General features: G+C 69.7%; 48 protein-coding genes and 1 riboswitch (1 of these 49 running past the window's edge). Of the genes, 16 read left to right on the top strand and 32 right to left on the bottom strand.

Annotation, left to right across the window (positions count from 1 at the left end; translation table 11 throughout):
- Positions 1–700: the 3' end of a hypothetical protein gene (locus ABZV42_RS35085; RefSeq protein ID WP_356055503.1), read on the top strand. 1,985 nt of this gene lie to the left of the window's left edge; 700 of the gene's 2,685 nt are visible here — the last part of the coding sequence; its start codon lies off the left edge, out of view; it ends in the stop codon at positions 698–700.
- 927 nt (positions 701–1,627) lie between these two features.
- Positions 1,628–2,212: an NAD(P)H-dependent oxidoreductase gene (locus ABZV42_RS35080; RefSeq protein WP_356055502.1), complete on the top strand. Its 585-nt coding sequence runs from the start codon at positions 1,628–1,630 to the stop codon at positions 2,210–2,212.
- 42 nt (positions 2,213–2,254) lie between these two features.
- Here ABZV42_RS35080 and ABZV42_RS35075 read toward each other — a convergent pair whose 3' ends face one another.
- Genes ABZV42_RS35075 through ABZV42_RS35065 form a run of 3 tightly spaced genes read right to left on the bottom strand, consistent with a single transcriptional unit; the run spans position 2,255 to position 5,583 of the window.
- Positions 2,255–3,184 (bottom strand): ABC transporter permease, encoded by a 930-nt coding sequence (locus ABZV42_RS35075; RefSeq protein WP_356055500.1) that lies wholly within the window; start codon positions 3,182–3,184, stop codon positions 2,255–2,257.
- Positions 3,171–4,265 (bottom strand): ABC transporter ATP-binding protein, encoded by a 1,095-nt coding sequence (locus ABZV42_RS35070; RefSeq protein ID WP_356055498.1) that lies wholly within the window; start codon positions 4,263–4,265, stop codon positions 3,171–3,173. The genes ABZV42_RS35075 and ABZV42_RS35070 overlap by 14 nt, the downstream gene beginning before the upstream one ends.
- A gap of 31 nt (positions 4,266–4,296) precedes the next feature.
- Positions 4,297–5,583 carry a DUF2092 domain-containing protein gene (locus tag ABZV42_RS35065; RefSeq protein WP_356055496.1) on the bottom strand — a complete coding sequence of 429 codons (1,287 nt, stop codon included), beginning with the start codon at positions 5,581–5,583 and terminating at the stop codon, positions 4,297–4,299.
- Between the two features lie 447 nt (positions 5,584–6,030).
- Between ABZV42_RS35065 and ABZV42_RS35060 the strand changes: the two genes are divergently transcribed.
- Positions 6,031–6,624 carry a hypothetical protein gene (locus ABZV42_RS35060; RefSeq protein WP_355983066.1) on the top strand — a complete coding sequence of 198 codons (594 nt, stop codon included), beginning with the start codon at positions 6,031–6,033 and terminating at the stop codon, positions 6,622–6,624.
- Positions 6,625–7,050: 426 nt separating this feature from the next.
- Here ABZV42_RS35060 and ABZV42_RS35055 read toward each other — a convergent pair whose 3' ends face one another.
- Positions 7,051–8,061: a polyprenyl synthetase family protein gene (locus tag ABZV42_RS35055; protein ID WP_355983068.1), complete on the bottom strand. Its 1,011-nt coding sequence runs from the start codon at positions 8,059–8,061 to the stop codon at positions 7,051–7,053.
- Positions 8,062–8,493: 432 nt separating this feature from the next.
- On the opposite strand from ABZV42_RS35055, the gene ABZV42_RS35050 reads away from it, so the two are divergent.
- Both ABZV42_RS35050 and ABZV42_RS35045 read left to right on the top strand, forming a co-directional pair.
- On the top strand, positions 8,494–10,491 hold the full coding sequence (locus ABZV42_RS35050) for a CocE/NonD family hydrolase (RefSeq protein WP_356055494.1): 1,998 nt from the start codon (positions 8,494–8,496) through the stop codon (positions 10,489–10,491).
- A 530-nt stretch (positions 10,492–11,021) separates the two neighbouring features.
- Positions 11,022–11,177, top strand: a riboswitch (cyclic di-AMP (ydaO/yuaA leader).
- A 3-nt stretch (positions 11,178–11,180) separates the two neighbouring features.
- Positions 11,181–11,963, top strand: coding sequence for a transglycosylase SLT domain-containing protein (locus ABZV42_RS35045; RefSeq protein WP_356055492.1), 783 nt, complete (start codon positions 11,181–11,183; stop codon positions 11,961–11,963).
- A gap of 213 nt (positions 11,964–12,176) precedes the next feature.
- Here the strand turns inward: ABZV42_RS35045 and ABZV42_RS35040 are convergent, their stop codons facing one another.
- Entirely contained in the window at positions 12,177–12,986 is an 810-nt protein-coding gene (locus ABZV42_RS35040) for a Cof-type HAD-IIB family hydrolase (protein ID WP_356055490.1), read from the bottom strand.
- Between the two features lie 747 nt (positions 12,987–13,733).
- Here ABZV42_RS35040 and fahA point away from each other — a divergent pair.
- On the top strand, positions 13,734–14,963 hold the full coding sequence (fahA, locus tag ABZV42_RS35035; protein WP_356055488.1) for a fumarylacetoacetase: 1,230 nt from the start codon (positions 13,734–13,736) through the stop codon (positions 14,961–14,963).
- A 249-nt stretch (positions 14,964–15,212) separates the two neighbouring features.
- Here the strand turns inward: fahA and recQ are convergent, their stop codons facing one another.
- Positions 15,213–17,222 carry a DNA helicase RecQ gene (recQ, locus tag ABZV42_RS35030; protein WP_356055524.1) on the bottom strand — a complete coding sequence of 670 codons (2,010 nt, stop codon included), beginning with the start codon at positions 17,220–17,222 and terminating at the stop codon, positions 15,213–15,215.
- A 290-nt stretch (positions 17,223–17,512) separates the two neighbouring features.
- Here recQ and ABZV42_RS35025 point away from each other — a divergent pair, with 290 nt between their 5' ends.
- Positions 17,513–18,262, top strand: a complete 750-nt coding sequence (locus tag ABZV42_RS35025) for a hypothetical protein (protein WP_356055486.1) — start codon at positions 17,513–17,515, stop codon at positions 18,260–18,262.
- 59 nt (positions 18,263–18,321) lie between these two features.
- Here the strand turns inward: ABZV42_RS35025 and nuoN are convergent, their stop codons facing one another.
- Genes nuoN through ABZV42_RS34955 form a run of 14 tightly spaced genes read right to left on the bottom strand, consistent with a single transcriptional unit; the run spans position 18,322 to position 34,270 of the window.
- Positions 18,322–19,980: an NADH-quinone oxidoreductase subunit NuoN gene (gene nuoN, locus ABZV42_RS35020; RefSeq protein ID WP_355983080.1), complete on the bottom strand. Its 1,659-nt coding sequence runs from the start codon at positions 19,978–19,980 to the stop codon at positions 18,322–18,324.
- Positions 19,977–21,548 (bottom strand): NADH-quinone oxidoreductase subunit M, encoded by a 1,572-nt coding sequence (locus tag ABZV42_RS35015; protein WP_355983082.1) that lies wholly within the window; start codon positions 21,546–21,548, stop codon positions 19,977–19,979. The genes nuoN and ABZV42_RS35015 overlap by 4 nt, the downstream gene beginning before the upstream one ends.
- Positions 21,549–21,553: 5 nt before the next feature.
- Positions 21,554–23,467 carry an NADH-quinone oxidoreductase subunit L gene (nuoL, locus tag ABZV42_RS35010; protein ID WP_355983084.1) on the bottom strand — a complete coding sequence of 638 codons (1,914 nt, stop codon included), beginning with the start codon at positions 23,465–23,467 and terminating at the stop codon, positions 21,554–21,556.
- A gap of 14 nt (positions 23,468–23,481) precedes the next feature.
- Complete coding sequence (nuoK, locus tag ABZV42_RS35005) at positions 23,482–23,781, bottom strand: NADH-quinone oxidoreductase subunit NuoK (protein WP_103548331.1); 300 nt, start codon at positions 23,779–23,781, stop codon at positions 23,482–23,484.
- Positions 23,778–24,593: an NADH-quinone oxidoreductase subunit J gene (locus ABZV42_RS35000; RefSeq protein WP_355983086.1), complete on the bottom strand. Its 816-nt coding sequence runs from the start codon at positions 24,591–24,593 to the stop codon at positions 23,778–23,780. The genes nuoK and ABZV42_RS35000 overlap by 4 nt, the downstream gene beginning before the upstream one ends.
- Complete coding sequence (nuoI, locus tag ABZV42_RS34995; protein ID WP_355983088.1) at positions 24,590–25,219, bottom strand: NADH-quinone oxidoreductase subunit NuoI; 630 nt, start codon at positions 25,217–25,219, stop codon at positions 24,590–24,592. Before nuoI ends, ABZV42_RS35000 begins: the two co-directional genes overlap by 4 nt.
- Positions 25,212–26,582, bottom strand: a complete 1,371-nt coding sequence (gene nuoH, locus ABZV42_RS34990; RefSeq protein WP_356055484.1) for an NADH-quinone oxidoreductase subunit NuoH — start codon at positions 26,580–26,582, stop codon at positions 25,212–25,214. The genes nuoI and nuoH overlap by 8 nt, the downstream gene beginning before the upstream one ends.
- On the bottom strand, positions 26,579–29,083 hold the full coding sequence (locus tag ABZV42_RS34985; protein ID WP_356055482.1) for an NADH-quinone oxidoreductase subunit G: 2,505 nt from the start codon (positions 29,081–29,083) through the stop codon (positions 26,579–26,581). Before ABZV42_RS34985 ends, nuoH begins: the two co-directional genes overlap by 4 nt.
- Positions 29,080–30,432: an NADH-quinone oxidoreductase subunit NuoF gene (gene nuoF, locus ABZV42_RS34980; RefSeq protein ID WP_355983094.1), complete on the bottom strand. Its 1,353-nt coding sequence runs from the start codon at positions 30,430–30,432 to the stop codon at positions 29,080–29,082. Before nuoF ends, ABZV42_RS34985 begins: the two co-directional genes overlap by 4 nt.
- Entirely contained in the window at positions 30,429–31,271 is an 843-nt protein-coding gene (gene nuoE / locus ABZV42_RS34975; RefSeq protein WP_356055481.1) for an NADH-quinone oxidoreductase subunit NuoE, read from the bottom strand. Before nuoE ends, nuoF begins: the two co-directional genes overlap by 4 nt.
- Positions 31,268–32,608, bottom strand: coding sequence for an NADH-quinone oxidoreductase subunit D (locus ABZV42_RS34970; RefSeq protein ID WP_355983098.1), 1,341 nt, complete (start codon positions 32,606–32,608; stop codon positions 31,268–31,270). The genes nuoE and ABZV42_RS34970 overlap by 4 nt, the downstream gene beginning before the upstream one ends.
- Entirely contained in the window at positions 32,605–33,345 is a 741-nt protein-coding gene (locus ABZV42_RS34965; protein WP_355983100.1) for an NADH-quinone oxidoreductase subunit C, read from the bottom strand. The genes ABZV42_RS34970 and ABZV42_RS34965 overlap by 4 nt, the downstream gene beginning before the upstream one ends.
- Complete coding sequence (locus ABZV42_RS34960; protein WP_355983102.1) at positions 33,342–33,896, bottom strand: NADH-quinone oxidoreductase subunit B family protein; 555 nt, start codon at positions 33,894–33,896, stop codon at positions 33,342–33,344. Before ABZV42_RS34960 ends, ABZV42_RS34965 begins: the two co-directional genes overlap by 4 nt.
- A gap of 14 nt (positions 33,897–33,910) precedes the next feature.
- Positions 33,911–34,270, bottom strand: coding sequence for an NADH-quinone oxidoreductase subunit A (locus tag ABZV42_RS34955; protein ID WP_037627175.1), 360 nt, complete (start codon positions 34,268–34,270; stop codon positions 33,911–33,913).
- A gap of 723 nt (positions 34,271–34,993) precedes the next feature.
- Between ABZV42_RS34955 and ABZV42_RS34950 the strand changes: the two genes are divergently transcribed.
- Positions 34,994–35,827 carry a C40 family peptidase gene (locus ABZV42_RS34950; RefSeq protein WP_356055479.1) on the top strand — a complete coding sequence of 278 codons (834 nt, stop codon included), beginning with the start codon at positions 34,994–34,996 and terminating at the stop codon, positions 35,825–35,827.
- Positions 35,828–36,015: 188 nt separating this feature from the next.
- Here the strand turns inward: ABZV42_RS34950 and ABZV42_RS34945 are convergent, their stop codons facing one another.
- Positions 36,016–37,317 carry a geranylgeranyl reductase family protein gene (locus tag ABZV42_RS34945; RefSeq protein ID WP_355983106.1) on the bottom strand — a complete coding sequence of 434 codons (1,302 nt, stop codon included), beginning with the start codon at positions 37,315–37,317 and terminating at the stop codon, positions 36,016–36,018.
- 99 nt (positions 37,318–37,416) lie between these two features.
- On the opposite strand from ABZV42_RS34945, the gene ABZV42_RS34940 reads away from it, so the two are divergent.
- Together ABZV42_RS34940 and ABZV42_RS34935 are read left to right on the top strand one after the other, a co-directional pair.
- Positions 37,417–37,923, top strand: a complete 507-nt coding sequence (locus ABZV42_RS34940) for a GNAT family N-acetyltransferase (protein WP_355983108.1) — start codon at positions 37,417–37,419, stop codon at positions 37,921–37,923.
- 320 nt (positions 37,924–38,243) lie between these two features.
- Positions 38,244–38,576, top strand: coding sequence for a PASTA domain-containing protein (locus tag ABZV42_RS34935; RefSeq protein ID WP_356055477.1), 333 nt, complete (start codon positions 38,244–38,246; stop codon positions 38,574–38,576).
- Positions 38,577–38,601: 25 nt separating this feature from the next.
- Here the strand turns inward: ABZV42_RS34935 and ABZV42_RS34930 are convergent, their stop codons facing one another.
- From ABZV42_RS34930 to ABZV42_RS34905, 6 genes are all read right to left on the bottom strand, one after another.
- A complete protein-coding gene (locus ABZV42_RS34930; protein ID WP_355983111.1) occupies positions 38,602–39,297 on the bottom strand; it encodes a demethylmenaquinone methyltransferase in 696 nt (231 codons plus the stop codon).
- Between the two features lie 235 nt (positions 39,298–39,532).
- Entirely contained in the window at positions 39,533–41,068 is a 1,536-nt protein-coding gene (locus ABZV42_RS34925; RefSeq protein WP_355983113.1) for a M12 family metallo-peptidase, read from the bottom strand.
- 116 nt (positions 41,069–41,184) lie between these two features.
- Positions 41,185–42,525 (bottom strand): acyltransferase family protein, encoded by a 1,341-nt coding sequence (locus ABZV42_RS34920; RefSeq protein ID WP_356055475.1) that lies wholly within the window; start codon positions 42,523–42,525, stop codon positions 41,185–41,187.
- The gene (locus tag ABZV42_RS34915) at positions 42,526–44,925 is read right to left on the bottom strand and encodes a glycosyltransferase (RefSeq protein ID WP_356055473.1); all 2,400 of its coding nucleotides are present in this window, start codon (positions 44,923–44,925) and stop codon (positions 42,526–42,528) included.
- A 19-nt stretch (positions 44,926–44,944) separates the two neighbouring features.
- Positions 44,945–45,364 carry a hypothetical protein gene (locus ABZV42_RS34910; RefSeq protein WP_355983119.1) on the bottom strand — a complete coding sequence of 140 codons (420 nt, stop codon included), beginning with the start codon at positions 45,362–45,364 and terminating at the stop codon, positions 44,945–44,947.
- A gap of 294 nt (positions 45,365–45,658) precedes the next feature.
- Entirely contained in the window at positions 45,659–45,898 is a 240-nt protein-coding gene (locus tag ABZV42_RS34905) for a hypothetical protein (protein WP_355983121.1), read from the bottom strand.
- Between ABZV42_RS34905 and ABZV42_RS34900 the strand changes: the two genes are divergently transcribed.
- Positions 45,888–46,745, top strand: coding sequence for a chitinase (locus ABZV42_RS34900; protein WP_355983123.1), 858 nt, complete (start codon positions 45,888–45,890; stop codon positions 46,743–46,745). The genes ABZV42_RS34905 and ABZV42_RS34900 overlap by 11 nt on opposite strands.
- Before the next feature lie 171 nt (positions 46,746–46,916).
- On the opposite strand, the gene ABZV42_RS34895 is transcribed toward ABZV42_RS34900, so the two are convergent.
- The 4 genes from ABZV42_RS34895 to ABZV42_RS34880 form a co-directional block, all read right to left on the bottom strand.
- The gene (locus tag ABZV42_RS34895; RefSeq protein WP_356055471.1) at positions 46,917–47,516 is read right to left on the bottom strand and encodes a hypothetical protein; all 600 of its coding nucleotides are present in this window, start codon (positions 47,514–47,516) and stop codon (positions 46,917–46,919) included.
- A gap of 7 nt (positions 47,517–47,523) precedes the next feature.
- The gene (gene mqnC / locus ABZV42_RS34890; RefSeq protein ID WP_356055469.1) at positions 47,524–48,723 is read right to left on the bottom strand and encodes a cyclic dehypoxanthinyl futalosine synthase; all 1,200 of its coding nucleotides are present in this window, start codon (positions 48,721–48,723) and stop codon (positions 47,524–47,526) included.
- Between the two features lie 167 nt (positions 48,724–48,890).
- On the bottom strand, positions 48,891–49,628 hold the full coding sequence (locus ABZV42_RS34885) for an A24 family peptidase (RefSeq protein ID WP_355983129.1): 738 nt from the start codon (positions 49,626–49,628) through the stop codon (positions 48,891–48,893).
- A 399-nt stretch (positions 49,629–50,027) separates the two neighbouring features.
- Positions 50,028–53,108 carry a BTAD domain-containing putative transcriptional regulator gene (locus ABZV42_RS34880; RefSeq protein WP_355983130.1) on the bottom strand — a complete coding sequence of 1,027 codons (3,081 nt, stop codon included), beginning with the start codon at positions 53,106–53,108 and terminating at the stop codon, positions 50,028–50,030.
- Between the two features lie 397 nt (positions 53,109–53,505).
- Between ABZV42_RS34880 and ABZV42_RS34875 the strand changes: the two genes are divergently transcribed.
- Genes ABZV42_RS34875 through ABZV42_RS34860 form a run of 4 tightly spaced genes read left to right on the top strand, consistent with a single transcriptional unit; the run spans position 53,506 to position 56,152 of the window.
- Entirely contained in the window at positions 53,506–53,826 is a 321-nt protein-coding gene (locus tag ABZV42_RS34875; RefSeq protein ID WP_355983132.1) for a hypothetical protein, read from the top strand.
- A gap of 26 nt (positions 53,827–53,852) precedes the next feature.
- The gene (locus ABZV42_RS34870) at positions 53,853–55,256 is read left to right on the top strand and encodes a putative T7SS-secreted protein (protein ID WP_356055467.1); all 1,404 of its coding nucleotides are present in this window, start codon (positions 53,853–53,855) and stop codon (positions 55,254–55,256) included.
- A 21-nt stretch (positions 55,257–55,277) separates the two neighbouring features.
- Positions 55,278–55,769 (top strand): SitI3 family protein, encoded by a 492-nt coding sequence (locus tag ABZV42_RS34865; protein WP_356055465.1) that lies wholly within the window; start codon positions 55,278–55,280, stop codon positions 55,767–55,769.
- Positions 55,770–55,804: 35 nt separating this feature from the next.
- Positions 55,805–56,152, top strand: a complete 348-nt coding sequence (locus ABZV42_RS34860) for a DUF6086 family protein (RefSeq protein ID WP_355983138.1) — start codon at positions 55,805–55,807, stop codon at positions 56,150–56,152.
- Positions 56,153–56,288: 136 nt separating this feature from the next.
- Here ABZV42_RS34860 and ABZV42_RS34855 read toward each other — a convergent pair whose 3' ends face one another.
- Positions 56,289–56,690 carry an ATP-binding protein gene (locus ABZV42_RS34855; RefSeq protein WP_356055463.1) on the bottom strand — a complete coding sequence of 134 codons (402 nt, stop codon included), beginning with the start codon at positions 56,688–56,690 and terminating at the stop codon, positions 56,289–56,291.
- 231 nt (positions 56,691–56,921) lie between these two features.
- Here ABZV42_RS34855 and ABZV42_RS34850 point away from each other — a divergent pair.
- On the top strand, positions 56,922–57,671 hold a 750-nt coding region (locus ABZV42_RS34850; protein ID WP_356055461.1), incomplete at its 3' end, for a helix-turn-helix transcriptional regulator.

The following is a 57,671-nucleotide window of genomic DNA, read 5'->3' as shown; positions in this document are numbered from 1 at the left end:
CGAGTACGGGGGTGACGGCCGCCTCACCATCGACATCCACCCCGACAACCGGGTCGGTGCCGTGCGGATGTCCACCGGGTCCGACGGAAAGCCGCGGTTCCGGGAGGGGAACGTGGAGGCGGAAGCGTATGTGGCGAGCCTCGGGCGGACCGCGCCGATGCCGGAGGCTCTCCAGGAGCTGAGCGAGCGGACGCGGGCCGGGGGCGGGCAGGTGCGGGGTGACCTGATGTTCGACCGTGACCGGCAGTACCTCGGCTACGGCGTCACCTTCGAGGCGGGTGGCAGGCAGCACCGTGTCGAGGTGACCGGCGCGGCCTCGCAGCTGCTGCCCCGTGACGTCTTTCCCCGTGACACCCAGGCGGCTCTGACCGCCATGGCCGTCCGCCAGGTTCCGTCGCAGAGCGGCAACGCGGCTCCGGGCTTCGCTCCCGTGGCCCAGCAGGCGGCGCGGCTCGCGGAGGCGCGCGCGCAGGGGGCGGTGGAGCGGCACGGTTCGGTTCCGGAGAGCTGGGGGAGGCCGGCTGTGGCGGGCGCGACGGCGCCGTCCGGCGGGGCCACCAATCCCGTCGCGAGCGCGGCCCGGCTTCAGTCCGGCCGGCGTTCCGCGTCCCCGGGCGGGGGTGCACCCGGCTCGGCACCGGGGGCGGGGGCGCCCGGTCCGGCACCTCGGGTGCAGCGGCCTCCGACGCCGGGGCGTTAGGACTGGGGCCGTTGAGTAGCTCGGGTCGCTCGCGCCGGCGTCGCGGGTTCGGCTCCGCTTCCGGTTCGGCTCCGGTGGGTGGGTCGGGGCCGCGCCGGTACATCCGCCCGCATCCGAACGGATCCCACCGGCGTTTCGAAGTGCGGGTGGGTGATGATCCGTCCGGCCTGCGGGCATTTGATGTACCGGCCCGTCCCCTCCCGCCGAATCCCGGGTGCGCGTGGAGGGGGGCTTGGGTGCAACCGTTCACGAGCAGGAGATTCGACCCCTTCGTCCCGCAATATCGGCCGAGGCCTGAGATCCAGCACCTTCAGCCCGCCGTACCGGCCGAGGCCTGAGATCCAGCACCTTCAGCCCGCCGTACCGGCCGAGGCACGAGATCCACCCCTTCAACCCGTCATCGGCTGAAGCGGCAATCTTCAGCCCCACCGGCACCGCCCATCGACTCCGGAGGCAACCTTCAGCCCCTCCGACCCGCCCTCTCAGGGCGGGGCATTTCTCAGACCTCCGTCCCGCCTCCCAGCTGCCGGGGCAATCTCCAGCCCCTCCGGCGTTTGAGGAGCGGGGTCTGGGGCGGAGCCCCAGGGGTGGGAAGGGTAGGGGCGGAGGGGGCGAAGAAGAGCTGTTGCGGACGGACTCGGACTGGGCGAGGAAGCGAGGGAGGAAGAGGGAGGAAGAGGGAGGGAGGGCTGAGCGTGAGCGGGCTGCCGGGGCCGGGCGAGGGCAGGTGTCCGGGGCCGGGCGAGGGCAGGTGTCCGGGGCCGAGTGCGGGCGAGCGGGCTGCCAGGGCTGAGTGCGAGCGGGCGGGTGGCCGAGGCTGGGTCGGGTGAGGGAGCGTCCCGGGCGAGGGGGCAGCCTGGACTTGTATATGCGCGTGCATATATTGTTGGCGCGTGTAATCGACGCCGACGTATCTCAGGGGGAACCATGACCCGCCGATTCCTGTTCGTACTCGGCAGCAGCCGCACCGGCGGCAACACCGAGACCCTGGCCCGCAGGGCCGCCGAACAACTCCCCGCCGGCACGGAACAGCACTGGCTGCCCCTGACCGAGCACCCGCTCCCCGACTTCGAGGACCTGCGCCGGGACGGCGACCACGTACGCCCTCCCGCCTCGAGCACGGAGGGCACACTGCTCGACGCCACCCTCGCGGCCACCGACATCGTGATCGCCTCACCGCTGTACTGGTACTCGGTGTCCGGACTGACCAAGCGCTACCTGGACCACTGGTCGGGCTGGCTGCGCACACCCGGCGTCGACTTCAAGGCCACCCTGGCCGGACGCACCCTCTGGGGCGTCACCGCGCTCGCGCACGAGGAGCCGGAGGTCGCCGACCCGCTGATCGGTACGTTGAACCACACCGCGGCGTACATGAAGATGCGCTTCGGCGGGGTCCTGCTCGGCAACGGCAGCAGGCGCGACGACGTGCTCGACGACACCGGGGCGCTGACGCGCGCGAAGACCTTCTTCGCCCAGGAGGCACCGCTCGCCCGTTTCCCCTACGAGCGCTGAGCCGCCCGGAGCACGGGCGGTGACGCGTCCGCCCAGGCGGTCTCAGGCGGTGATGTCCTTCGCCGCGAACCGCGCCCACGCGGCCGACCCGAACACGGCGACGTACAGGCCCTGGAGGCCGAGATCGCGGACCAGGTCGTCCCAGTAGACGGGCTCGCGCATGAGGTCGGCGAAGGACAGCCAGTAGTGCGAGAAGAAGTACGGCTGGAGCGCGTGCAGCTGGGGGATCTGGTCGAGGATCTGCACGGTGATCAGGAGGCCGACCGTCGTCGCCATGGCCGCGATGCCGCTATTGGTGAGGGTGGAGACGAACAGGCCGAGCGCGGCGACACCGGTCAGTGACGCGGCGACGACCAGGGCGATGAGCAGCGCCCGGCCGAGCCCCTCGGCGAAACCGATACGGGTCCCGGAGATCGTGGTCAGCTCGCCCAGCGGGAACAGCAGGGCGCCCACCGCGAACGCCGAGACCGCCACGACCAGGGTCGCCACCAGGCAGAACGTCATCGTCGTCGCGTACTTCGTGAGCAGCAGCCGTGTGCGGCCGGCGGGCGCGACCAGGAGATAACGCAGGGTGCCCGCGTTGGCCTCTCCCGCGATCGCGTCGCCCGCGATGACGCCGATCGCCATCGGCAGGAAGAAGGGGAGGGTCGCGGCCAGTCCGGTGAACACCAGGAACAGTCCGTTGTTGGTGATCTGCGCGATGAACGCAGGGCCCCCGGCGCCTCCCGCGGCCGAGTCGCCCTTCGTCTCGATCCTCACGGCGACACCGATGAGGACCGGCACGGCCGCGAGCACGCCGAGCAGTGCGATCGTCCGCCAGCGGCGGAAGGTGGTGACGAGTTCGTCGCGGAAGAGTCCGAAGGTCCACAACGGGCTCGGCCGACGGCCTGTCCCCGACTCCGCTGCCGGCTCGGTCGCCGGCCCCGTCGCCGGCTCCGCGTCCCGCTTCGGCAGACTTTCAGCCCGCGACATCGAAACCCTCCCCGGTCAGCGCCACGAACGCGTCCTCCAGCGAGGCCCGTTCGACCCCGAAGCCGCGGACTCGCACGCCTGCCGTGACCAACGCTGCGTTCAGTTCGGCGAGTTCGCGGTCGGGTGGCTCCGCGGTCACCCCCGTCCCGGTGACGACGAGATCCGTGACGCCCTGCTCCTTGAGGACCCGTGCCGCGTCCCCGGTGTCCGGGGTGGTCACCACCAGACGGCCGCGCGCACCGGCCGCGAGGTCGGCCACCGGCCCCTGGACGACGAGCCGCCCCTGGGTCATCACGGCCGCGTGTGTACAGACCTGCTCGATCTCGTCGAGCAGGTGCGAGGAGAGGAAGACGGTCGTGCCGTCGGAGGCCAGCTCCCGCACCAGCGAACGGATTTCACGCATGCCCTGGGGGTCGAGACCGTTGGTCGGCTCGTCCAGGACGAGCAGCCTGCGGGGCTGGAGCAGCGCGGCCGCGAGTCCGAGCCGCTGCTTCATCCCCAGGGAGTACGCCTTCGCCTTCTTTGCCGCCGCCGCGGACAGTCCGACCCGGTCGAGCGCGGTTCCGACGCGTGTCCTGCGGGTCCGGGGATCGGCGGTCGGGTCCGCGGAGTCGTAGCGCAGGAGGTTGTCCCGCCCGGAGAGGAAGCCGTACAGGGCGGGGCCCTCGATCAGCGCCCCGACGTGCGGGAGCACGGCGCGCGCGGACCGGGGCATGGGCCGCCCCAGCACGCTCGCCGTGCCCGAGGTCGGCTCGATCAGCCCCATCAGCATGCGGATGGTGGTGGTCTTGCCCGAGCCGTTCGGTCCGAGGAAGCCGAAGACGCTGCCCGCCGGGACGGTGAGGTCCAGGCCGTCGACGGCGAGCTGTCCGCCGCGGTACCGCTTGCTCAGCGAGCGGGTCGCGATCACCGCGTCCTCCCCGGACGCGGCACCGTCGTCTCCAGCCCGCCGGGCGGGCACGACCGCGACACCTCCCGGCGCCCGCGCGGGCTCCGTGCGGGCGCTCGCCGTCCGCCCTTCGGGGACGGCGGCGCCCTCGGCCCGCGCCCGGCCGGGCTCGTCGGCGGACAGCTCCTCCATGGGCTCCCTCGGTTCGTTCGCCTGGCTGCCCCTACTGGGCCGCGTTCGCCGCCTTCACCAGCGCGGCCTTGGTGACGGCACCGGCGTACACCTTGCCGTCGTCCGTGATCAGCGCGTTGACCAGGCGGGTCGAGTAGACCGTGCCCGAGCCGAACTTGCCGGTGACGTGGTCGCCGAGGGAGTTCAGGAATCCGTCGACACCGCTGTTGCCGGTCGAACCGGACGCGCCGGACGGCAGGCCCTTGCCGCCGTCCTTGCCACCGGCGTCGAGGACGACGATCGAGTTCCAGCCCTTGCCGATGGTCTTCGGACCACCGAGGCCGTCGGCCTTCGCCTCGTGACCCTTCGGCCACGCCTTCTTCATGTTCTTCGGCTCGTCGCCTTTCAGGCCCTTCGACTCGCCGTCCTTGGCGCCCTTCAGGGTGTCGCCCTCGGTGACCTTCGCGCCCTTCGGCGGGGTGAAGGCGAACGTCGAGGCGGCCGGCCGGGAGAAGTCGACCTGGGTGAAGCCCGCGTCCACGACCGCCGCGCCACCGCTCGCCGGGGTCAGCGTGGATTTCAGCGGCAGCCCCGTCCTCGAGTCCACCGCGATACTGATCGCGCCGACCGTGGAACCGGACTGCCGGGGCTTGATGAGGAGCTTGTAGGCGTCGCGGCCCGCGACGTGCTCGGTGCCGTCGACCGTCACGGAGGTCGTGTCGTCCACGGACTTGAGCACCTCGTCGGCGAAGTCCTTGGGCGTGGCGGGGACATCCCGCGGCGCCTTGCCCTCGGCACCCTCGCCCGCGTGCCCGGACTCGGCGGAGGCCGAGTGGAAGACCTCGTTCGACTTGCTGTCGTACCCCCACACGTCCTTGCCGTTGTGGATGACGCTGTACTCGGCGGCGTTCTCCAGCAGGGAGACCTTGCCCCGGTCCGGACCATCGGCGGCGACGCGCAGCGTGTGCGTGCCCGAGGCCAGTTCGAGGAGCTTGGACTGCGGGTCTGCGGAGGAACCGCCGTGCCCCTTGGCCGCGCCGGACAGGAGCCCGCTCTCCAGACCACCCAGGTTGGGCAGTCCGAGATCGGTGCTGACCTTGACCGTGCCGGACAGCTGCTGGACGTCCGACTTGGCGATCTTCTCGATGAGTTGCTGCGCGGTGATCTTCGGCAGCGAGGGATCTCCGGAGTCCGCGAGCGCCGGGACGAGCCCGATCGTCGCCGCCGCCACCCCCACCACCGCGACCGGAACGACGTACCGCGCGGCCTTGCGTCGCCCGGCGAGCCTGTCGTCGGCCTCCGCGGCCCTCGCGCTGTCGTCGGATTCGTACGGTGCCATGTGTGCCTTACCTCCGTCGTCGGCGGCGGCCCTGCCCTCGTTCCGTGCTCCACCCCTAAGCCGCCATTCTCACCTGGACCGGTGAGGAGTGGTGTTCTCCATCTGACCAAATACGGCGGATGAAAGCGTCAACCCCCGGGCTCAACTCCGCGTAGTCCTGCGGTATGACGTGAGGGGGCGTGCCCTTCCCCGACCCGTAGGGGTCGTGCCGGAGGCCGAATCCCCGACCAGGCGCAGGCCCCCTCGCCAGGTCCCTCGCCGGGCCCCTCACCCGACTGTCGTTCCTGCCGCACCCCTCGCCTCGCGCGGCTCCGCGCGAGCAGTTCGTCCGGGCCCGGAATGAAATCTGCCGGCGATTCGAGTGAAAACCGGCGCAAATCCGTACTTACGGGTGATAGCGATCACCGTCGCCCAGCACTCCAGGGATCAGAGGATCGAGGGACCGTCATGCTCACCATCAAGCACATTTCGGGATACGCCGCCACGGGCGCCGCCGTCCTGGCACTCGCGCTCGCCGGATGCGGAGGCGGCGGGGGTGGGGGCGGCAAGAGCAGCGGCGGGACCAGCTCCACACCGAGCTCCAGCGGCACCACGCAGAGCACCGGCTCCAAGGGATCGGCGACGACGACCCTGACCACCGCGAAGGTCGCGAAGCTGGGCACGGTCGTGACCGACGGCAAGGGGTTCGTCCTGTACCGCTTCGACGTGGACTCCGCGAACCCGACGAAGGTCAGCTGCTACACCACCTGCGCCGCGCTCTGGCCCGCGGCCACGACCCAGGGCAACCTGACCACGAAGGGCATCGACAAGAGCCTGGTCTCCACGGTGAAGCGCACCGACGGCAGCACCCAGATCACCCTCGCCGGCTGGCCCCTCTACCGCTACTCCAAGGACGACGAGCCGAAGGAGCCCTACGGCCAGGGAGTCGACGGAACCTGGTGGGCCGTGTCGCCCAACGGAGCGAAGATCACCACTCCCGCGTCGTCATCACCGTCGCCGGCCACCAGCTCGTCGAGCACGGGCGGAAACGGAGGCTACTGACGGCCGACCCGGTCGCCCCGGCGCACCGCATGGATGCCCCGGCCGACCAACCGTACCGAGCCACCCGAGGTGCACCATGGCGCCCGTTCCAGCCGTCCAGGTGCACCTCGGGCCCCATCCAGCCGTAGCGGTGCGGCCTCAGCCCTTCAAGCCGTACCAGGTGCGTCTCAGGGGCCGCTTCAGCCGCGTCGGGGCTGCCTCAGGGTGGGCCTCAGCCGTAGCGGCGCACCTCAGGGCACGCTCCAGCCGCGTCGGAACACCGCAGGGTAGGTCTCAGCCGCACCGGCGCACCTCAGGGCCGGTCCAGCCGCGCCCGGGCACCGCAGGGTGGGTCTCAGCCGTACCGGCGCACCTCCGGGCCGGTCCAGCCGCGTCCGGGCACCACAGAGCGAGTCTCAGCCGTACCGGCGCACCTCAGGGCCGGTCTCAGCCGGCGCGGTGCACCACGGCGTCCACCAGCTCGACCAGCGCGGCCTTCGCGTCGCACTCGCGCAGCGGGGCCAGCGCGGAGCGCGCCTCCTCCGCGTAGCGCACGGTGTCCCGGCGCGCCTGCTCCAGCGCGGGGTGCTCCCGCAGCCGGGCCAGCGCCTCCTCGAGACGCGCGTCGTCCGTCAGGTCGGAGTCGAGCAGCTCGCAGAGTGCGACGTCCTCGGCGAGTCCCAGGCGCTCGGCGCGCTCGCGCAGACGCAGCACCGGCAGCGTGGCGATGCCCTCGCGCAGATCCGTCCCCGGCGTCTTGCCGGACTCGCGCGAGTCGGACGCGATGTCGAGGACGTCGTCCGCGAGCTGGAAGGCGACCCCCAGCCGTTCGCCGTACTGCGTCAGCACGTCCACGACCGTCTCGTCGGCGCCCGACATCATCGCGCCGAACCGGCACGCGACCGCGACCAGCGACCCGGTCTTGCCGCCGAGCACGTCGAGGTAGTGATCGACCGGATCGCGGCCGTCGCGCGGCCCCGCGGTCTCCAGGATCTGCCCGGTCACCAGCCGCTCGAACGCCTCGGCCTGGATCCTGACGGCCTCGGGCCCGAGGTCGGCCAGGATGTACGAGGCACGGGCGAAGAGGAAGTCGCCGGTGAGGACGGCCACCGAGTTGCCCCAGCGGGCGTTGGCGCTGTCCACCCCGCGCCGGACCTCGGCCTCGTCCATCACGTCGTCGTGGTAGAGCGTGGCGAGATGGGTCAGCTCGACGACCACGGCCGAGGGCACGACACCCGGCGCGTAGGGGTCGCCGAACTGCGCTGCGAGCATCACGAGCAGCGGCCTGAACCGCTTCCCGCCGGCCCGCACGAGGTGCTGGGCGGCTTCCGTGATGAACGGGACCTCGCTCTTGGTGGCTTCGAGCAAACCCTCCTCGACAGCCGCCAATCCGGCCTGGACATCGGCTTCGAGAGCCTGGTCCCGCACGCTCAGCCCGAACGGCCCGACGACGGTCACGAGAGGTTCTCCTGTCTGCTGACGATCACATGGCGAACTCGGTCGATCATTCGGTCGATGACACGGTTTGTCGATGTGTCGCTGCCATCACTCAAGTCAGCGTATCCGGTCAGGTTTCGATCACCGCGAGCGCCCACCGTCCCCCGGCCCACTTCGCTCCGCCAGGAGGTATACGCGAGTACACCCGGAAGGCACACGCGAAGCACCTGGGTGCCCCAATGGCGTGTACCCCGACTCCCGGGCGCCACCCGAGCACGGACGGTATGTTCATGATCAGATGATCTGAACCGACTTGAGATGACACGCGAAGAAGCACCCGGAAGGGGTGACCGTGTCCCACGGCCGCGCCCGACCCGTGTACGGCCGGGACCGGACGGTCCCCCGCTCTCCGGCCGTGCCGCACGATGCATTCCGTCCCCCGAGGTGACGCTCATGCACATCCGTACGTCCTTCCCCTACGAGACCGCTCACGAGGACGTCCTCGTCCCTCTCTCGGACGGCACCCTTCTGTACGCCCGGATCTGGCGGCCGCTGACCGAGGAGCCCGTACCGGCGCTCCTCGAGTACCTCCCGTATCGCCTGACCGACTGGACGGCCCCGCGCGACCGGCAGCGCCACCCCTGGTACGCCGGGCACGGCTACGCCTCCGTCCGCGTGGACGCGCGCGGCCACGGAAACTCGGAGGGGGTGCCGGGGGAAGAGCACCCGGGGACCGAGCCGGACGACGGGGTGGAGGTGGTCTCCTGGCTGGCGGCCCAGCCCTGGTGCACCGGCCGGGTCGGCATGTTCGGCATCTCGTGGGGCGGTTTCCACTCCCTCCGGGTCGCGGCCCGCGCACCCGAGCCGCTCAAGGCGATCGTCACGGTCTGCTCGACCGACGACCTCTATGACAACGACGTGCACCATGCGGGAGGTTCCGTCCTCGCCGTCGACACGCACGCCCGGTCGGCCGCACTGCTCGCCTCCGCCGCCCGGCCGCCGGACCCCGCGCACGTGGGCGAGGGGATGTGGCGGGACATGTGGGAGAAGCGGCTGGAGGCGGTCACCCCCTCCGCCCACACCTGGCTGGCGCACCAGACCAGGGACGCGTACTGGCGCCACGGCAGTGTCCGCGAGGAGTACGGAGCGATCCGCGCGGCGGTCCTCGCGGTCGGCGGATGGCACGACCCGCACCGCGACACGGTGCTGCGCCTGGTGCGGAACCTGCCGCCGGACCGCGTACGAGGTCTCATCGGCCCCTGGTCCCGCCACTACCCCGACCGGGACCTGCCGCCCGGACCGGCGATCGGCTTCCTCCAGGAGACGCTGCGCTGGTGGGACCACTGGCTCAAGGACAAGGAGACGGACGCGCTCTCCGTCCCCCTGCTGCGCTCGTACGTGATGGACGCGCATCCTCCGGCGACCGTGTACGCGCGGATCCCCGGCCGCTGGGTGGGCGACCCCGCCTGGCCCTCACCCTCGGTGACCCCGGTCGCGTACGCGCTCCAGGGCACCCCGGTGCCGGTGCGGTCCCCGCAGCACACGGGGGTCGACGCGGGCCGCCTCTTCCCCTTGGGCGACGACGGCGACCTGCCGCCGGACCAGCGGGAGGAGGACGCGCGGTCGGCCTGCTTCGAGTTCCAGGTGACGGAGGAGACCTGGGTGCTGGGCCGCCCCCGGGTCAATCTGCGGCTGACGTCCGCGTCACCCAGGGGGCAGGTGATCGCCCGGCTCTGCGATGTGGCGCCGGACGGAGCGTCCACGCTGGTCACCCGGGGCGCCCTGAACCTGTCGGCGCGCCAGGGCCCCGAACAGGCTGTGCCCTGGAAACCGGGCACCGCGGAGAACGTGGTGCTCGACCTGAACGCCATCGGCTACGCGTTCCCGGCAGGCCACCGCATCCGGCTGGGCGTCTCCTCCGCGTACTGGCCCTGGATCTGGCCCCAGCCGGGCTCGGAGGCGGGCTTCACCCTGGAGCCGATCGGCAGCGTCCTCGAACTCCCGGTACGGACACGGGAGTCGGACCCCTCGATCACCTTCGGGGAGCCGGAGGAGTACGAACCCCTCGGCGTGACCGTCTCCGAGACCCTGGACGAGTCCCGGCCGCGGCGCCTGGTCCTGCGCGACGTGGCCGCGGAGACCTGGCGCCTGGAGACCGACCCGGGCCACGGCGGCACCCACGTCCATCCCGACGGCCTCGAATACACGGAGGAGGCCCGGGAGACGTACACGATCGACTCACCGGACCCGCTGTCCGCCGGCGCCCGCTCGGCGTGGTCGATCCGGCTGCACCGCCCGGACCTGCCGTGGGACGCCCGAGTCGAGACGGTCTCCGCACTCACCTGCGACGCGCGGGACTTCATCACGACCGACGAACTCGTCTGCAAGGACGGCGGCGAGGTCGTCTTCCACCGGACCTGGGAGAAGAGAATCCCGCGCACGGCCGGCTGACCGAGCCGACACGAGCCACAGGCAAGGGAGTTCGCGTTCCCTCGCTCGCGTGCACACCGAACGCCGTTGAAAAGAGCCGCACTTCACCTGGCGTCCGCCTGGGTTCGGCTCGCTTCCGGCCGGCGGTCCCGCCCGGACGGCTCGGGCCCCGGACGGGGCCCGCCCCGACGTGTCCCACGCCACAATTCCCGTCGCGTCAGGGGCCGATCGGCCCCCTCCGAAGAGCCCGCCGGCGCTCACCGACCCACGCCTGATGCCCGATTTACCCCTCATGCCGCCTTAATGCTCTTTGGTCTCGTGAGTTGAGTCACCGGCGTGCCGCACCGCCGCCGCGCACCGTTCTCGACCCAACCCCTTCGCCAAAGGCAAGTTGAGGATCCAATTCCGGCACAATCGGACTTTTTACCCTCGCCTTAACCAGGCGAAAGCGATCTTCGCGGTCAAATCTCGTCTTGTTTCGGACATGTGCTCTCGCATACGTTCTGGTCGACCCCGGGCGGATCGCCGAATCCTGCCGCCGCCCGGCAACCCATCGACCCACGCCACGGCAGGAGCGGGGGAACCACAGGTAAGCCGCCGATCCGTACATACCGGACCGGCTTGGGGTGAAGCCGCGCTCACAGCGCGGCCGGGCATCTCCCGCCCGAACCCGACAGCTCACCTCGCAGGCGTCGGAGAGGAAATTCGCCATGCCCGTACGAGCCAAGCACCGTCGCATGAAGACCAACGTCATCACCCGGGGCATGATCGCCGCCGGAACGGGCGGCATCGCCCTCGCCCTTCCGCTCGTGAGCGCGACCGGCGCCAGCGCCGCCACTCCGGCGCAGGCCCCCCAGGTCGCGAAGACCGCCCACACCGCGGTGGTCCCCAACGTGCAGCTCGTCACCTACAAGGTGGTCGCCGGCGACACCCTGTCCAAGGTGGCGCAGAAGTACCCCAAGAGCGGCGGCTGGAAGAAGCTGTACACGGCGAACCGCGCGGTCATCGGCGACAACCCCGCCCTGATCCGTCCGGGCCTGAAGCTGACCGTCGGCACGAAGTCGCTGGGGTCGACGACCGTCCGCACCACGGCGAAGACCACCGCCACCGCCACCGCCGCCGTCGCCAAGTCCAAGGTGACCACCGCCACCCAGGCCTCCGTCAAGTCGTACAGCAACAACCTCGACGGCTGGATCAAGCAGTCCCTGGACGTCATGGCCAAGGCGGGCATCCCCGGCAGCTACGACGGCATCTACCGCAACGTGATGCGCGAGTCCTCCGGCAACCCCAACGCCATCAACAACTGGGACTCCAACGCCGCCGCGGGCATCCCCTCCAAGGGCCTGCTCCAGGTCATCGACCCCACGTTCCAGGCGTACCACGTCTCGGGCACGTCGATGAACATCTACGACCCGGTCGCGAACATCACCGCCGCCTGCAACTACGCGGCCAAGACCTACGGCTCCATCGACAACGTCAACGGCGCCTACTGATCCACCCCGCACCCCCGTTTCTCACCGCACCCGCCGACGGCGCCTTCTCGGACCGTCGGCGGGTGCGGTTGCGTCGTGGCCCGGCGCGCGTGTCGGACGCGTCGCCGGGCGGGCGACGACGCGCACCGGCGGAGTGCGGGCTGACGGGTGTGCGCGGGCAGGCGCGCGAACAGGTGCGCGCGGGCAAGCGTGCGGGCGGGTGCGGCGGTGGCGCTAGAAGCCGAAGAGGCGCTCCAGGACCACCGCGATTCCGTCGTCCTCGTTCGACAACGTGACCTCGTCGGCCACCGCCTTCAGTTCCGGATGCGCGTTGGCCATCGCCACACCTCGGGCCGCCCAGTCGAACATCGGGATGTCATTGGGCATGTCACCGAAGGCCAGCGTCGCGCACGGGGTGAGACCGAGGTGCGCCGCGGCGAGAGCGAGGCCCGTCGCCTTGGTCACCCCGCATGGCTGGAGTTCGACGGTGCCGGGCCCGGACATGGTCACCGTCGCCAGCGAACCGACCACTCCCCGTGCCGCTGACGCCAACTCGTCGTCGGACAGGGACGGGTGGCGCAGCAGCACCTTGCTGATCGGCTCCGCCCAGAGGTTGTCCCGGCGTGGCACCCGCACCGCCGGCAGTGTCGGATGCGGCATGACGTACCCCGGCTCGATGAGCGTCAGCCCGTCCACCCCGTCCTGGTCGACCGCCGCGTACAGCATCCCGACCTCCGCCTCGATCTTGCCGAGCGCCGTCTCCGCCAGCTCTCTGTCCAGGGTCACCGACCACAGCATGCGGTCGGTGCCGGCGTCGTAGAGCTGCGCCCCCTGCCCGCACACCGCCAGTCCCTCGCCGCCGAGTTCATCGAGAAGCGGGCGCACACGCGGTGCGGGTCGGCCCGTGACCACGAGATGGCGGGCACCTGCCCGGGTCACGTTCGCCAACGCGGCGCGTGACCGGTCGGAGAGTGTGTCGTCGCCGCGCAGCAGCGTTCCGTCCAGGTCAGTGGCGATGAGTGAATATGCAGTCGGAGCGGCCATGATCCGAAGAATACGGATCCGACGACTCATCGGCCCGGCGTGAACCGGACGACGTCCGGTATCCCGTCAGCAACGCCGTTCACCGCACGGCGGTAAGCGCGTTGCGACCGATTCGGATCACCCAGGCTCCGCTTCCGCCCACACCGACTTTCCCGAACACGACCGACCACAACACCCCAACGCCCCCTGCATGAAGGGCAACCAGCACCTCTGCCTCGACAACACCCAGGCAGGGCAGCCGATTTCACGGTCCCGCACTCGCCGAACCGCCCGGCCGGAGTCGGACTCCACCCCGCCTGCGAGGCACGTCACGGGCCCGGCGAGACCGCCGCGAGCAGTCCGGAACAGCACGGCTCAGGACACGAGCGAACAGCACGCCCCGGAACCCGAGCCGTACATCAAGGGCCGGGAACCGACGAGCCGTACCGAGCACCCGATTTCGGCGCACCACCGCTCACGGGCCGCCCGGCACGGGCCCGGTACCTGTGCCGGTGTCTGTGCCGGTGGCGGTAGCGGCGGTGGCGGTGGCGATGTCTGGGCCGGTGCCGAACGGAGCCCAATGCGACGGTTTCCGAGAGGCGTCGAGCCGGAATCGCCGCGTCCGATATGGCCAATTCGGACATTGCAAACCCTTTAGGCCCTGCCGCAGCGGGGTCCCTCCCCCGTAACGTGTGCCCCGACCACATGAAACACGTGGAACGCATGGATCACATGGCGAGTACGAACCCGAAAGCGAGGCACCAACCGATGCCCCCCTTCGATGTCCCCGAGGGCGATCCCTTCGGCCCGCACAACCTGCCGTACGGCGTATTCTCCCTGACCGACCAGGCCGGCGACCCCGAGCGGCGCGTCGGCATACGGCTCGGCGACCACGTACTCGACGCGGGCGCCGCCGCCCGCTCGCTCGGCTCCCCCTACGCCGGGCTCCTCGCACAACCCTCCCTGGATCCGCTGCTCGCCGCGGGGCACACCGCCTGGTCCGATGTCCGGCGCGCGCTGACGGCCTGGGTGACCGTCCCGGCCCACCGGGAGACGCTCGCTCCGCATTTCCACCCTCTGTCCGACGTGACACTGCACCTCCCGTTCACCGTCGCGGACTACGTCGACTTCTACGCCTCCGAGAACCACGCCCGGAACGTGGGCCAGATCTTCCGCCCGGACGCCGCCGACTCCCTCACGCCCAACTGGAAGCACCTGCCGATCGGCTATCACGGCCGCTCCGGCACGGTCGTGGTGTCCGGCACGGATGTCGTCCGCCCTTCGGGCCAGCGCAAGGCCCCCACGGACGCCGTCCCGGTCTTCGGTCCGTCCGTCCGCCTGGACATCGAGGCGGAGGTCGGCTTCGTCGTCGGCACCCCCTCGGAACAGGGCCGGCCGGTCCCGCTGGGTGACTACCGCGACCACGTCTTCGGCCTCTGCCTGCTCAACGACTGGTCGGCACGCGACATCCAGGCCTGGGAGTACGTCCCGCTCGGCCCCTTCCTCGGCAAGTCCTTCGCCACGTCCGTGTCGGCGTGGATCACCCCGCTCGACGCCCTCGACGACGCCCTCGTCCCACCGCCCGTCCGCACGCGCCCCCTCCTCCCCTATCTGGACGACGCCTCCGAGGAACCCGGCGGCTACGACCTCCGGATCTCCGTGGCCATCAACGGCCACGTCGTCTCCGAACCCCCCTTCTCCACCATGTACTGGACGGCCGCCCAGCAGCTGGCCCACATGACGGCCAACGGCGCCTCCCTGCGCACCGGTGACCTCTACGGTTCCGGGACCGTCAGCGGCCCCTCAGAGGGCGAGCGCGGCTCTCTGCTCGAACTCACCTGGAACGGGCGCGACGCCCTCGAACTCCCCGACGGCAAGCGCACCTTCCTCGAGGACGGCGACGAGGTCACCCTGACGGCCTGGGCACCCGGGCCGGGTGGGACCAGGGTGGGCCTCGGCGAGGTCCGGGGTCGTATCACGCAGGCCGTCTCCCAGTAGAGGTCTGCGAGAGTCCTCCCAGTAGAGGTCTGCGAGCGCCGCCCCCGCGGAGAGCTCCAGCAGTCTCCACGGGAGGCACCTCGGCAAGGACTACGGCGGAGCTCTCCGTCTCCCGGCGGGAACGAGGTCCGTGTCACGGTGGCCAGAGCCCTGGCCACCGTGCCCCTCGGAGACAGAACAGGTCGGCGGAGCGGCGCCCTCTGTCCCCGGGCGCGGCGCCCCGGTCCCCGGACTCCTGCGTGGAGCCCGTTACATCCAGTCCTCGGGCTCCGGCTCCTGGTCCAGCTCGGGCCAGTCCGGATCCGGTCCCGCGGCAGTCGCCCGAGCCGGTGCGGACTCGGGTCTTCCAGGGGCGGGCTGGGCCGCGGGCGTGCCGCCGCCCAGCGAGGCGAGCACCCCGATGACACCCTCGCCGTACGTGGCCAGCTTCTTCTCGCCCACCCCGCTGATACCACCCAGATCCTTCACGGAGGCGGGCCACACCGTGGCGATCTCCCGCAGCGTGGCGTCGTGGAAGATGACGTACGCGGGGACGCCCTGTTCGCGCGCCTGCTCGCCGCGCCAGGCCCGCAGCGCCTCGAACGCGGGAACGAGCTCGGCGGGCAGCTCGACCGCCGCCGCCTTGGCCTTGCGCTCGCCCTTGGGCGCCGAAGAGCGGGACGCGGCCAGCTTCGGCGCCTCCTTGCGCAGCGGCACGTCGCGCTCGCGCCGCAGCACGGTCCCGCTGCCGTCGGTCAGCACCAGCGTTCCGTACTCGCCCTCGATCGCGATCAGCTCCTGGGCCAGCAACTGCCTTACGACACCGCGCCATTCGGACTCCGCGAGTTCCTCGCCGATACCGAAGACGGACAGCTGATCGTGGTCGAACTGGATCACCTTGGCGGTCTTCCGCCCCAGCAGGATGTCGACGATCTGGCCCGCGCCGAACTTCTGTCCCCGCTCGCGCTGGAGGCGCACCACCGTGGACAGCAGCTTCTGCGCCGCGACCGTGCCGTCCCAGGTCTCCGGGGGCGTCAGACAGGTGTCGCAGTTTCCGCACGCGGGGGTGTCGGGGTCCTGGCCGAAGTAGGCCAGGAGCTGGGAGCGCCGGCACTGGACGGTCTCGCACAGGGCGAGCATCGAGTCCAGATGGGCGGCGGCCCGGCGTCTGAACGCCTCGTCGCCCTCCGAGCCCTGGATCATCTTGCGCTGCTGGACCACGTCCTGAAGGCCGTACGCCATCCAGGCCGTGGAGGGGAGTCCGTCCCGGCCGGCGCGGCCCGTCTCCTGGTAGTAGCCCTCGACCGACTTCGGCAGGTCGAGGTGGGCGACGAACCGCACGTCCGGCTTGTCGATGCCCATGCCGAAGGCGATGGTGGCGACCACCACGAGGCCCTCCTCCCGCAGGAAGCGGGACTGGTGCGTGGCACGCGTGCCCGAGTCCAGGCCCGCGTGGTAAGGCACGGCCTCGATGCCGTTGCGGGAGAGGAACTCGGCTGTCTTCTCAACGGAGTTGCGCGAGAGGCAATACACGATGCCGGCGTCGCCCGCGTGCTCCTCGCGCAGGAAGGACAGCAGCTGCTTCTTCGGGTCGGCCTTGGGAACGATCCGGTACTGGATGTTGGGTCGGTCGAAGCTGGCCTCGAAGTGGCGGGCCGCCGGCATGCCCAGGCGCTGGGTGATCTCCTTGTGCGTCGCGTGCGTGGCGGTGGCCGTCAGCGCGATGCGCGGGACGTCCGGCCAGCGTTCGCCGAGCAGCGAGAGCGCCAGATAGTCCGGACGGAAATCGTGGCCCCACTGGGCCACACAGTGCGCCTCGTCGATCGCGAAGACGGAGATCTTCCCGCGGGACAGCAGATCCAAGGTGCTGTCGAGACGCAGTCGCTCGGGGGCCAGATAGAGCAGGTCGAGCTCTCCGGTCAGAAACTCCGCCTCGACCACGCGCCGCTCGTCGAAGTCCTGCGTGGAGTTCATGAAGCCGGCGCGCACGCCCAGCGCCCGCAGCGCGTCCACCTGGTCCTGCATGAGCGCGATGAGTGGGGAGACGACAACGCCCGTACCGGGTCTGACCAGCGAGGGAATCTGGTAGCACAGGGACTTTCCGCCACCGGTCGGCATCAGGACGACGGCGTCACCGCCCGCCACCACATGCTCGATGATCGCTTCCTGCTCGCCACGGAAGGCGTCGTACCCGAAGACCCGGTGCAGGGCGCCCAGCGCCTCGCTCCCACCCGGCTTCTCCGTCGCGTCCGCTTCGGTCATCACACCCGTCCCGCCCATCGTTCCGTCCCCCGTACGTCGCACCTCGACCACTGCGTCCACGATAGGGGGCCGCGCCGACAGTCCGAGAGTTGTCCACAGGCTGCGAGCGATCGGTTCCCCCGCGTACCGGCGCCCGCCCCGTCTCACTCCCGTGCACGGCGCGCCCCGGCCGGGTTCAACCCGTTGGCCCCGCTCGCATGGCGGCGCTTCGGGGCCGAGGGCCATGCTGCTCGGGCGGGAGGAGGGGGCCCGCAGCCGACGGACCCGTGCAGTCCGTACGCCTCTCTCGTGTCTCTAGGAGTCTTCGCATGTCCCAGCGTCCCCTCAGGACCGCCATCACCCTCGTGACAGCCGCCGCCGCGTCGCTCGCCCTGTCCGCCGGCCCCGCCCCGGCCGGGGACCGCCCGGTCGACCCGAAAGCCATCCGCGATCTGACCACGGCGTACCTGGCCAGCGTCAAATACCTCGACGAGAAGGTCGCCGTCGCCGACGGATACGTCCCCAACCGGTGCTCCACGGATCCCGCGGGGCACGGCAGCATGGGCTACCACTACTTCAACGAGTCCCGCTACGGCTCGCTCGATCCGGCGAAGCCCTCGGCTCTCCTCTTCGAGGACGGCACGAACGGAAAGCGCAGGCTCGCCGGTGTCGAGTGGATCGTGCTGGACTCCGACCAGAACATGAAGACCAGCAAGGACCGGCCGTCGATGTTCGGCGGCCAGAAGTTCGACGGTCCGATGCCGGGTCACTACCCCGGTATGCCGATCCACTACGACCTGCACGTCTGGCTCTGGAAGCAGAATCCCAACGGGCTGTTCGACCGCTGGAACCCCAGGGTGAAGTGCACGGCCGCTCCGACCCACCCCGGCAAGTCGCCCACGGCCCACACCGGCTCGTCCGGGACAGCCCACACGGGGTCGTCGCCCACAGCCCACACCGGCTCGTCGTCCACCGCGCACACCGGCTCCATGGGTTCCATGGGTTCCATGGGTTCCATGGGTTCCATGGGTTCCATGGGTTCCATGGGTTCCATGGGCACGGCCCGCACCGCCCGCTGAGAACGACTTGGGCCCCGCTCCCCGGAGGGAGCGGGGCCCGAGCCGCGAAAGGCCCTTGCTCAGCGCACGAAGACCCCGGCCTGGCTCGCCAGGTTCAGGAAGTACTGCGGCGCCACGCCAAGCACCAGCGTGACCGCCACACCGACGGCGATCGCCGTCATGGTCAGCGGCGACGGCACGGCGACCGTCGGCCCCTCCGGCTTCGGCTCGCTGAAGAACATCAGCACGATCACGCGGATGTAGAAGAACGCCGCGATCGCCGACGAGATCACACCGATCACGACCAGCACGCCCGCGCCGCCCTCGGCCGCCGCCTTGAACACGGCGAACTTTCCGGCGAATCCCGAGGTGAGCGGGATACCGGCGAAGGCCAGCAGGAAGACCGCGAACACCGCGGCCACCAACGGGGACCTGCGGCCCAGACCCGCCCACTTGGACAGGTGCGTGGCCTCTCCTCCCGCGTCCCGTACGAGCGTGACGACGGCGAAGGCGCCGATCGTGACGAAGGAGTACGCGCCCAGGTAGAAGAGGACCGACGAGACACCGTCCGGCGAGGTCGCGATGACACCCGCGAGGATGAACCCGGCGTGTGCGATCGACGAGTACGCCAGGAGCCGCTTGATGTCGGTCTGGGTGATCGCGACGATCGCACCGCCCAGCATGGTGACGATCGCCACGGCCCACATGACCGGCCGCCAGTCCCAGCGCATGCCCGGCAGGACGACGTACAGCAGGCGCAGCAGCGCGCCGAACGCCGCCACCTTCGTCGCCGCCGCCATGAAGCCGGTGACCGGGGTCGGCGCGCCCTGGTAGACGTCGGGCGTCCACATGTGGAAGGGCACCGCGCCGACCTTGAAGAGCAGGCCCATGACGACCAGGGCCATACCCATGAGCAGCAGTACGTCGTTGCCCATGGTGCCGGCGAGCGCCGGGTCGACGTTCGTGACCGTGCCGTCGACGACATGCGCGATCGTCGCGTACGACACCGAGCCCGCGTAGCCGTACAGCAGGGCGATGCCGAAGAGCGTGAACGCGGAGGCGAAGGCGCCGAGCAGGAAGTACTTGACCGCCGCCTCCTGCGACATGAGCCGCTTGCGGCGGGCCACGGCGCACAGGAGGTACAGCGGCAGGGAGAAGACCTCCAGCGCGACGAAGAGCGTCAGCAGGTCGTTGGCCGCGGGGAAGACCAGCATGCCGCTGATCGCGAAGAGCAGCAGCGGGAACACCTCGGTGGTGGTGAACCCGGCCTTCACGGCGGCCTTCTCGCTGTCGCTGCCGGGCACCGACGCGGCCTGCGCGGCGAAGGCGTCGACCCGGTTTCCGTGCGTCTGGGGGTCGAGGCGCCGTTCGGCGAAGGTGAAGACGCCGAGGATTCCGGCGAGCAGGATCGTGCCCTGGAGGAACAGGGCCGGTCCGTCGACGGCGATCGCACCCATCGCCGCGATGTGCGCCTTCGTGGTGCCGTATCCGTCCGACGCGAGCGCGACGACCGCGGAGAAGGCCGCGGCCAGTGCGACGACGGCGACGAACACCTGTGCGTAGTAACGGGACTTGCGTGGCACGAAGGCCTCGACCAGAACCCCGAGGACCGCCGCACCGAGGACGATCAAAGTGGGCGACAATTGCCCATATTCGATCTTCGGTGCATCGATCTTGGAGATCGGCTCGGCCGCGGTTGCCGCTGTTGTCCACAGGCTGTGGACGGCTGATGCGCTCACTTGGCCGCCTCCACCGCGGGCTGGGGGTCCGTCTTGTGTACGTCTGACATGGTCTGCTTGACCGCCGGGTTGACGATGTCGGTGAGCGGCTTCGGGTAGACGCCCAGGAAGATCAGCAGCGCGATCAGCGGGGCGACCACCAGGAGCTCGCGCACCCTGAGGTCCGGCATCTCGGACACCTCGGCCTTGACCGGGCCGGTCATCGTCCGCTGGTAGAGGACGAGGGTGTAGAGGGCGGCGAGGACGATGCCGAAGGTGGCGATGATGCCGACCACCGGGTAGCGCGTGAACGTGCCCACCAGGACCAGGAATTCACTCACGAAGGGCGCGAGACCGGGGAGCGAGAGCGTCGCGAGGCTGCCGATCAGGAAGGTGCCGGCGAGCACCGGGGCCACCTTCTGCACCCCTCCGTAGTCGGCGATGAGACGCGAGCCGCGCCGCGAGATCAGGAAGCCGGCCACCAGCATCAGGGCGGCGGTCGAGATCCCGTGGTTGACCATGTAGAGCGTCGCGCCCGACTGACCCTGCGTGGTCAGCGCGAAGATGCCCAGGACGATGAACCCGAAGTGCGAGATCGACGCGTAGGCGACCAGCCGCTTGATGTCCCGCTGCCCGACGGCGAGCAGCGCCCCGTAGACGATGCTGATCAGCGCCAGCACGAGGATCGCGGGCGTCGCCCACTTGCTCGCCTCCGGGAAGAGCTGGAGGCAGAAGCGGAGCATCGCGAAGGTGCCGACCTTGTCGACGACCGCCGTGATCAGGACGGCGACCGGCGCGGTGGCCTCACCCATGGCGTTGGGCAGCCAGGTGTGCAGCGGCCACAGGGGCGCCTTCACCGCGAAGGCGAAGAAGAAGCCGAGGAAGAGCCACCGCTCGGTGCTGGTCGCCATGTGCAGCGACCCGTTGGCCCGCGCCTGGACGATCTCCTGGAGCGAGAAGCTTCCCGCCACCACGTAGAGGCCGATCACGGCGGCCAGCATGATCAGGCCGCCGACCAGGTTGTAGAGGAGGAACTTCACCGCGGCGTACGACCGCTGTGTGGCCGCCGCCTCGTCGCCGTGCTCGTGGGCCCGGTCCCCGAAGCCTCCGATGAGGAAGTACATCGGGATCAGCATGGCTTCGAAGAAGATGTAGAAGAGGAAGACGTCGGTGGCCTCGAAGGAGATGATCACCATCGCCTCGACGGCCAGGATCAGGGCGAAGAAGCCCTGCGTCGGCCGCCACCTCTTGTTGCCCGTCTCCTGCGGGTCGGCGTCGTGCCAGCCCGCCAGAATCACGAACGGCATCAGCAGTGCGGTGAGCGCGACGAGTGCCACCCCGATGCCGTCCACGCCCAGTTGGTAGCGCACCCCGAAGTCCGCGATCCAGGCGTGGGACTCGGTGAGCTGGTAGCGGGCGCCGCCGGGGTCGAAACGCACCAGGGTGACCGCGGCCAGCGCCAGTGTTCCCAGGGAGACGAGCAGCGCCAGCCACTTGGCCGCGACGCGCCGCGCGGCCGGCACGGCGGCCGTGGCGACCGCCCCGAGTGCCGGGAGCACCGCCGTCGCTGTCAGCAGAGGAAAGGACATCGGTATCAGACCGCCCTCATCAGCAGGGTCACGGCGACGAGGATCGCCGCGCCGCCGAACATCGAGACCGCGTAACTGCGCGCATAGCCGTTCTGGAGCTTGCGCAGCCGCCCGGAGAGGCCGCCCACCGAGGCAGCCGTCCCGTTGACGACTCCGTCGACCAGGGTGTGGTCGACGTACACAAGGGAGCGGGTGAGGTGCTCACCGCCGCGTACGAGCACGACGTGGTTGAAGTCGTCCTGGTACAGGTCGCGCCGGGCGGCGCGGGTGAGCAGGGAGCCGCGCGGGGCGACGACCGGGACGGAGCTGCGTCCGTACTGGAGGTAGGCGATGCCGGCACCGACGACGAGCAGCACCATGGTGGCCAGGGTGACCGTCAGGGCGCTCACGGGCGAGTCGCCCTCCGAGTGCCCGGTGACGGGCTCCAGCCAGTGCACGAAGCGGTCGCCGATGCTGAAGAAGCCGCCCGCGAACACCGACCCGAAGGCCAGCACGATCATCGGGATCGTCATGGACCTGGGCGACTCGTGCGGGTGCGGCTCGTGACCCTCGGCGTCGGGCTGCCAGCGCTTCTCCCCGAAGAAGGTCAGGATCATCACGCGCGTCATGTAGTACGCGGTGATCGCCGCGCCCAGCAGGGCCACGCCGCCGAGGATCCAGCCCTCGGTGCCGCCCTTGGCGAAGGCCGCCTCGATGATCTTGTCCTTGGAGAAGAAGCCGGACAGGCCCGGGAAGCCGATGATCGCGAGATAGCCGAGGCCGAAGGTCACGAACGTGATCGGCATGTACTTCCTGAGGCCGCCGAACTTCCTCATGTCGACCTCGTCGTTCATGCCGTGCATGACCGAACCGGCACCGAGGAAGAGCCCGGCCTTGAAGAAGCCGTGCGTCACCAGGTGCATGATCGCGAAGACGTAGCCGATGGGGCCGAGGCCCGCCGCCAGCACCATGTAGCCGATCTGCGACATGGTCGAGCCGGCGAGCGCCTTCTTGATGTCGTCCTTCGCGCAACCGACGATCGCACCGAACAGGAGGGTGACCCCGCCCACGACGGTGACGACGAGCTGTGCGTCGGGCGCCGCGTTGAAGACGGCGGCCGAGCGGACGATCAGGTACACACCCGCGGTCACCATGGTGGCGGCGTGGATGAGGGCCGAGACGGGCGTCGGGCCCTCCATCGCGTCCCCGAGCCAGGACTGGAGCGGCACCTGGGCCGACTTGCCGCACGCGGCGAGCAGCAGCATCAGGCCGATGGCCGTGAGCTTGCCCTCGGTGGCGTCCCCGACGATCCCGGAGTGCCCCTCGGTGCCGAGCAGCGGCCCGAAGGCGAAGGTCCCGAAGGTCGTGAACATCAGCATGATGGCGATGGACAGGCCCATGTCGCCGACGCGGTTGACCAGGAAGGCCTTCTTGGCGGCCGTGGCCGCGCTGGGCTTGTGCTGCCAGAAGCCGATCAGCAGGTACGAGGCGAGGCCGACGCCCTCCCAGCCGACGTACAGGAGCAGATAGTTGTCGGCGAGGACGAGCAGCAGCATCGCCGCCAGGAACAGGTTCAGATAGCCGAAGAAGCGGCGGCGGCGCTCGTCGTGCTCCATGTACCCGATCGAGTACAGATGGATCAGCGAGCCGACTCCGGTGATCAGCAGGACGAACGTCATCGACAGCTGGTCGAGCTGGAAGCCGACGTCCGCCTTGAAGTTTCCGACGGCGATCCAGCTGAACAGATGCTGCGTGAAGGTCCGGTCGTCCGGACTCTTCCCCAGCATGTCGGCGAACAGCACGACGGCGATCACGAAGGAGGCGGCCGCGAGCACGGTGCCGATCCACTGGCCGACGGCGTCCAGCCGCCGTCCGCCGCACAGCAGTACTGCCGCTCCGAGCAGAGGCGCCGCGATGAGCAGCGCAATCAGGTTCTCCACGATTCAGCGACCCCTTACAGCTTCATCAGGCTGGCGTCGTCGACCGAGGCCGAGTGGCGGGAACGGAACAGCGACACGATGATCGCGAGCCCGACCACGACCTCCGCGGCGGCGACGACCATCGTGAAGAAGGCGATGATCTGGCCGTCGAGATTGCCGTGCATCCGGGAGAAGACGACGAAGGCGAGGTTGCAGGCGTTGAGCATGAGCTCGATGCACATGAACACCACGATCGCGTTCCGTCTGATCAGGACACCGGTGGCGCCGATCGTGAACAACAGAGCGGAGAGATAGAGGTAGTTGACCGGATTCACTTGGACGCCTCCTCCGGCTTCGTGCGCTCCAGGCGCTCCTCGGCGCGCTGCTCCAGCGCCTTCAGGTCCTTCAGCGCGTCCGCCGAGACGTCACGGACCTGTCCGCGGTCGCGCAGTGTCTTGCTGACGGTCAGCTCGGACGGGGTGCCGTCCGGGAGCAGGCCCGCGATGTCCACCGCGTTGTGCCGGGCGTAGACACCCGGCGCCGGCAGCGGCGGGAGGTTCTTGCCCTCACGCACCCGCTGCTCGGACAGCTCGCGCTGGGTCTTGGCGCGCTCGGTGCGCTCGCGGTGGGTGAGCACCATGGCGCCGATGGTGGCCGTGATGAGCAGGGCGCCGGTGATCTCGAAGGCGAACACGTACTTCGTGAAGATGAGGGCGGCCAAGCCCTCCACGTTGCCGCCCGCGTTCGCCTTCGCCAGGCCGTCGAAGTCCTGGACGGACGCGTTGCCGATCCCGGCGAACAGCAGGATGCCGAAGCCGAGTCCGCAGAGCAGGGCCAGCCAGCGCTGCCCCTTGATGGTCTCCTTCAGCGAGTCCGCCGCGGTGACACCGACGAGCATGACGACGAAGAGGAAGAGCATCATGATCGCGCCGGTGTAGACGACGACCTGGACGACGCCCAGGAAGTAGGCGCCGTTGGCGAGGTAGAACACCGCCAGGATGATCATGGTTCCGGCGAGGCACAGCGCGCTGTGCACGGCCTTCTTCATGAAGACGGTGCACAGGGCGCCGATCACCGCGACGGTGCCGAGAACCCAGAACTGGAAGGCCTCCCCGGTGGAGGTGGAGTACGCGGCCAGGCCGGTCATGCCTCCGCCCCCTCTCCGGCGGACGAACCCGACGGGCTCGCCGAGGGATGCAACTCGCCCTTGGAGACGGCCACCTGGCGCTCGGTGCCGGGCGCCGCCTCGGTCACCAGACCCCGGTAGTAGTCCTGCTCGTCCGTGCCCGGGAAGATCGAGTGCGGTGTGTCGACCATGCCTTCCTGGAGTCCGGCGAGCAGCTGTTCCTTGGTGTAGATGAGGTTGGCGCGGCTGCTGTCAGCGAGTTCGAACTCGTTCGTCATCGTCAGCGCGCGCGTGGGGCACGCCTCGATGCACAGGCCGCACAGGATGCAGCGGGCGTAGTTGATCTGGTAGACGCGGCCGTAGCGCTCGCCCGGGGAGTAACGCTCCTCCTCGGTGTTGTCCGCGCCCTCCACATAGATGGCGTCCGCGGGACAGGCCCAGGCACACAGCTCACAGCCGACGCACTTCTCCAGGCCGTCCGGATGGCGGTTGAGCTGGTGCCGGCCGTGGAACCGCGGTGCGGTGGTCTTCTGCTGTTCCGGGTACTGCTCGGTCAGCCGCTTCTTGAACATGGCCTTGAAGGTCACGCCGAAACCGGCGACGGGGTTCTGGAAACCCGGTTTGGTCTCCTTCGGCTCCTCAGCCATCGGACCCCTCCTTTCCGTCACGAGATTCGGTAACCGGTCCATCACTCGCAGTATCGGACCCGCCACTGACAATCAGCTCCCGCTCGCGGCGCGGGCGGCGCCGCGGTACCGGCGGCAGCTCCTGGCCGGGCAGCGGGGGAACGGGGAATCCGCCGGCCATCGGGTCGAAGGCGGCGGGCTCGGCGGGCGTCTCCCGGCCCTGCTTGTCGCGGAAGATGTCCGCCACGAACGACAGCAGCAGCAGGACGAGGACGCCTCCGCCGACGTACAGGGCGATGTCCGCGAAGTTGTAGTGCTCGTTGCGCAGCGTCCGCACGGTCGCGACGAGCATCAGCCAGACCACGGAGACCGGGATGAGCACCTTCCAGCCGAGCTTCATCAGCTGGTCGTAGCGGACACGCGGCAGCGTGCCGCGCAGCCAGATGAAGAAGAACAGCAGCAGCTGCACCTTCACCACGAACCAGAGCATCGGCCACCAGCCGTGGTTGGCGCCCTCCCAGAAGCCGCTGATCGGCCACGGTGCCCGCCAGCCACCCAGGAAGAGCGTCGTCGACACGGCCGAGACCGTCACCATGTTGACGTACTCGGCGAGCATGAACAGGGCGAACTTGATCGACGAATACTCGGTGTTGAAGCCGCCGACCAGGTCGCCCTCGGACTCCGGCATGTCGAACGGGGCCCGGTTGGTCTCGCCGATCATCGTCACGATGTAGATCAGGAACGAGACCGGCAGCAGGACGATGTACCAGCGGTCGTGCTGCTGCTCGACGATCGTCGAGGTCGACATCGAACCGGAGTAGAGGAACACCGAGGCGAACGCGGCGCCCATGGCGATCTCGTACGAGATCATCTGGGCGCAGGACCGCAGACCGCCCAGGAGCGGGTAGGTGGATCCGGAACTCCAGCCGGCGAGCACGATCCCGTAGATGCCCACCGAGGCCACCGCGAGGATGTAGAGCATCGCGATCGGCAGGTCGGTCAGCTGCATCGTGGTGCGCTGACCGAAGATCGAGACCTCGTTGTCCGCGGGCCCGAAGGGGATCACCGCGATCGCCATGAAGGCCGGGATGGCCGCCACGATCGGCGCGAGGACGTAGACGACCTTGTCCGCGCGCTTGACGATGAGGTCTTCCTTGAGCATCAGCTTCACGCCGTCGGCGAGCGACTGGAGCATGCCCCAGGGGCCGTGCCGGTTGGGGCCGATGCGCAGCTGCATCCACGCGACGACCTTGCGCTCCCACACGATGGAGAAGAGCACGGTCACCATCAGGAAGGCGAAGCAGAACACCGCCTTGATGACGACCAGCCACCAGGGATCGTGGCCGAACATCGAGAGGTCTTCAGCGGCGAGGTACGGCGTCATGCCTCCACCTCCTTGGGGGCCTCGGCGGCGATCGTCGCCGGGCCGATACGGACGAGTGCGCCGGGCAGCGCCCCGGTGTCGGAGGCGACGCCCCCTCCGGTCGAGTTCAGCGGGAGCCAGACCACACGGTCGGGCATCTCGGTGATCCGGAGCGGGAGTTCGACCGTTCCGCCGGGACCGGTCACGGCGATGACGTCGCCGTCCTTGACTCCGGCCTCGGCGGCGGTGGGGGCCGACACACGCGCGCGTGCGGTGTGCCGCGTCCCGGCGAGCGCTTCGTCGCCCTCTTGGAGACGCCCCTGGTCGAGCAGCAGCCGGTGCCCGGCCAGTACGGCCTCCCCGGCGGCCGGACGCGGCATCTGCACCCCGGCCTCACGGGGTTCATCGGCTCGCGGGCCGTCCCAGGCACCGAGCCGGTCGAGTTCCCCGCGCGCGGTGCGCAGATCCGGCAGTCCGAGGTGCACGTCCATGGCGTCGGCCAGCATCTGCAGAACACGCAAGTCGGCAGGCGCGAGCCGCCGGGCCATCTGGTCGGGCTTGAGAGCGGCCTCGAAGGAACGGACCCTGCCCTCCCAGTTGAGGAAGCTTCCGGCCTTCTCGGCGACCGCGGCGACCGGCAGGACGACATCGGCGTGCTCGGTGACCTCGCCGGGCCGCTGCTCGAGCGACACGAGGAAGCCCACTTCGGACAGGGCGGCACGCGCGCGCGTGGGGTCGGGAAGGTCGGCGACCTCCACACCCGCGACCACCAGGGCCCGCAGTTCGCCGCCTGCGGCGGCCTCCACGATCTGGCCGGTGTCACGGCCGTAGCGGTGCGGGAGTTCGGAGACGCCCCACACGGCCGCGACCTCGTCCCGCGCGCGCGGGTCGGTGGCCGGACGTCCGCCCGGCAGCAGCGAGGGAAGCGCGCCGGCCTCGATCGCTCCGCGTTCCCCGGCCCGGCGCGGGATCCACACCAGCCGGGCGCCGGTGGCGGTCGCGGTCCGCACCGCGGCGGTCAGCCCGCCCGCGACGGCGGCCAGTCGCTCACCGACGACGATCACAGCACCCTCGGCGCGCAACGCCTCGGCGGCCCTGGCACCGTCCTCGTCCAGGCCCGCACCGCTCGCGAGCGCGTCCAGCCACTCGGTCTCGGTGCCGGGCGCGGCCGCCAGCAGCGTGCCGCCCGCCTTCTCCAGACCGCGGGTGGCGTGCGTGGCGATGCAGAAGGTCTTCCGTCCGTGCCCGCGCCACGCCTTGCGCAGCCGCAGGAAGACGCCGGGCGCCTCCTCCTCCGACTCGAAGCCCGCCAGCAGAACGGCGGGCGCCTTCTCCAGAGAGGTGTACGTGACGCCCGTACCGTCGAGGTCCCGGCCGCGTCCGGCGACCCGGGCGGCCAGGAAGTCGGCCTCCTCGGAGCTGTGCACGCGCGCGCGGAAGTCGATGTCGTTCGTGTCGAGGGCCACGCGCGCGAACTTGCTGTACGCGTAGGCGTCCTCGACGGTGAGCCGGCCGCCGGTGAGGACACCGGCCCGGCCGCGGGCCGCCGTCAGTCCCTGTGCGGCTGCCTCCAGGGCCTCCGGCCAGGAAGCGGGTTCGAGGACACCCTCGGCGTTGCGCACCAGGGGGGTGTCGAGGCGGTCGCGCTGCTGCGCGTACCGGAACCCGAACCGGCCCTTGTCGCAGACCCACTCCTCGTTGACCTCGGGGTCCGGCGCCGCGAGACGCCGCATCACCTTGCCGCGCCGGTGGTCGGTGCGCGTCGCGCAGCCGCCGGAGCAGTGCTCGCACACGGAGTGCGAGGAGATGAGGTCGAACGGGCGCGAGCGGAAGCGGTACGCCGCCGACGTGAGCGCGCCGACCGGGCAGATCTGGATCGTGTTGCCGGAGAAGTACGACTCGAACGGGTCGCCGTCACCGGTGCCGACCTGCTGGAGCGCGCCCCGCTCGATCAGCTCGATCATGGGGTCGCCCGCGATCTGGTTCGAGAAGCGGGTGCAGCGGGCGCACAGCACGCACCGCTCGCGGTCGAGCAGCACCTGTGTGGAGATCGGGACCGGCTTCTCGTAGGTCCGCTTCCTGCCCTCGAAGCGGGACTCGGCGTTGCCGTGCGACATCGCCTGGTTCTGCAACGGGCACTCGCCACCCTTGTCGCAGACCGGGCAGTCCAGCGGGTGGTTGATGAGCAGCAGCTCCATCACACCGTGCTGGGCCTTCTCGGCCACCGGGGAGGTGAGTTGAGTCTTGACGACCATCCCGTCCGTACAGGTGATCGTGCACGACGCCATGGGCTTGCGCTGGCCCTCGACCTCGACGATGCACTGGCGGCAGGCGCCGACCGGGTCGAGGAGCGGGTGGTCGCAGAACCGGGGGATCTCGATGCCGAGTTGTTCGGCGGCCCGGATGACGAGGGTGCCCTTGGGCACGCTCAGCTCGACGCCGTCGATCGTCAGCGAGACGAGATCCTCCGGCGGGACCGCCGCTTCGCCGCCTCCGGAGGGAGCGCTGGTGGTCACTGTCATGCGTTCACCTCCGTGTGCTTGTCCGCCCAGGCCGTGGACCTGGCGGGGTCGAAGGGGCAGCCGCGGCCCGTGATGTGCTGCTCGTACTCCCCGCGGAAGTACTTGAGCGAGGAGAAGATCGGCGAGGCGGCACCGTCGCCGAGGGCGCAGAAGGACTTGCCGTTGATGTTGTCGGCGATGTCGTTCAGCTTGTCGAGGTCGGACATGACGCCCTTGCCGGCCTCGATGTCACGCAGCAACTGCACGAGCCAGTACGTTCCTTCACGGCACGGTGTGCACTTGCCGCAGGACTCGTGGGCGTAGAACTCGGTCCAGCGGGTGACGGCACGGACGACACAGGTCGTCTCGTCGAAGCACTGGAGTGCTTTCGTGCCGAGCATGGAACCCGCGGCGCCCACTCCTTCGTAGTCAAGAGGGACGTCGAGATGCTCGTCGGTGAACATCGGGGTCGAGGAGCCGCCCGGCGTCCAGAACTTCAGCCGATGACCGGGGCGCATCCCGCCGCTCATGTCGAGGAGTTGACGCAGCGTGATGCCGAGCGGTGCCTCGTACTGGCCGGGGCTGGCGACATGGCCGCTGAGCGAGTAGAGCGTGAAGCCCGGAGACTTCTCGCTGCCCATCGACCTGAACCATTCCTTGCCTTTTTGGAGAATTGCGGGAACTGACGCGATCGACTCGACGTTATTTACAACAGTCGGACACGCATAGAGGCCCGCGACAGCAGGGAAAGGGGGACGGAGCCGCGGTTGACCACGGCGGCCTTCGAGCGAGTCGAGCAGCGCTGTCTCCTCACCGCAGATGTACGCGCCGGCGCCCGCGTGCACGGTGAGCTGGAGGTCGAGTCCGCTGCCCAGGATGTTCTCGCCGAGATAACCCGCCGCGTAGGCCTCACGTACGGCCTCGTGCAACCGCCGCAGTACGGGGACCACTTCACCACGGAGATAGATGAAGGCATGCGAAGACCGAATGGCATAGCACGCGATCACAATGCCCTCGATGAGGCTGTGCGGGTTCGCGAAGAGGAGCGGGATGTCCTTGCAGGTTCCCGGCTCCGATTCGTCGGCGTTGACAACTAGATAGTGAGGTTTGCCGTCTCCCTGGGGAATGAACTGCCATTTCATTCCGGTGGGGAATCCGGCGCCGCCCCGGCCGCGCAGTCCGGATTCCTTGACGTACGCGATCAGATCGTCCGGCGACATGGCGAGTGCCTTGCGCAGGCCCTCGTACCCCTCGTGCCTTCGGTAGACGTCCAGCGACCAGGACCTGTCCTCGTCCCAGAAGGCCGACAGCACGGGTGCGAGCAGCTTCTCGGGACTCGTTTCGTTGATCTCGGCTGCCAAGGTCATCACTCCCCCTCCTCTGCCACGGGACCCGCCGGGTGGGACGGGTCGGAGGCCGACGTGTCCTGCGGCGCGTCGTGCGAGCTCAGGCGCTCGGCGGACCGCTGGTTCTGGGGTGCTCCTCCGCCCCGCGGATGCACCACGCGCGCGGGGGCGCTCTCCCCCTTGGCCAGACGCAGGCCGACCAGTGACGCGTGGCCCGCGCTGCCACCGCCGTCCACCGCGCCCTCCCGTTCGTCGGGGAAGCCCGCCAGGATCCGGGCGGTGTCCTTGAAGGTGCACAGCCGGGCGCCGCGGGTCGGGTCGACATCGGCGCCCGCGCGCAGGTCATCGACGAGACGCTTGGCCGAGTTCACGGTCTGGTTGTCGAAGAACTCCCAGTTGACCATCACGACGGGCGCGAAGTCGCAGGCCGCGTTGCACTCGATGTGCTCCAGGGTGACCTTGCCGTCACCGGTGGTCTCCCCGTTGCCGACGCCCAGGTGGTCCTGGAGGGCCTCGAAGATGGCGTCGCCACCCATGACGGCGCACAGGGTGTTGGTGCAGACACCCACCTGGTAGTCACCGCTCGGCTTGCGCCGGTACATCGAGTAGAAGGTCGCGACCGCGGTGACCTCGGCCGTCGTCAGGCCCAGTACCTCCGCGCAGAACCGCTGTCCCGTGCGCGTGACATGGCCCTCCTGCGACTGCACGAGATGCAGCAACGGAAGGAGCGCCGAGCGGGAGTCGGGATAGCGGGCGATGATCTCGCGCGCGTCCGCCTCCAGCCGGGTCCGGACGTCGGCCGGGTAGTCGGGCGCGGGCAGTTGGGGCATGCCCAGGCTGACGCCCTCGGGGGTGGTGGTCATCGGTCGACGCCTCCCATCACGGGGTCGATGGACGCGACGGCGACGATGACGTCGGCGACCTGGCCGCCTTCGCACATCGCCGCCATGGCCTGAAGGTTGGTGAAGGACGGGTCGCGGAAGTGGACCCGGTAGGGGCGGGTGCCTCCGTCGGAGACGACGTGCACCCCGAGCTCGCCCTTGGGCGACTCGACCGCCACGTACGTCTGGCCCGGCGGCACGCGGAAGCCCTCGGTCACCAGCTTGAAGTGGTGGATCAGGGCCTCCATGGAGGTGCCCATGATCTTCTTGATGTGGTCGAGCGAGTTGCCGAGACCGTCGGGGCCGAGCGCGAGCTGGGCGGGCCAGGCGATCTTCTTGTCGGCGACCATGACCGGACCGGGCTGGAGCCGGTCCAGACACTGCTCGATGATCCGCAGCGACTGGCGCATCTCCTCCAGGCGGATCAAGAAGCGCCCGTAGGAGTCGCAGGTGTCGGCGGTCGGGACCTCGAAGTCGTAAGCCTCGTAGCCGCAGTAGGGCTGGGACTTGCGCAGGTCGTGCGGCAGGCCGGCCGAGCGCAGGATCGGGCCGGTGGCACCGAGGGCCATGCAGCCGGCCAGGTCGAGGTAGCCGACGTCCTGCATGCGGGCCTTGAAGATGGGGTTCCCGGTGGCGAGCTTGTCGTATTCGGGAAGGTTCTTCGTCATCTTCTTCACGAACTCGCGGATCTGGTCCACCGCGCCCGGGGGCAGGTCCTGGGCGAGTCCGCCGGGGCGGACGAACGCGTGGTTCATCCGCAGGCCCGTGATCAGCTCGTAGATGTCGAGGATGAGCTCACGGTCACGGAAGCCGTAGATCATGATCGTGGTCGCGCCCAGTTCCATGCCACCGGTGGCGATGCACACCAGGTGGGAGGAGAGCCGGTTCAGCTCCATGAGGAGCACGCGGATGATCGAGGCGCGGTCGGGGATCTGGTCCGTGATGCCGAGGAGCTTCTCGACACCGAGGCAGTACGCCGTCTCGTTGAAGAACGGCGTCAGATAGTCCATGCGCGTCACGAACGTGGTGCCCTGGGTCCACGTGCGGAACTCGAGGTTCTTCTCGATGCCGGTGTGGAGGTAGCCGATGCCGCAGCGGGCCTCGGTGACCGTCTCACCGTCGATCTCCAGGATGAGCCTGAGCACGCCGTGGGTGGACGGGTGCTGCGGGCCCATGTTGACGATGATGCGCTCGTCGTCGGACTTGGCCGCCGACTGGGCGATCTCGTCCCAGTCGCCGCCGGTGACCGTATATACGGTGCCCTCGGTCGTCTCGCGGGGCGAGGCGGCCGATGCCCCGGAAGGGGTCTGCGTGCTCATGAGTACGACCTCCGCTGGTCCGGAGCCGGGATCTGGGCGCCCTTGTACTCGACGGGGATGCCGCCGAGGGGGTAGTCCTTGCGCTGCGGGAAGCCCTGCCAGTCGTCCGGCATCATGATCCGCGTCAGTGCGGGGTGGCCGTCGAAGATCAAGCCGAAGAAGTCGTACGTCTCGCGCTCGTGCCAGTCGTTCGTCGGATAGACGGAGACGAGCGAGGGCACGTGCGGGTCGGCGTCCGGGGCGCTGACCTCGAGCCGGATCAGCCGGTTGTGGGTGATCGAGCGCAGGTGGTAGACGGCGTGCAGCTCGCGGCCCTTGTCCTGCGGGTGGTGGACGCCGGAGACGCCGGTGCACAGTTCGAACCGGAGGGCCGGGTCGTCACGCAGGGTCTGGGCGACGGGGAGCAGGTACTCGCGTTCGATGTGGAACGTGATCTCGTCGCGGTCGACGACCGTCTTGTCGATGACGTTCTCGGGGACGAGTCCCTGCTCCTCCAGAGCGCCCTCCAGTTCGTCGGCCACCTCGTCGAACCAGCCGCCGTAGGGGCGGGTGGCCGCACCGGGAAGCCGGATCGAACGGACCAGGCCGCCGTAGCCGGAGGTGTCGCCGCCGTTGTTGGCGCCGAACATGCCGCGCTGGACGCGGATCTCCTCGCCCTGGTCGCCTCGCTGGCCGGGAAGGTTGGAGGCGCTCAGGTCCTTCTCCGGGTTGACCCCGTTGCCGTTCGCGTCGCTCACCGCAGCAGGCCCTTCATCTCGATGATGGGAAGCGCCTTGAGCGCCGCTTCCTCCGCCTCGCGGGCCGCCTCCTCGGCGTTCACGCCGAGCTTGGAGGTCTGGATCTTCTGGTGGAGCTTGAGAATCGCGTCCAACAGCATCTCGGGCCGCGGCGGGCATCCGGGCAAATAGATGTCGACCGGGACGATGTGGTCAACTCCCTGCACAATGGCGTAGTTGTTGAACATTCCGCCCGAGGACGCACAAACCCCCATGGAGATGACCCACTTGGGGTTGGGCATCTGGTCGTAGACCTGCCGCAGCACCGGCGCCATCTTCTGGCTCACCCGGCCGGCCACGATCATCAGGTCGGCCTGGCGGGGCGACCCGCGGAAGACCTCCATCCCGAAGCGGGCCAGGTCGTAGCGCCCGGCGCCGGTGGTCATCATCTCGATGGCGCAGCAGGCGAGTCCGAATGTCGCGGGGAAGACGGACGCCTTGCGCACCCAGCCCGCGGCCTGCTCGACGGTCGTCAGCAGGAATCCGCTCGGCAGCTTTTCTTCGAGTCCCATGTCTTAAAGGCCCCTCAGTCCCATTCCAGGCCGCCGCGCCGCCATACGTACGCGTAGGCGACGAAGACGGTGAGCACGAAGAGCAGCATCTCCACGAGCCCGAAAACACCCAGGGCGTCGAAGGTGACGGCCCAGGGGTAGAGGAAGACGATCTCGATGTCGAAGACGATGAAGAGCATCGCCGTCAGGTAGTACTTGATGGGAAAACGCCCGCCGCCGACCGGCGTGGGGGTCGGCTCGATGCCGCACTCGTACGCGTCGAGCTTGGCGCGGTTGTACCGCTTCGGACCGATCAGCGTGGCCATGACCACGGAGAAGATCGCAAAGCCTGCCCCGAGGGCTCCCAGTACGAGGATCGGCGCATACGCGTTCACGCTCCTCGCTCCTCTCAGTCGGCACTGACTGGTGGCGGTTCGACGAGCCTGCACCCCTGCCTCGTCAGCACCGCGAACCCCACCCGTCCCGGCGAAGATCGCGGACATGTGAAGCAGGTCACAAGCCCAACTGCCTCGCATCCTATGCCCGGCGGTCTGTGATCTGCGACACGGGGTATTGCCTTAGCTTTGTGATCTCCACCACCTGACGAACGATCATGAAGTCGGATGAGCAGTGATCTTCACACGCGAAGCGTCAGGTCGGTCACCAGACGTGACATTTTCGCTCATCGCCGCAGGCCCAGAGGGTCGTCTCAATATCAAGAGACTTCCGGCGCATGCAAATTGGCGCTGGACGCACCCCCTTGATAGAGGGCCGCGTTCACACTTCGGGGGGACGGACGGGACCGATGTGGACACGTGCGCGCGTTCACGAGCGGGGGCGGGCCGGAGGCGGCCGGGGTTCACACGCGGGACGCAACCGCCCGGGTGACCGTTCCGTGACCTGCGCCACATCTACCTATGGCTCAGATAAGCCGGGCTTGGCCATCCTCTTCAACCGGTGGTAGGCGTCGGGCAATTCGGGCGTAATGCTGAAAGGCCATGATCACGGGCCTGATGGACAGTGTCCGCAATGCCCGTTACGGCGTCAATAAAGAGTGACAGGCGGCGAATTCGGCGGCCGATTGAACAACTGTGGCGCACCACACGTTTCTTGAAGGTATGGAGGAGCCCCTGGTACCGCTAGTACCCATGTCCCACACCGCACACATACGAAGCCACCGGAAACCCCGCCGCAACGCCCCGTCGCTCGCGATGCGCGCCGGAGTTGCCGGTGGCGTCCTCAGCACCCTGGCAGTGGCCGCAGCCGCTGGTTCGGCGAGCGCAGCCGAGCCCGTGACGCAGACCATGGAGCTGCCGACCCTGACGGCCGACCTGGCCACCCAGGTCGCGCAGTCCGCAGACGCCACCCAGCAGTTCGCGGCCAACTACGAGCTTCAGGCGGAGCGCGACGCGGCCGCCGCCAAGGCCGCCAAGCAGGCCAAGGCCGCCCTGGCCGACGCCAAGAAGAAGGCGGAGGCCAAGAAGAAGGCCGAGGCCGCGCGCAAGGCCGCAGCGGCCGACGCCGTCTCCCGTTCCTCGGCGCGGACCGTCCTGTCGGCGAGCGCCTCCACGTCCACGAACGTCGCCGCCCCGGCCAGCGGCAGTGTCGCGACCGTCATCGCCTTCCTCAAGGCGCAGGTCGGCGACGCGTACGTCATGGGCGGCACCGGACCCAACGCGTGGGACTGCTCGGGCCTGGTGCAGGCGGCGTTCAAGCAAGTGGGTGTGGACCTGCCGCGCGTCTCGCAGGACCAGTCGGTGTCCGGTACGCCGGTTTCACTGTCCAATGTCCAGGTCGGCGACATCCTGTACTGGGGTTCGGCGGGTTCGGCGTACCACGTCGGCGTGTACATCGGTAACGGGCAGTACCTCGACGCGGCCAACCCCTCCAAGGGCGTCGTGATCCAGGACCTTTCGGGCTACCCGGCCACGGGCGCGGTGCGCGTGCTCTGACCCGCGGGTGACTTCCGGAGGGCCGCTTCCTGTGCGGGGAGCGGCCCTCCGGGCTGTCCGAAAGCCGGTTCCCTCCCGGCGGAACCGGAAGGCCGCCCTGCGGCAGGTTGGCGAGCGGCGCGAGCAGGTCGTGGCCCGTCGCGCCGCCCAGGAGCCGGCCCGGTGACCGCGCGGGGCGGCCCGTCCGGTCAGGCCTTCGGGGCCACCTTCGAGAGGCCGTTGATGATGCGGTCCATCGCGTCGCCGCCCGTCGGGTCGGTGAGGTTCGCGAGCATCTTCAGGGTGAACTTCATCAGCATCGGGTGGCTCAGACCGCGCTGGGTGGCGACCTTCATGACCTTCGGGTTGCCGATGAGCTTCACGAAGGCGCGGCCGAGCGTGTAGTAGCCGCCGTAGGTGTCCTTGAGGACGCGCGGGTAGCGCTGGAGGGCCAGTTCGCGCTGGCCAGGGGTGGCGCGCGCGTGGGCCTGGACGATGACGTCGGCGACGATCTGGCCGGACTCCATGGCGTAGGCGATGCCCTCACCGTTGAAGGGGTTCACCAGACCGCCGGCGTCACCCACCAGCAGCAGGCCCTTGGTGTAGTGCGGCTGGCGGTTGAAGGCCATCGGGAGGGCCGCGCCGCGGATCGGGCCGGTCATGTTCTCCGGGGTGTAGCCCCAGTCCTCCGGCATCGAGGCGCACCAGGCCTTCAGGACCTCGCGCCAGTCCAGCTCCTTGAAGGAGTCGGAGGTGTTGAGGACACCGAGGCCGACGTTCGAGGTGCCGTCGCCCATGCCGAAGATCCACCCGTAGCCGGGCAGCAGACGGTCCTCGGCACCCCGGCGGTCCCACAGCTCCAGCCACGACTCCAGGTAGTCGTCCTCGTGACGCGGCGAGGTGAAGTACGTACGGACGGCGACACCCATCGGGCGGTCCTCGCGCCGGTGCAGCCCCATCGCGAGGGAGAGACGGCTGGAGTTGCCGTCCGCCGCCACCACCAGCGGGGCATGGAAGGTCACCTCCCGCTTCTCCTTGGAGTCGGCGTCGCCCAGCTTCGCGTGCACGCCGGTGATGCGGCCGGTGCGGTCGTCGACGATCGGGGCGCCGACGTTGCAGCGCTCGTACAGCCGCGCGCCCGCCTTCTGCGCCTGCCGCGCCAGTTGCTCGTCGAAGTCGTCCCGCTTGCGCACGAGTCCGTAGTCGGGGAAAGAGGCGAGATCCGGCCAGTCGAGCTGGACGCGCATGCCGCCGCCGATGATGCGCAGGCCCTTGTTGCGGAGCCAGCCGGCTTCCTCGGAGATGTCGATGCCCATCGACACCAGCTGCTTGGTGGCGCGCGGGGTCAGCCCGTCGCCGCAGACCTTCTCGCGCGGGAAGGCCGTCTTCTCCAGGAGCAGGACGTCGAGCCCCGCCTTCGCCAGGTAGTAGGCGGTGGTGGAACCGGCCGGTCCGGCCCCGACGACGATGACGTCGGCGGTGTTTTCGGAGAGGGGCTGGGACTCGGTCACGGCGGGGGTCTCCCCAAGACTCGAAATCAACGTGCCGACGGGCACTGGACATGGGCAGTCTATGCAGCGGTACCGATCACCCGGCTGAAGGGCTGCCCCGTGAACCGAGCTCTCCCCGATGTACGACTGCGCGTCCCCACCGACGAGGACGCCCTCGCGTGGCACCGCGTCTTCGACGACCCCGAGGTCATGGAGTTCCACGGTGGCCGCGCGGCCGAGCGGTCCGTCTACGAGGAACTCACCGCGCGCCAGCGGCGGCACGACGCGGAGCACGGGTTCTGCCTGTGGACGATGGTCGGCCCCGGGGACGAGGTGCTGGGCTTCACGGGCGCGCAGCCGTGGCCGCACGCCTGGGGTCCGGCCGGGAAGATCGAGATCGGCTGGCGGCTCGGACACGCGCACTGGGGCAAGGGGTACGTCACGGCGGCGGCGCGGACCACCCTGGAGCGGGTGCGCGCGGCGGGCGTCACGGACGTGGTGGCCATGGTCAACGCGGGCAACGCCCGTTCCATCGCGGTGACGAGACGGCTCGGCATGGAGCTCGCGGATCGGTTCACCCTGCCCTCGTCGCGGCAGGAGGGCCACCGCTACCGGCTGGCCCTGTGACAGCTGCCGGCCGGTGCTGTCACAGTTCCCGGGGCCGGCGCTGTGACGGCTCCCCGGGCCGGCCCATGTGGCGGCTACCCGGGCCGGTGCTGTGGCGGCTCCCCGGGGCCGGTGCCATGAAGGCTCCCCGAGCCAGCCACGTGGCAACTCCCGGCACCGACACTGTGACGGCCCCCCGGCCCAGCCATGTGGCAGCTCCCCCGGGCCGACGCCGTGGCAGAGTCCGGCGCGTCTTCTGACTGCCTCCGGCGCGTCTCCTGACGGCTTCCCGAAGGACCAGGGCGAGGCTTACCCTTCCGGTACCGCTGGGGGTGACGCCTGTGCGCATAACACCCAAGACACCCGAAGTTCGCGTACCGCGGCTGGTCGGTCTGATGGCCGTGGACGCGCGTGAGACGGCAGAGGCTCGCGGTGTTCTGCTCGCCGCGCCCGACCGGCCCGATTTCCCTAGGACGGTCGTCGACTACGTCGTACGGCAATTTCCGCAGCCCGGGGCCGAAGTGCCGCGCGGAGCCGTCGTCACGGTGTGGTTCGACCTGGGGGACGCGGAGGGCGGCGCCGGAGTGCGTGAGCCGCGCCCGCTCCGTCCGCCGTCGGGTGGGCTGCGCCGAGAACTCGAACTGCCCGGGGACCCGTTCGAGGTGCTCAGGTAGCCGCTCCGGGCCGGTTCCCCCGGGATCAGACCTGCTTGTAGCCCCGGTGGAGGGCCACGATGCCGCCCGTCAGGTTGCGCCAGGCCACCTTCGACCAGCCGGCCTTGATCAGCCGCTCGGCCAGTTGCGGCTGGGTCGGCCAGGCGCGGATGGACTCGGCGAGATACACGTACGCGTCGGGGTTGGAGGAGGCGGCGCGGGCGACCGGGGGCAGCGCGCGCATCAGGTACTCGGTGTAGACCGTGCGGAACGGCGCCCACGTGGGGTGCGAGAACTCGCAGATCACGACGCGCCCGCCAGGCTTGGTCACGCGGTACAGCTCGCTGAGCGCGGTGTCGGTCTCCTGCACGTTGCGCAGCCCGAAGGAGATCGTGACGGCGTCGAACGTGTCGTCCTTGAAGGGGAGCCTGGTCGCGTCGCCGGCGGTCAGCGGCAGCCAGGGGTGGTTCCGCTTGCCGACGCGGAGCATCCCGAGGGAGAAGTCGCACGGGACGACGTACGCGCCGGTGCGGGCGAAGGGGAGCGACGAGGTCGCCGTGCCGGCCGCGAGGTCCAGGATCTTCTGCGCGGGGCGCGCGTCGACCGCCTTCGCGACCTCCTTGCGCCACGCCCGGTCCTGGCCGAGCGACAGCAGGTCGTTCGTGAGGTCGTACCGTTCCGCCACGTCGTCGAACATCGAGGCGACTTCGTGCGGCTGCTTGTCCAGGGATGCGCGGGTCACCGTCCCATTGTGGCAGTACGGGCCGGACGGCTCCGAGGCACCCGGCCGCGGACGCTGCCACGGATCCCGCCGGGGGTCACGTCGGAGACCGCGCAGGAGGTCACGCCGGGGCCGCGCCGGGGGTCAGGCGGGGGCCCGCCGAGGGTCAGCCCCGGAGTTCCGGGCGTACGGGAACAGGGCCGCACCCTCCCCCTGAACAGCGGGGAGGGTGCGGCGCCGTCCGGTGGCACGGGTGCTACTGCGGGGGCTCCGGGATCTCGGTGAACAGCGCGGTGATGGTGTGGGCGGCGTTCATGGTGATCGTGTAGTTGGGCGTGGTGTCGGTCTGGGGCACACCGTCGACCTGCCAGCCGCTGAACTGGAAGCCGGGGTCGGCCTCGGCGGTGACGGTGACCTGTGTGCCGGGGTCGTACGGGCCGTACTCGCTCGGCTGGAGTTGGCCTCCGGCGACGGGGCTGGACGCCATGGTGAGGGAGACCCGGTTGGTGACCCTGGAGGCCCGGTAGCCGGCCAGGAACTCGGCGGCCCTCGTCGCGACGGCGGCGTTGTTGTTGTTCTCGTCGCCGAGGGCCTGGCCGTTGAGCTGGTTCACAGTGTTGGAGTACTGGTTCACGACCGTGCACCGCAGAGTGCAGGCGCTGGAGTAGGCCATGATCGTGTGGTGCCGCTGGTCGGGAGTGACCCAGCCGTAGTTCTGGGTGCCCACCGGAGTCGTTCCGCCCTGGGCCACCACCGTCTTGCGGTCGTGCATCAGACCGAAGTTGTGCCCGATCTCGTGCGCGAGGTTCTCCCACGCCGTCATGGAGAAGACGCTGGTGACCGAGAACGCGTTGTTGTCGGTCGCCGGGCCCGCCGGGTTGGGCAGGTTGGCCTGACCGGAGCTGTCCTCGGCCGGAATGGAGGCCAGCAGGGCCACCAGGTCGGCGCCGTAGGTGGCCCGCTGGGCGGCGGCCGTGACGCCGAGGGTCAGGTTCAAGGGGTTGCTGATCATGCTCAGCAGGGTTCCGGCGTTCTCACGGGCGACGCCGGTCGCAGCGGTCTGATACGTGTTCACGGCGTGCACGCTGGCCGGCACGTGGCTGGTCGCGAGAGCCCTGTTGAGCTGGTTCACGCCGTACTGGATCCGGCTCTGGACGGCCGCGACGCTGCCGAGCTCGGTGACGGTGGCGGGGGTGTAGGCGACGACGATGTCGATGGCCGCCGGGTTGTCGGGGGTGGCGACCCGCAGATCCGGGTTGTGCGGCCTGGCCGACCTCGTCGGCGGCACGGTCACCGTGTCCACGCCCTGACCGCTCGGCGGCAGTTTCAGGGGGTCGATCTCCTGGAGCAGATACCTGCCCGGCCTCTTGGCCACCGGCTTGTAGAGGTACTGCCGGAAGCCCGCCTCGATCTCGCCGGACAGGGTGACCGGTCCGGCGGTACACGCGCCGATGATGGACACGGAGATCGTGTTCTCCGGATGCTTCGGGTCGTGGCCGGACCAGAACACCGTGCCGTCCGCGTCCTGGCGCTTGAAGTCCTCGATCGCCGTGAAGCCCCTTTGATGCTCGAACAGCGGGAAGGTCCGGCGCTCGGGCACCCCGTCCTTCTGTCTGCGGCACAGTGAATGGAAGTCCTTGGGATTCGCGCGCATCACGGCACTGCGCTTCACCCAGGGCTCGGGTTCGTGGCCACGGACGGCTCCGGCGGCGGCCGGGGTGTTCAGTGCCAGTGACAGGGCGGCGGTGAGGGCGGTCGCCGCGGTGGAGGCGGCGAGCAGGGAACGACGCATGAGGTACGTCAGCCTCTCTGTGGGAATTTCTCCCATGCTCCGTAACCAAGATCGCGTCGTGCTCGTTGTACGCGCCCTCACACCGCCAACCGGGGCGAGGTTCACCCTTCGAGCCGCTACGGCAGCAGCCGGGGCCGCTTGCGGGCGGCCACGTCCTCGACCCAGCCGAACAGGGGGATCGCGATCCAGATCAGCAGCCAGCCGACGGCGAACATGAACCACTGGCTCTCCAGGGGCAGCCATTTCTCGAAGGCGGGCACCTTCCAGAACTGGTCGATCAGCGGGACGGCCAGGACCAGCGCGATCTCGTGCCAGAGGTAGATCGTCACCGCGCGCGCGTTGAAGACCGTCACCGTGCGGTCGAGCCGCTTGAAGCGGGCCAGCCAGGCGAAGTCGACGTCGTAGTACGCCTTGAAGTACATCAGCGGCGTCACGAAGCCCGCCGACCAGAAGGCCTGGGCGAGGGGGTTCTCGTCGAGGTCGTAGGTGCCGAACTCCGACTGGTGCGCGAAGGCGTACCAGCCGCCGTACGCGAGGGCCGCGATCGAGCCGAGGACCACCGCGGCCGGCTTCAGGCGCTGGAGCACCCTCTCGCGGTGGGCGAAGCCGAGGAGCCAGCAGAAGAGATAGGTGGCGAGGTCGGTGAGGGCGCTGCCGAGGCGGTCGTCCGACGGCTGCCATCCGTACTGGAAGACCACGATCGGGACGAGCGAGAGGAGCAGCACCGGGATCGGGGCCTTGCGGAAGATCTTCAGCAGCAGGGGGGAGAGCAGCACGAACCAGAGGTACGTCCGCAGGTACCAGAGGATCTCCCAGGCCTGCATGCCCCACTGGTTGCCCGGAGGGTCGCCGACCGGGACGACCCAGAACACGATCTGCCGGCCAGGCATCCAGCCGTGGATCATCATCGCCAGCACGACGAAGAAGCCCCAGAACCAGAACGGCGGCAGCAGTCGCCGCATCCGGCTCCGGACCACCTTGAGCGCGGCGCGTTCCAGGGACTTGGCCATCAGTGTGCCGGCGAGCGCGAACATCACGCCCATCGACGGGAAGACCAGTCCGGCCCAGGCCCAGCCGAAGGTGTGGTAGGTGACGACCCGGACCAGGGCGACGGCGCGGAGGGTGTCGAAGTAGCGGTCGCGGCCCCCGGTTCTCCCCTCCGGAGCCGGATCGGCCCGCTCGGACGTGCCCGGGTCCGGGCTGTCGGCCGCGGAGGCCGCCGGGGGTTCGTCGTGCGCGGGGGCCGAGGGCACCGCCGTCGAGACCGTCCCGGGTTCCTCGGGAACGTACGGCCACTGTTCCTCGTACGGCGCCGGGTGCGCGTACGGCTGCCAGTACCCGGGGTCCTCCTGGCCGTACTCCGGTTGCCCCTGGTACCCCTGATGACCCGGGTAGCCCTGATACCCCGGGTACGCCTGCTGTCCGTACTGCCCCTGCTGTTCGGGCCCCCAGCTCATCTAGCTCACTCCTGCCGGGGTTCCGACCTCGCCCGTGCGCTTGAGCTTCTGCCAGCGGAGGCGGCCGCCGGTAAGGGCTGTGACGCAGGAGTGGATCAGAACCAGGTACATCATCTGGCGGTAGGCGAGCTGCTGAAGCGGCAGCATCGCGAGGTAGCGGTACTTCTCCCGGTCGAGCCGGAACGCGTAGGCGGCGCAGATCAGCTGGACCGCGAGGACGGCCAGCCAGGCGAGCAGCGCCGCCCGGAAGTCCACGAAGAGCATCGAGTAGACGGTGAAGACGTCGATGAGCGGCGCGAACACCGGCGTGACGATCTGGAAGAGCACCACCAGGGGCATGCCCACGCGCCCGAAGCGGCCCGAAGGGCCCCTGTCCGTCAGGGACTTGCGGTGCTTCCACAGCGCCTGCATGGTGCCGTACGACCAGCGGTAGCGCTGCGACCAGAGCTGCTTGAACGAACCGGGCGCCTCCGTCCAGGCCTTGGCGTGCTCCTGGTAGACGACCCGCCATCCCGCGCGGTGCATGGCGATGGTGATGTCGGTGTCCTCGGCGAGCGTGTCCTCGCTCATGCCGCCGGTCTCCAGCACCGCGTCGCGGCGGAAGGCGCCGATCGCGCCGGGGATGGTGGGCATGCAGCGCAGCAGGTCGTACATGCGGCGGTCGAGGTTGAAGCCCATCACGTACTCGATGTGCTGCCAGGCACCGATCATGGTGGTCCGGTTGCCGACCTTGGCGTTGCCCGCGACCGCCCCGATCTCCGGGTCGGCGAAGGGCTGCACGAGCTGGTGCACGGCGTCCGGCTCGAAGACGGTGTCGCCGTCCATCATCACGACGATGTCGTGACGGGCGTTGCGGACACCGTTGTTGAGCGCGGCGGGCTTGCCCGCGTTCTCCTGCCGGATGACCCGGACGTTCGGCATGCCGAGCGACTCGGCGATCTCGGAGGTGTCGTCATCGGAACCGTCGTCGACCACGATGATCTCGATCGGATGCGTGCTCCTCGCCAGCGACTTCAGGGTGTTGGCGATGCACTCCTTCTCGTTGTACGCGGGCACGATCACGGTCACCGGCCGGGTGACCGTCGGCCCCCAGCCGAACTTCCCGCCCCGCCCGCGCCTGCGGTTGCGCTGCCGGTAGTGACGGCGCGCGAGAACCAGCATCATCGCGAACCGGCCCATGACGGCGACGCCGACGACGACGAGGAACCAGGACAGCGCCGGTACGACCCACTCGGCGACCGCCACGGCGTAGACGAGCGCCTTGCCCTCGTAGAGGGTCGCGCCGGTGGCCTTCCGCTGGGCAGCCTGCGCGGCACCGCCCGCACCCGAACCCGCACCCGTACCGGCACCCGCTGTCGCACCCGCACCCGAACCCGTGCCCATACCGGCACCCGTTGTCGCACCCGCCGAACCGGCGCCGGACTGCTGCCCGTCGGACCCCTGCCCGTCGGCCTGCCGTCCCGGAGGCAGGCTCGCCCCGTTGGCCCCCGCGGTGTCGCGCGCCTTGGCCGCGGCGCGGTTCAGCTTGGCCTGGGCACCGCTGACCGTGGTGAAGGTGTAGCCCTTCGCCTTCATCTTCTTGATGTACGTGCCGAGCGCGGCGACCGTCTGCGAGCGGTCGCCGCCCGCGTCGTGCATGAGGACGATGGCGCCCTGGCCGTTCTTCGGCGTCGCCCACTGGACGATCTTCGAGACGCCCGGCTTCTTCCAGTCGTCGCTGTCGGTGTCGACGAAGACGCTGGTGTAGCCGAGGCTGCCGAGCTCCTTGTAGACGGGCCAGCTGTAGTTGTCGACGGCGCTGATCTCCGACGAGTACGGGGCACGGAACAGCGTGGTGGTGACGCCGGCCGCGCCCGCGAGGGCCAACTGCGTCTGCTTCAGCTCTCGTTGCAGACGGGCGGTGCTCTGATACGAGAGGTCGACGTGGGTGAAGGTGTGGATGCCGACCTCGTTGCCCTGGTCCACGAGGGTCTTCACGACGTCCGGGTAGCGGGAGACCATCGAGCCGACCATGAAGAAGGTGCCCTCGACGTCGTTCTCCTCCAGGACCTCGAGAACCTCGGGCGTCCAGTTCGCGGTCGGCCCGTCGTCGAAGGTCAGCACGATGGTCTTCTTCGGGACGGACTGTGTCTTCGCGGTCCCTCCCGCGAACGTCAGGATGGGGCCGCCGTCGAGGATCTTCTGGGGAACCTTGTCGTAGGCGGCGCCGTCGCGCACCCGGGCGTCGTTGCCGATCTCGGAGCGCAGATAGCCGTCGAGCAGCATCACGCTGATCAGCGCGAGCAGGAGCAGCAGGGCGAGGATGACACGAGGTTTCTGGAGCGCCGCGGCCTTTCCGGCGGCCCGCTCCATCCTGGAGGGGGCGCGCCGTCGGCCGCGCGCGGGCGTCGTCGTGGTCATGTGAGTGGCCGCGTCCCCGTCAGTTGGCGCCGGTGGAGGCGGACGCCCCGGCGGTCGCCGTGGGGGCGGAGGAGGACGCGGACCCGGTCGGCGGATCCGAGGGCGGGGTTCCGGTGGGCACACGGCCCGGGGCACCACTGGGGGCGATGCCACCCTGCTGCCCGCCATAGCCTCCACCGGGCACCGAGCCGGCCCGGCCGCCGTCGAAGGGGAGGAGCGAGGACGGCGTCAGCGAGGTGCCCCAGCCCATGAAGGCCATACCGAGGACGACCGCGTAACCGAGGCAGCCGACGCCGACGAGCATGCCGACTCTGCTCAGCAGGCGGGCGCGGCGCCCGGAGTTGTCGACGAACACGGGGCCGTCCACGGCAGCGCCGCCGCGTTTGCGGCGACGGCCGCGCACCTGGGCATGGTTTTCGATGGCGGACTCGGATTGCATTCCCCAGACGGTAGGACCCGTTTATGTGCCAGAAACTCTGGATTCTGTGTGAACGGCCCATGAGGGATGCCTCAACCTGTAGTTTCTCTATGAGAATCGAGAAAAGTCCACCCCGCCCGGACCCGATGAATATGAGAGATATGCACCCTTTCGGAGTCCGCATCACCCCTTTTGTCGACACTTTCTGTCGCGCATTCCCCGCGTGATCTCCATTCGGAAATCCGTTCCGGGTGTGACACATTTCCAGTCGGGAAACGACCGTTTGTTTCCGTCCTGAGACAGACATCACGAGAATCACACGAGATCGCGAGAGATCACGAGAGTGGGTGCATACACAATGCGGAGTTTCCTGAGGCCGGCCGCGGCGGTTCTCTGTCTGGTGGCCCTGGCCTGTACGGGGTGCTCCTCGGGCGGCGACGACGCCTCTGACCCGGCGTCCTCGCGGGCCGGCCGGACGACGGCCGCGGCGGCGTCCCCGAACTCGGGGACGGAGGAGTCGTCGGCCACCTCGTACGCCCCGTACGTGAGCGCCACGACCGCCGCCGGCACCGACTCCGCCGGGTCGCCGACCACGTACAACCTGGCCTTCGTGATCTCGGACGGCAACGGCTGCGCACCGAAGTGGGACGGCATGTACGCGATCGGCGACTCGGCCGTGAAGTCCCGGATCTCGGCGCTCAAGAAGTCCGGCGGGAGCGTACGGGTGTCGTTCGGCGGCGCGTCCGGCAAGGAACTCGCGTCGACGTGCGACAGCGCGAGCGACCTCGCCGCGGCCTACGGCGCGGCACTGGACGCGGCCGGCTCCACACAGGCGGACTTCGACATCGAGGGCGCCCGGTTGAGCGACTCCGACTCGGTCGCACTGCGCTCCGAGGCCATCGCGCTGCTCCAGAAGGAACGCCCCGGGCTGACGGTGTCCTTCACCCTGCCCGTCATGCCGTCCGGGCTCGACGCCGACGGCCTGGCACTCCTGGAGTCCGCCAACGACCACTCCGTGGACGTCTCCACGGTCAACATCATGACCATGAACTACGGCAGTTCGTACGCCGATGACATGGGCGACTACGCGATCACGTCCGCCGAAGCGGCCCACACCCAGCTCAAGAAGGTGTTCGGGCTGTCGGACTCCGCCGCCTGGCAGGGGCTCGCGCTCACCTCGATGATCGGCGTGAACGACGTGGCCAACGAGACGTTCGGCCTCGCGGACGCGGCGCAGGTGAGGGAGTTCGCCGCCAAGAAGGGGGTGGCCTGGGTGTCGATGTGGTCGACGTTCCGGGACCAGCAGTGCGAGAAGGGCAGCGCGACGGCGGGCGACGCGGCGACCGACTGCAGCGGCGTGAAGCAGGGTTCGGGGGCGTTCGCGAAGGCGTTCGCGGGCTGACCCGGCTTCCCCCGGTACGGGCCGCGATCAGCTCACTTCCCGGCACGAGCCGAGATCAACGACCGTAGTGGACCATGGCGTTGATCAGCGGCCGCCGTACACCGTGGCGTTGATCAGCGGGCGCGGTGCAGCATGGCATTGATCAGCAGCCGCCGTAAACCACGAAGCTGATCAGAGGCCGCGGTACACCAGTCGGCCGCCGATCACGGTCGCCACGCAGGTTCCCGCACCGCGCCCGACCAGTTCGGCGCGGTCCGCGACATCGAACACGGCGAATCGGGCGGGACCGCCGGGCACCAGCCCCGGCAGCAGGATCAGCGGGGTCGGGGACAGCGCCGGCGGACCCGGGAGCCGGTCGGGCCGCCGTCCCACCGCGAGGCCGACCCTGCGCACCGCCTCGGCCACCGCTCGCGACCGCAGCTCCCCGCCCACCGCCACCGTGCCGTGGGCCAGCATCCGCTGGATCCCGCGCCGCACGCTCCCCCCGAGGCGCGCGGGGTCGGCGCGGAAGATCGCCCGGGCCCGCTCCCCGCCGATGGGCTCGGTGCCGAGCGCCTCGGCCTCGCGCGGGTCCGGATGGTAGGAGGCTTCCAGGAGCTCCGGGCCGTAAGGGTTCAGCAGTCCCGGCGTCAGGATGCCGGGCCAGCGCCGCACCTTCGCGGACGGGCGCACGGCGACCAGGTCCTCGTACGGGCCGACGGCGGCGACGGCCGCCCCGTCCACCAGGACCGCGGTCTCCTGCGACTGCTCGGCAACGTGAATCGTCAGCATGGGCGCGTCAGTTGGAGGCGAGCAGCTTCAGCTCGGGATGCGCCGTGCCGCCCTCGATCGCCGTCGAGGAGATGTGGGACATCACGCGCTCGTCGACCGGGTCGTCCGCCGGGTCGTCGTGGACGACGATGTGCTCGTACGTCGTGGTCCGCTGGGCCGGGACCCGGTCCGCCTTGCGGATCAGGTCGATGATCTCCATGCGATTGGAGCGGTGCTTGGCGCCTGCGGAGGAGACGACGTTCTCCTCCAGCATGATCGAGCCGAGGTCGTCCGCGCCGTAGTGCAGGGAGAGCTGGCCGACCTCCTTGCCCGTGGTCAGCCAGGAGCCCTGGATGTGGGCGACGTTGTCGAGGAAGAGGCGGGCGATCGCGATCATCCGCAGGTACTCGAAGAGCGTCGCCTGCGTACGGCCCTTCAGGTGGTTGTTCTCGGGCTGGTAGGTGTACGGGATGAAGGCGCGGAAGCCGCCCGTCCGGTCCTGTACGTCACGGATCATCCGCAGGTGCTCGATGCGTTCGGCGTTGGTCTCGCCGGTGCCCATCAGCATGGTGGACGTCGACTCGACGCCCAGCCCGTGCGCGATCTCCATGATCTCCAGCCAGCGCTCGCCGCTCTCCTTGAGCGGGGCGATCGCCTTGCGCGGCCTGGCCGGGAGCAGCTCGGCACCGGCACCGGCGAACGAGTCGAGGCCGGCCGCGTGGATCCGCTGGATGGCCTCCTCGACGCTCACCTTGGAGATCCGGGCCATGTGCTCGACCTCGGACGCGCCGAGGGAGTGGATGACCAGCTGCGGGTACGCGCCCTTGATCGCGGCGAAGTGCTTCTCGTAGTACTCGACGCCGTAGTCCGGGTGGTGTCCGCCCTGGAACATGATCTGCGTGCCGCCGAGCTCGACGGTCTCCGCGCAGCGGCGCAGGATGTCGTCGAGGTCGCGCGTCCAGCCCTTGGCGGTGTCCTTGGGGGCCGCGTAGAAGGCGCAGAACTTGCACGCCGTGACGCACACGTTCGTGTAGTTGATGTTGCGCTCGATGATGTACGTCGCGATGTGCTCGGTACCCGCGTACCTGCGGCGGCGTACGGCGTCGGCGGCGGCGCCGAGCGCGTGCAGCGGGGCGTCGCGGTAGAGAGCGAGCGCCTCTTCGGGGGTGATCCGCCCACCCTCGGCGGCACGGTCCAGGACAGACTGAAGGTCGGCCTTCTCGGTCACCGGGAGCGTCCCTTTCGTAAGGGTTGTGGACAGACTCAACCACCCTACGCCAGCCCACCGCACCGGCCGACGCCAGGCCCACCGGCCCGCCGGGCCACCGAGGCCACGCGTCCCCGGGACCGCCCGGGGTCAAGCCCCTCCGGACCGCCCCGGACGCGCCGCCCCCGTCAGGCCGCGTAGGCCCCGATCAGCAGTCCCACGTACGCCCCGGCGATGAGGAACGGGCCGAACGGGATCGACGTCTTGCGCCCCGCGCGCCGCGCGATCACCAGCACCGTCCCGTACAGCGCGCCGAACAGGAACCCGGCGAAGGTGCCGAGGACGACCACGCTCCACCCGTACCAGCCGAGTACCGCGCCGAGGCCGAGCGCGAGTTTCACATCGCCGAAGCCCATGCCGTTCGGGTTGATGAGGAAGAGCACGAAGTATCCGCCCCCGAGCGCGAGCGCCCCGAACAGCGCCGTCAGCCATTTCCCCGCGTGCTCGGGCAGCACGGCGGCCACCCCGAGCAGCGCGAGCGCCGCCGCCGCGAGCGGCAGGGTCAGCGCGTCCGGCAGCCGCTGCACCCGGAAGTCGACCACGGCGAGCAGGACGCCGAGCGGCGCGAGCAGCAGCCAGACGCCCAGCTCAGGACGGGTACCGGTCGCGAGGGCGAGCCCGGCGCAGAGCAGTGCGGTGACCGGAGCGACGAGGAGAACGCTGGGACCGTAACGCGTTCCGCCCGGCGAACGGGCGAGCCCCAGCCATCCGCGCGCGGCCCCGGCGATGGGCTGTCCTTCGGGACAGCGGTCCCGCCACGGCTCGTCCGGGTCGACGGCGAACCGGTACGCGGGCCGGGGCACCAGAAACCCCGCCGCCGCGCCCCAGAGCGCGGCGACGACGATGATCCAGAGATCGAGATCCACGCGTTCCCCCCAGAACGAGTCCGGTTGTACGACTTGAATGACTTAAAACGACTTGTACGACGACCGCAACGACCACGCCGGTCGTGCGCGACACCGGCGACGGCCGCCGCTCACGACCGCCGGGTTCGGCGGCCGTCGCGAGTTCGGCCGCCGTCGGTAGGAATACGTCCCGCCGTCGGTAGGAGGTGAGCCCGACCGTCGGTAGGAGTACGTCCGGCCGTCGGCACGGGTTCCGCCGATGGCCGGCGTGCCATCCGTCGGCACGGGTTCCGCCGATGGCCGGTGTGCGGTCCGTTCGGCGGTCGGTGCCGGCTGCGACGGCCGCCGGTACGCGTTCGACCCGTTGTCTGCGCGGGCCGCACCGGTACGCGTTCGACCGGTTGCCGGAGCCGGCAGGCGTCAGCTCACCGCCGCCGCACCGCTCCGCCAGTTCGGCAGCAGTTCGTCGAGCAGCGCCTCCGTCCGGGGCGGCAGCCCCCGCGCCCCGCTACGGGACACCAGGTCCGCCGCGAGCCGCTTCACCTTGTCCTCGTCCCCCGTCGCATGCGTCGCGCGCAGCAGTTCGTTCCACAGCCGCTCGTCCGCGGGCGCCGAGTTCATCGACGCGTTCAGCGCCTCGATCGCCTTCTCCGCCCGGTCCTTCTCCAGATGGAACGCGGACAGCGCGAGCCCGATGTCCGCGACGAGCAGCGGAAGTTGCGCGTCGATGATCTCGTGGGTGAGCCAGCCGTACCGCCCCTCCGGGCGGTCGGCGAGCAGCGGACCGCGGACGAGGACGAGCGCGTCGGTGAGCAACCGCCCGCGAACTACCCGGCTGTTGACACCGTTACCCTGCGTCGCCTCGTGATAGAGGGAGCGCAGCACGTCCAGGTCGGAGACGACGGACTTGGCGAGGGTGAGCCGTCCGCTCGTGTCGGCGCCCAGGCGAGGAGTTCCGTCGGGGTCGTTGCCGAGCCAGCGGCGCAGCCGCTCGACGAGCGCGTCCCGCACGTCCTCGGTGACCCCGCGCGGCCACAGCGCGGAGGACAGCACACGCGGGTGCACCCCCTCGCGGTGCAGCAGGAGCAGCGCCAGCGCCTCGTGCAGCAGCGGACTGCGTTCGCCTTCGGGCGTCTCCAGGCCGATGATCTCGTACGGGCCCACGAGCCGCGCGTACACGGCGGGCCGCCCCTGTTCGCTGATGTCGACCAGGAACGGCGGGGAGTCGGTCGGCCCGTCGGGCCCGCCCTCCGGGTCCGCTTCGACGAAGAGTTCCACGACCGCCTGCTGCTGGGCGACCGGCAGCAGCTGCGCGTCGAGTTCGAGGCCGAGGAGCGGCGCGAGCAGCTTGCCCTCGCCGGTGATCTCCATCTCCCAGGCGGCGCCCGGCAGTTCGCCGCCCTCGGTGCCGACGAGATAGCCGATCCCCAACCGACCCGCGTCCGACGCCAGTTCGGCGAGTCTGAGGGCGTCGGCCGGGGACGGCTCGACGGCCAGGAGGACGAGGTGCGGAGCCCAACGGGTGTGCTGGGCGGGCCCGGTGCGGCCGGTGAGCACGGAGTCGTGTCCGGCGGCGCCCAGCGCACCGCGCCGCTGCCGCGTCTCGGCCTCCATCGTCTCGACGAGCGCCTCGATGCCGTCGAGGTGACGCAGCCGGTTGGGCGCGAGCGGTGTCAGGTCCTCGCCGAAGCCGACGAGGGTGATCGTCATGCGGTCCGACCAGCCGTTGGTGGCCAACTCGGCGGCGACGGAGGCGAAGACACCGGCCCGGTCGGTCGCGTTTCCGCTGAGGGAGACGATGCCGGGCACGGCCTCCAGGTTGAGCAGCAGCCGCGAGTCGTCCATGGTGCCGAGGCTGACGAGGCCCGGGTAGGGCGCGGCGGTGTCGACCTCCTCGTACCGCTCGGCGTCCGCCCGTGCCAGCATCCAGAACGTCTGGTCCTGGCCGAGCTGCCACGGCGCGGGCGGCTTCCCGGCCGGCTGGGCGAGCTGGAGGTGCAGATCGCCGTTGCCGCCGAGCCAGGCCGCGTAGACGGTCGGCAGCGGGCGCGACTCGGCGGCGAGAGCGGCCGCGAGTCCGCGCAGCGACAGGTCGAGGAGGCGTACGCCCTCGGGGTCGGCGCCCACGAGCAGCGCGTCCTGGGCGTCCGCGGCCGATCCGGTCGGAACCGGCGGTTCCATGCCCCGTCGCCCGCCGACGGCGCCGAGCGCCGACTGCCACAGGGCCTGGCGGCGGCGCCGGCCGAGGGCACCGAGGAGGCCCGCGGCGAGGAGGGGCGCGCCGACGAGTGCCTCGGGCAGCCCGAAGGAGGTTCCGCTCTCGTCGGAGGCCGACTGCGAGCCCTGTCCGTCGCGCGAGTCCGCGGAGGTGCCGTCGAAGGAGTCGTGCCCGCGCTCCTGGCCGGCGTCGCCGCCGACCCGCTGCTGGGGCACGCGGAACTGAGTGGTGTCCCGGTCGCCTTGGCCGTCCTGACCGCTCTGACCGGCCTGGGCACTCTGGCCACCCCGGCCGGCGTCGCCGCCCTGCTCGCCGGAGCCCTGCTCGCCTCCCGCCTGCTGGTGGTCGCCGGACTTCGCGTAGTCGTGGATCTGCTGCTGGACCTGCTCCGGGATCCCCGGCTTCGCGTCGGGCATCTCGACGAGTTCGCCGCCGTGGGCGTCGCCGGGCATCTCCATGATCCAGCCGGGCCGGATGAGGCTGGCCTCGGACAGCCTGGACCCGTCGGGCTGCGTACGGTCCTTGTTGAGCTCGTAGATCTCCTTGTACCGGCGCCCGTCGCCGAGGTGGCGCTGCGCGATCTCCCAGAGCGAGTCGTGGTGACGGCCCTCGGGGGGCTGGATCCGGTAGTACTTCGTGTCTCCGTGCCGAGCGGAGGTGCCGGCGTCAGGCTGGGCGGCGGCCCGGGCCGCGGCCTCGGCGGCCTGCTCGGCGACCGCGGCGGCGGCTCCGGCGGCGGCCCGCTCCTGCTGCTGCCCGAGCAGCCCGCCCGGGGTCTGCCGTGCGGCGGCGACGGAGCCGTGCTGGTTGCCCTCCAGGCTCTGGCCGAACTGGGAGAGGCCCGGCGTGAAGCTCGCGGCGGCGGCGCCGACGAGCAGGAGCGCCGCGACGAGCTGACGGGCCAGCAACTGGCTGGGCCCGGCCCCCGGCACGCGGTTCGGCAGGCCGACGCCCGACAGCGCGGCCTTCATCTCGACGAGGACGCACGCGGTGAACTGCGCCCACGCGAGCCACACGATGACGGTGAGCACGTGGATGAACGTGCCGACGGTGATCTCCTGCTGGAGCCAGTCCATCGAGGGCGCCCCGTGAGGCAGCGGCCAGCCCACGGCGGACACCAGCGCGCCGGGCACCCCGACGAGCAGCACCAGCAGGGCGAGGAGCGCCCCGAACGCCTTCACGAAGTCCCCGAACGTCCGACGACGCCGGGGCAGGGGCTGCGGCGTCCGATTCCTCGGACCCGGCGAGCCGCCCGTCGGACTGGAGGTGGTGCGTCGCGCCATGGCGGATGTCCTGGGGTCGTGTGGGGTGAGCGTGAGTTCGGGGGTGAACCGAGCCTACTGAGAGTCTAAGGAGGGTGTCGAAGACCGGACGGACGGCTTTGACCCCCGCCCGCCCGTTTCATCACCAACCGCCCGGGTCAGCCGAGTTACCGCATCACTCCGACGCTCGTCGCCACCGTTGACCTCTCACATCTTTCACAACATCCACGAGACGGCCCCTACGAGCTCTGCGTAATCCACCTGTTGACGCGTGCAGGTCCGGAGAGAGACCAGCACCCTTTGCCCGCAGTTGAATTCGGCTATACCAACGCCAGACCCGACCTCAATAGGGTCACAAGGTTGGCATGAACACGGAGCAGCGCGGGGACGGAACCGCGCGTCGGACCACGGGGCATCGATGAGCGATCTGAAGGCGGACACCCAGCGCATACGCGAGTGCTCTCGCGCGTTGCAGCGGATCCACCACTCCTTCACCGACCGAGCCAACCCGGCCGAGGACTTCTCCGCGGCGGAACTGGGGAACAAGCACATCGTCGACGCGTTCGACGACTTCGCGAGCAACTGGAAGATCCATCGCAAGGACCTGGCCGCCCAGATCAAGACCCTCGGCACGATCACCTGGGAGGCCGCCAAGAGCTACGACGCCATCGACGCGGAACTCGCGGCCGCCCTGCGCCGGCAGGACGCGAAGGCCAAACAGGGCGCGGGGCCCGCGTGAACCGTCCACCGGTCCACGAGTAGTCCGTGCTGGGTGAGGACGGCGACCCGGTACCGGGCGACCCGGACGCGATCGCGCTGCTCGGCCAGTCGCTCCGCGAAATGGCGAACGACATTCAGCGCGAAGCGGGCGATGTCGAGGCGCTGAGCGGGGTCGAGTCCTGGAAGTCCAAGGCGGCCGACGCCTTCCGTGACACGGCGCAGGACACCATCAAGCCTCTACGGAAGGCATACCACCGGTACGACAAAGCCGCGAGCGCGATGGGTACCCGCGTCCGCCAGGACAGCACCACCGACTGGGCCTCCGCACTCGAACACGCGCAGCAGTTGGCCGGCGAGGCGTTGAAAGCGGCCAAGGACGCGGACGCCGAGCACCGGTCGGCGACCAAGAGCATCGGGAGTCTGCCGCCGCACACGAAGGACAACGACCCCGAGTCTGTGCGGCTGAAGAAGAAGCGGGACGACGCCGCCGACGACCTGGGCGCCGCGAAGGCCCAGCTGCGGGAGGCCAAGCGCGTGCGCGACGACGCCGCGGACCGAGCTGCCGCCGTCATCCACCGCGCGATCACCCACGACGGCATGCACGACTCCGGATGGGACAAGTTCGGCAACACCGTCGACTCCGTCGCGTCCGAGGTCGGGGAGACGATGAAGGAGGCGGGGGAGGTCCTCGTCTCGGACCTCGCTTCCATCGGCAAGGCCATGGTGGACGACCTCGGTTCGACGATGGCCGTGCTCGGGGGGCTCGGGCTGGCGGTGGCGGGGGCCGGCGAGGAGGTCGGCGGCGTCCTGCTGGACGCGACCGGGATCGGGGCGGCTCTCGGGATTCCGATCAACGTGGCGGCCGCGGCCCAGATAGTCACCGGACTCTCGATTGCGGGCGCCGGGGCGACCAGCATCATGAACGACGCGATGGGGCCCGACAGAGTCGACATGACATCCGACGGATCAGGCGGGGGCGGCAGCGGCGACTGGGACACAGCAGCCGACGTCGACCGGACGAAGCCGTCGGGGCAGACCGATCCGGATGCCCGGCCCCGTGGAAATCCTGAATCGCTCAGCAAGAATGACGACGCGGAGACAGTGCGCGCAAAGGGGCGAGAGGTCCACTCGGCCGAGACCTTGGCCCGGCAGGGGTACGACGTCGAACAGTCTCCTGGCAAGATGCCCAACGGAACCAAGCCCGATTTCCGTGTCGAAGGGAAGATCTTCGACAACTACGCCCCCACCTCCGACAACCCCCGCTCCATTTGGCGGGCCGTGGAAAAGAAGGTGGACAAGGGACAGACGGAGCGGGTCGTCCTGAACCTCGGGGACAGCGGAGCCGACCTCGGTGCTCTTCGTCAGCAGTTTCAGAGCTGGCCCAAGGAAGGCTTGAAGGAGGTGATGGTGATCGACCGCGAAGGCAACATAGTTCATCTCTATCCGTAGGAACCAAGGGAATCATTCTGTATGGCAATCGAATACGACCTCGACATCGCGACACAGTCGTCCGCGTCCGAAGTCGCGGCCTGGCTCGCCGAGATCGGCAGGGAATCCGGTGTGTTCGACGAGTCGATCACGGGTGAGCGACTGACGGACAAGGGGGCGTTCGGGTACACACGTCCAGGGACCTGTGTCAGCGTGATCCAGCAGCGGCCACCGCAGCCGTGGGACCCCATCGTCACGAGCCTCGGCTTCACTCCGACGGTCGGCGTCGGATTTCGCATGGGCAAGGAAGCGGACACTTCGGATCAGCAGGACGACATGATCCGCCTGGTGGAACCCCTGCTGGATCGAGTCGAGGGCGACGCCGTTCTGCACTATCAGTTCGAGGTCGTCTGGCTGCTCCGCAGGAACGGCGAACTGACCCTGAACGAGAGGGACGATCTGTGGAGGCCACAGCGACTGGCTCTCATGACCCGTCCCTATCGCAGGGAATCCCACACCTTGGATATGGATTGAGCTCTCCGGTTAACTTCAGGTTCCACTCATCCGACATGCCCGGACGGGTCATCTGGTGCCCTGAGGCCGAGGTCGCACACGCATTCAAGGGAAGTTCGGACGTCTACTCCGGGCTCTACGGGACAAGCTCGGGTGTGGGACAACTCGTCGCTGGTGAATGCGTCATAGATTTCAGGGACTTCCGGAAGTTCTCCGAAGTGGCCGTGGACCGGTTCACGACGTCGGATCAGGGAATCCTCCGCTCCCTGAGCCTCGGATTCATCGCCACCGCCCTGGTACTCATCGACAGGGCCGGTCACCCGACTCCGGCCATGCCCGGTCCGGCTCAGGAACTGGCCTGGAGAACGCTCCGGAACGAGCACGCGCGGGCCATGCCCGTCTGACAGGACCAGGGGAAGGCGTACGCCGGCAAGGCGTCCGATCCGACCACCCCGGATCCGAACCTCCGGCTCCGGTCGGCAGGTCAGGGCCGTTCGTCGACGAACGGATCCTCCCCATTCCGTCCGACGTGATCAACGATCACGCGGCAGCCAGGTCGCACCACACGTACTTGCCGATGTCGCCGCCCTGCCTCAGCGGATGCCAGCCCCAGTCGTCGGCGCAGGCTCGAACGAGGACGAGACCCCGGCCCGCTTCCGCGTCGGCCGCGACCGGCAGGTCGTACGGCGGTGGCATCGGGCTCGCGTCCCAGGCGCCGATCCGCAGCACCCCGTCACGCCAGTTCAGCCGCAGCGCCGCGGGCCCTTTCGTGTGCCGTACGGCGTTGGAGACCAGCTCCGCAGCCATCAGCTCGGCGACATCCACCAGCCGGATCAGACCATGGAGGGTCAGGACCAGGCGGACGGTACGACGGCAGACGGTGACCGCCCGCACGTCCTGCGGGACATGCAGGGTGTAACTCCAGGGCTCGGCTTCGGACATGCGTGAACTCCGTTCTTGGAACGAGGAGTTGACTGGGATGAGGCGACACCGGGCGGTGGCAGTGCCGCAGCCGTCACGACAGGACGGAGCGGTGCGCTTCCGGGATCCCGGGTGCCACAGGGTGACCTTTACGTCACCGAAAGTAGACCTAACTATTTAGATCTCGCAAGACGGTCGCGTAATCTGCCCCCGAACGAGTCACGTGCATGGGCGGGCCGAGAGGGGAAGCCAATGGCATTGAGGCGAGACCCGACGGCACGTCAAATGCGCCTGGCGGCCGAACTGCGCCGCCTCCGCGAAGCGGCCGGGCTCGCATCGCGGGAAGCGGCCACACTGCTCGGAGTGAGCCCCGCGCAGATCAGTCAGATCGAAGCCGGCCTCGCGGGCGTGAGCGAAAAGCGGCTGCGCAGACTTGCGGCACAGTACGTCTGCACCGACGAAGCGTTCGTGGAAGCCCTGGGCGCCCTGGCCACCGACCGGACCCGCGGGTGGTGGGAGGCGTACCGCGGCTTGCTGCCAACACCGTTTCTCGACCTTGCCGAGCTGGAGCACCACGCGGCATTTCTGCGGGACGTCCAGTTCCTCTACATCCCCGGCCTTCTCCAGACGGAGCAGTACGCACGCGCGGTCTTCTCCTACCGCGTGCCCGAACTTCCGGCGGAAGAAGTCGAGTTGCGCGTACGGCACCGAATGCACCGCAAGGCACTGCTCGAAGGTCCCGCGCCCAAGCGGTACGACGGCGTCGTCCACGAGGCGGCACTGCGCATCATGGTCGGCAACCGTGCCACTTCAAGAGCCCAACTCACCCATGCGCTGGACCTCTCCGAAGCCGACCACGTCACCGTGCGCGTCATTCCCTTCGACCTCGAGGGTTTCGGTGGCGCCACTAGGAGTTGTCTTCAAATGTCACGCCCACATCAGGAGCGAGGCGAGGGTGACGGCTGCTTGGTAGGACTCGGCGGTCTTGTCGTAGCGGGTGGC

It is taken from the genome of Streptomyces sp. NPDC005281 (assembly GCF_040607495.1).
Lineage (GTDB): Bacteria > Actinomycetota > Actinomycetes > Streptomycetales > Streptomycetaceae > Streptomyces.
The sequence above is the reverse complement of the archived record's forward strand: the minus strand, read 5'-3'. Positions and strand labels throughout refer to the sequence as shown.

Excerpts from the sequence above, each read along its gene's own strand:
- ABZV42_RS34985 (WP_356055482.1), bottom strand. The coding sequence starts at position 29,083 with ATGACAGTGACCACCAGCGCTCCCTCCGGAGGCGGCGAAGCGGCGGTC.
- fahA (WP_356055488.1), top strand. The coding sequence starts at position 13,734 with ATGCCCCCCTTCGATGTCCCCGAGGGCGATCCCTTCGGCCCGCACAAC.
- ABZV42_RS35060 (WP_355983066.1), top strand. The coding sequence starts at position 6,031 with ATGCTCACCATCAAGCACATTTCGGGATACGCCGCCACGGGCGCCGCC.
- ABZV42_RS35045 (WP_356055492.1), top strand. The coding sequence starts at position 11,181 with ATGCCCGTACGAGCCAAGCACCGTCGCATGAAGACCAACGTCATCACC.
- nuoI (WP_355983088.1), bottom strand. The coding sequence starts at position 25,219 with ATGGCTGAGGAGCCGAAGGAGACCAAACCGGGTTTCCAGAACCCCGTC.
- nuoE (WP_356055481.1), bottom strand. The coding sequence starts at position 31,271 with ATGACCACCACCCCCGAGGGCGTCAGCCTGGGCATGCCCCAACTGCCC.
- ABZV42_RS35075 (WP_356055500.1), bottom strand. The coding sequence starts at position 3,184 with ATGTCGCGGGCTGAAAGTCTGCCGAAGCGGGACGCGGAGCCGGCGACG.
- ABZV42_RS34855 (WP_356055463.1), bottom strand. The coding sequence starts at position 56,690 with ATGTCCGAAGCCGAGCCCTGGAGTTACACCCTGCATGTCCCGCAGGAC.
- ABZV42_RS35065 (WP_356055496.1), bottom strand. The coding sequence starts at position 5,583 with ATGGCACCGTACGAATCCGACGACAGCGCGAGGGCCGCGGAGGCCGAC.
- ABZV42_RS34915 (WP_356055473.1), bottom strand. The coding sequence starts at position 44,925 with ATGACCACGACGACGCCCGCGCGCGGCCGACGGCGCGCCCCCTCCAGG.
- ABZV42_RS34970 (WP_355983098.1), bottom strand. The coding sequence starts at position 32,608 with ATGAGCACGCAGACCCCTTCCGGGGCATCGGCCGCCTCGCCCCGCGAG.
- ABZV42_RS35080 (WP_356055502.1), top strand. The coding sequence starts at position 1,628 with ATGACCCGCCGATTCCTGTTCGTACTCGGCAGCAGCCGCACCGGCGGC.
- ABZV42_RS35050 (WP_356055494.1), top strand. The coding sequence starts at position 8,494 with ATGCACATCCGTACGTCCTTCCCCTACGAGACCGCTCACGAGGACGTC.
- ABZV42_RS34865 (WP_356055465.1), top strand. The coding sequence starts at position 55,278 with ATGGCAATCGAATACGACCTCGACATCGCGACACAGTCGTCCGCGTCC.
- ABZV42_RS35000 (WP_355983086.1), bottom strand. The coding sequence starts at position 24,593 with ATGACCGGCCTGGCCGCGTACTCCACCTCCACCGGGGAGGCCTTCCAG.
- ABZV42_RS34880 (WP_355983130.1), bottom strand. The coding sequence starts at position 53,108 with ATGGCGCGACGCACCACCTCCAGTCCGACGGGCGGCTCGCCGGGTCCG.
- ABZV42_RS34875 (WP_355983132.1), top strand. The coding sequence starts at position 53,506 with ATGAGCGATCTGAAGGCGGACACCCAGCGCATACGCGAGTGCTCTCGC.
- ABZV42_RS35015 (WP_355983082.1), bottom strand. The coding sequence starts at position 21,548 with ATGTCCTTTCCTCTGCTGACAGCGACGGCGGTGCTCCCGGCACTCGGG.
- ABZV42_RS34920 (WP_356055475.1), bottom strand. The coding sequence starts at position 42,525 with ATGAGCTGGGGGCCCGAACAGCAGGGGCAGTACGGACAGCAGGCGTAC.
- recQ (WP_356055524.1), bottom strand. The coding sequence starts at position 17,222 with ATGGGCGGGACGGGTGTGATGACCGAAGCGGACGCGACGGAGAAGCCG.
- ABZV42_RS35025 (WP_356055486.1), top strand. The coding sequence starts at position 17,513 with ATGTCCCAGCGTCCCCTCAGGACCGCCATCACCCTCGTGACAGCCGCC.
- nuoH (WP_356055484.1), bottom strand. The coding sequence starts at position 26,582 with ATGACGCCGTACCTCGCCGCTGAAGACCTCTCGATGTTCGGCCACGAT.
- ABZV42_RS34950 (WP_356055479.1), top strand. The coding sequence starts at position 34,994 with ATGGAGGAGCCCCTGGTACCGCTAGTACCCATGTCCCACACCGCACAC.
- ABZV42_RS34895 (WP_356055471.1), bottom strand. The coding sequence starts at position 47,516 with ATGCTGACGATTCACGTTGCCGAGCAGTCGCAGGAGACCGCGGTCCTG.
- ABZV42_RS34960 (WP_355983102.1), bottom strand. The coding sequence starts at position 33,896 with ATGGGACTCGAAGAAAAGCTGCCGAGCGGATTCCTGCTGACGACCGTC.
- ABZV42_RS34860 (WP_355983138.1), top strand. The coding sequence starts at position 55,805 with ATGCCCGGACGGGTCATCTGGTGCCCTGAGGCCGAGGTCGCACACGCA.
- ABZV42_RS34925 (WP_355983113.1), bottom strand. The coding sequence starts at position 41,068 with ATGCGTCGTTCCCTGCTCGCCGCCTCCACCGCGGCGACCGCCCTCACC.
- ABZV42_RS34910 (WP_355983119.1), bottom strand. The coding sequence starts at position 45,364 with ATGCAATCCGAGTCCGCCATCGAAAACCATGCCCAGGTGCGCGGCCGT.
- ABZV42_RS35070 (WP_356055498.1), bottom strand. The coding sequence starts at position 4,265 with ATGGAGGAGCTGTCCGCCGACGAGCCCGGCCGGGCGCGGGCCGAGGGC.
- ABZV42_RS35040 (WP_356055490.1), bottom strand. The coding sequence starts at position 12,986 with ATGGCCGCTCCGACTGCATATTCACTCATCGCCACTGACCTGGACGGA.